At 66.3% G+C, this 57,671-nt stretch carries 44 protein-coding genes (1 of these 44 running past the window's edge); 34 read left to right on the forward strand and 10 right to left on the reverse strand.

The window, feature by feature from the left end:
• Positions 1-201 precede the first annotated feature (201 nt).
• From AQZ59_RS06475 to AQZ59_RS06510, 8 genes are all read left to right on the forward strand, one after another.
• Positions 202-561, forward strand: a complete 360-nt coding sequence (locus AQZ59_RS06475) for a hypothetical protein (RefSeq protein ID WP_062613863.1) — start codon at positions 202-204, stop codon at positions 559-561.
• A 196-nt stretch (positions 562-757) separates the two neighbouring features.
• A complete protein-coding gene (gene purE, locus AQZ59_RS06480) occupies positions 758-1,249 on the forward strand; it encodes a 5-(carboxyamino)imidazole ribonucleotide mutase (RefSeq protein WP_062613864.1) in 492 nt (163 codons plus the stop codon).
• 86 nt (positions 1,250-1,335) lie between these two features.
• Positions 1,336-2,046 (forward strand): phosphoribosylaminoimidazolesuccinocarboxamide synthase, encoded by a 711-nt coding sequence (gene purC / locus AQZ59_RS06485; protein ID WP_062613865.1) that lies wholly within the window; start codon positions 1,336-1,338, stop codon positions 2,044-2,046.
• Positions 2,047-2,071: 25 nt separating this feature from the next.
• Positions 2,072-3,571, forward strand: a complete 1,500-nt coding sequence (purF, locus tag AQZ59_RS06490) for an amidophosphoribosyltransferase (protein WP_070448038.1) — start codon at positions 2,072-2,074, stop codon at positions 3,569-3,571.
• Positions 3,568-4,599 (forward strand): phosphoribosylformylglycinamidine cyclo-ligase, encoded by a 1,032-nt coding sequence (gene purM / locus AQZ59_RS06495; RefSeq protein WP_062613866.1) that lies wholly within the window; start codon positions 3,568-3,570, stop codon positions 4,597-4,599. The genes purF and purM overlap by 4 nt, the downstream gene beginning before the upstream one ends.
• On the forward strand, positions 4,596-5,165 hold the full coding sequence (purN, locus tag AQZ59_RS06500; protein ID WP_062613867.1) for a phosphoribosylglycinamide formyltransferase: 570 nt from the start codon (positions 4,596-4,598) through the stop codon (positions 5,163-5,165). Before purM ends, purN begins: the two co-directional genes overlap by 4 nt.
• Entirely contained in the window at positions 5,162-6,436 is a 1,275-nt protein-coding gene (purD, locus tag AQZ59_RS06505; protein WP_062613868.1) for a phosphoribosylamine--glycine ligase, read from the forward strand. Before purN ends, purD begins: the two co-directional genes overlap by 4 nt.
• A gap of 9 nt (positions 6,437-6,445) precedes the next feature.
• Positions 6,446-10,180, forward strand: coding sequence for a phosphoribosylformylglycinamidine synthase (locus tag AQZ59_RS06510; RefSeq protein WP_236698683.1), 3,735 nt, complete (start codon positions 6,446-6,448; stop codon positions 10,178-10,180).
• A gap of 27 nt (positions 10,181-10,207) precedes the next feature.
• Here AQZ59_RS06510 and AQZ59_RS06515 read toward each other — a convergent pair whose 3' ends face one another.
• From AQZ59_RS06515 to AQZ59_RS06520, 3 genes are all read right to left on the reverse strand, one after another.
• Complete coding sequence (locus AQZ59_RS06515; protein WP_236698684.1) at positions 10,208-11,059, reverse strand: ATP-binding protein; 852 nt, start codon at positions 11,057-11,059, stop codon at positions 10,208-10,210.
• Positions 11,043-11,318 (reverse strand): ATP-binding protein, encoded by a 276-nt coding sequence (locus tag AQZ59_RS09755; RefSeq protein ID WP_236698685.1) that lies wholly within the window; start codon positions 11,316-11,318, stop codon positions 11,043-11,045. Before AQZ59_RS09755 ends, AQZ59_RS06515 begins: the two co-directional genes overlap by 17 nt.
• 360 nt (positions 11,319-11,678) lie before the next feature.
• On the reverse strand, positions 11,679-11,975 hold the full coding sequence (locus AQZ59_RS06520) for a WhiB family transcriptional regulator (protein ID WP_062613954.1): 297 nt from the start codon (positions 11,973-11,975) through the stop codon (positions 11,679-11,681).
• A 189-nt stretch (positions 11,976-12,164) separates the two neighbouring features.
• On the opposite strand from AQZ59_RS06520, the gene guaB reads away from it, so the two are divergent.
• On the forward strand, positions 12,165-13,667 hold the full coding sequence (gene guaB, locus AQZ59_RS06525; protein WP_062613870.1) for an IMP dehydrogenase: 1,503 nt from the start codon (positions 12,165-12,167) through the stop codon (positions 13,665-13,667).
• A gap of 110 nt (positions 13,668-13,777) precedes the next feature.
• Here guaB and AQZ59_RS06530 read toward each other — a convergent pair whose 3' ends face one another.
• Positions 13,778-14,461 carry an exonuclease domain-containing protein gene (locus AQZ59_RS06530; RefSeq protein WP_062613871.1) on the reverse strand — a complete coding sequence of 228 codons (684 nt, stop codon included), beginning with the start codon at positions 14,459-14,461 and terminating at the stop codon, positions 13,778-13,780.
• A gap of 116 nt (positions 14,462-14,577) precedes the next feature.
• Here AQZ59_RS06530 and AQZ59_RS06535 point away from each other — a divergent pair, with 116 nt between their 5' ends.
• From AQZ59_RS06535 to AQZ59_RS06555, 5 genes are all read left to right on the forward strand, one after another.
• Positions 14,578-15,693, forward strand: a complete 1,116-nt coding sequence (locus AQZ59_RS06535) for a GuaB3 family IMP dehydrogenase-related protein (RefSeq protein WP_062613872.1) — start codon at positions 14,578-14,580, stop codon at positions 15,691-15,693.
• A gap of 91 nt (positions 15,694-15,784) precedes the next feature.
• Positions 15,785-17,167: a class II fumarate hydratase gene (locus tag AQZ59_RS06540; RefSeq protein WP_062613873.1), complete on the forward strand. Its 1,383-nt coding sequence runs from the start codon at positions 15,785-15,787 to the stop codon at positions 17,165-17,167.
• Between the two features lie 162 nt (positions 17,168-17,329).
• Entirely contained in the window at positions 17,330-17,863 is a 534-nt protein-coding gene (locus tag AQZ59_RS06545) for a PadR family transcriptional regulator (RefSeq protein WP_062613874.1), read from the forward strand.
• Positions 17,848-18,519, forward strand: coding sequence for an ABC transporter ATP-binding protein (locus AQZ59_RS06550; RefSeq protein ID WP_062613875.1), 672 nt, complete (start codon positions 17,848-17,850; stop codon positions 18,517-18,519). The genes AQZ59_RS06545 and AQZ59_RS06550 overlap by 16 nt, the downstream gene beginning before the upstream one ends.
• The gene (locus AQZ59_RS06555; RefSeq protein WP_062613876.1) at positions 18,516-20,684 is read left to right on the forward strand and encodes an FtsX-like permease family protein; all 2,169 of its coding nucleotides are present in this window, start codon (positions 18,516-18,518) and stop codon (positions 20,682-20,684) included. The genes AQZ59_RS06550 and AQZ59_RS06555 overlap by 4 nt, the downstream gene beginning before the upstream one ends.
• Before the next feature lie 80 nt (positions 20,685-20,764).
• On the opposite strand, the gene AQZ59_RS06560 is transcribed toward AQZ59_RS06555, so the two are convergent.
• The 4 genes from AQZ59_RS06560 to pta form a co-directional block, all read right to left on the reverse strand.
• Complete coding sequence (locus AQZ59_RS06560) at positions 20,765-21,664, reverse strand: polysaccharide deacetylase family protein (RefSeq protein ID WP_082661204.1); 900 nt, start codon at positions 21,662-21,664, stop codon at positions 20,765-20,767.
• Between the two features lie 71 nt (positions 21,665-21,735).
• Positions 21,736-22,164, reverse strand: a complete 429-nt coding sequence (locus AQZ59_RS06565; protein WP_062613878.1) for a GNAT family N-acetyltransferase — start codon at positions 22,162-22,164, stop codon at positions 21,736-21,738.
• Positions 22,165-22,244: 80 nt separating this feature from the next.
• The gene (locus AQZ59_RS06570) at positions 22,245-23,417 is read right to left on the reverse strand and encodes an acetate/propionate family kinase (RefSeq protein WP_062613879.1); all 1,173 of its coding nucleotides are present in this window, start codon (positions 23,415-23,417) and stop codon (positions 22,245-22,247) included.
• Between the two features lie 14 nt (positions 23,418-23,431).
• Entirely contained in the window at positions 23,432-25,063 is a 1,632-nt protein-coding gene (gene pta, locus AQZ59_RS06575; RefSeq protein WP_062613880.1) for a phosphate acetyltransferase, read from the reverse strand.
• Positions 25,064-25,254: 191 nt separating this feature from the next.
• On the opposite strand from pta, the gene AQZ59_RS06580 reads away from it, so the two are divergent.
• From AQZ59_RS06580 to AQZ59_RS06630, 11 genes are all read left to right on the forward strand, one after another.
• The gene (locus AQZ59_RS06580; RefSeq protein ID WP_062613881.1) at positions 25,255-26,259 is read left to right on the forward strand and encodes a pseudouridine synthase; all 1,005 of its coding nucleotides are present in this window, start codon (positions 25,255-25,257) and stop codon (positions 26,257-26,259) included.
• 9 nt (positions 26,260-26,268) lie between these two features.
• Complete coding sequence (gene guaA, locus AQZ59_RS06585) at positions 26,269-27,831, forward strand: glutamine-hydrolyzing GMP synthase (RefSeq protein WP_062613882.1); 1,563 nt, start codon at positions 26,269-26,271, stop codon at positions 27,829-27,831.
• Between the two features lie 170 nt (positions 27,832-28,001).
• On the forward strand, positions 28,002-28,292 hold the full coding sequence (locus AQZ59_RS06590; RefSeq protein ID WP_062613883.1) for a hypothetical protein: 291 nt from the start codon (positions 28,002-28,004) through the stop codon (positions 28,290-28,292).
• 128 nt (positions 28,293-28,420) lie between these two features.
• The gene (locus AQZ59_RS06595) at positions 28,421-31,768 is read left to right on the forward strand and encodes a family 20 glycosylhydrolase (RefSeq protein ID WP_062613884.1); all 3,348 of its coding nucleotides are present in this window, start codon (positions 28,421-28,423) and stop codon (positions 31,766-31,768) included.
• 193 nt (positions 31,769-31,961) lie between these two features.
• Entirely contained in the window at positions 31,962-34,502 is a 2,541-nt protein-coding gene (pcrA, locus tag AQZ59_RS06600; RefSeq protein ID WP_236698686.1) for a DNA helicase PcrA, read from the forward strand.
• Positions 34,503-34,651: 149 nt separating this feature from the next.
• Complete coding sequence (locus AQZ59_RS06605) at positions 34,652-36,496, forward strand: acyltransferase family protein (protein WP_062613886.1); 1,845 nt, start codon at positions 34,652-34,654, stop codon at positions 36,494-36,496.
• A 106-nt stretch (positions 36,497-36,602) separates the two neighbouring features.
• Entirely contained in the window at positions 36,603-37,775 is a 1,173-nt protein-coding gene (gene sucC / locus AQZ59_RS06610) for an ADP-forming succinate--CoA ligase subunit beta (RefSeq protein WP_062613887.1), read from the forward strand.
• A 9-nt stretch (positions 37,776-37,784) separates the two neighbouring features.
• Positions 37,785-38,702, forward strand: coding sequence for a succinate--CoA ligase subunit alpha (sucD, locus tag AQZ59_RS06615; protein WP_062613888.1), 918 nt, complete (start codon positions 37,785-37,787; stop codon positions 38,700-38,702).
• 158 nt (positions 38,703-38,860) lie between these two features.
• Positions 38,861-40,279, forward strand: a complete 1,419-nt coding sequence (locus AQZ59_RS06620) for a cell division protein PerM (RefSeq protein ID WP_062613889.1) — start codon at positions 38,861-38,863, stop codon at positions 40,277-40,279.
• A gap of 41 nt (positions 40,280-40,320) precedes the next feature.
• Complete coding sequence (gene purH / locus AQZ59_RS06625) at positions 40,321-41,850, forward strand: bifunctional phosphoribosylaminoimidazolecarboxamide formyltransferase/IMP cyclohydrolase (protein ID WP_062613890.1); 1,530 nt, start codon at positions 40,321-40,323, stop codon at positions 41,848-41,850.
• 57 nt (positions 41,851-41,907) lie between these two features.
• Positions 41,908-42,189 carry a hypothetical protein gene (locus AQZ59_RS06630; protein WP_062613891.1) on the forward strand — a complete coding sequence of 94 codons (282 nt, stop codon included), beginning with the start codon at positions 41,908-41,910 and terminating at the stop codon, positions 42,187-42,189.
• Positions 42,190-42,217: 28 nt separating this feature from the next.
• Here the strand turns inward: AQZ59_RS06630 and AQZ59_RS06635 are convergent, their stop codons facing one another.
• Positions 42,218-44,488, reverse strand: a complete 2,271-nt coding sequence (locus AQZ59_RS06635; protein WP_062613892.1) for a 6-phosphofructokinase — start codon at positions 44,486-44,488, stop codon at positions 42,218-42,220.
• A gap of 99 nt (positions 44,489-44,587) precedes the next feature.
• Here AQZ59_RS06635 and pgi point away from each other — a divergent pair, with 99 nt between their 5' ends.
• Positions 44,588-46,240 (forward strand): glucose-6-phosphate isomerase, encoded by a 1,653-nt coding sequence (pgi, locus tag AQZ59_RS06640; protein WP_062613893.1) that lies wholly within the window; start codon positions 44,588-44,590, stop codon positions 46,238-46,240.
• A 364-nt stretch (positions 46,241-46,604) separates the two neighbouring features.
• Here pgi and AQZ59_RS06645 read toward each other — a convergent pair whose 3' ends face one another.
• Entirely contained in the window at positions 46,605-47,246 is a 642-nt protein-coding gene (locus AQZ59_RS06645) for a DUF4352 domain-containing protein (protein WP_062613894.1), read from the reverse strand.
• A 138-nt stretch (positions 47,247-47,384) separates the two neighbouring features.
• Between AQZ59_RS06645 and AQZ59_RS06650 the strand changes: the two genes are divergently transcribed.
• The 8 genes from AQZ59_RS06650 to AQZ59_RS06685 form a co-directional block, all read left to right on the forward strand.
• Positions 47,385-50,612: a DUF3427 domain-containing protein gene (locus AQZ59_RS06650; RefSeq protein WP_201783167.1), complete on the forward strand. Its 3,228-nt coding sequence runs from the start codon at positions 47,385-47,387 to the stop codon at positions 50,610-50,612.
• A 98-nt stretch (positions 50,613-50,710) separates the two neighbouring features.
• Positions 50,711-51,703 (forward strand): malate dehydrogenase, encoded by a 993-nt coding sequence (locus AQZ59_RS06655; RefSeq protein WP_062613895.1) that lies wholly within the window; start codon positions 50,711-50,713, stop codon positions 51,701-51,703.
• A gap of 128 nt (positions 51,704-51,831) precedes the next feature.
• Positions 51,832-52,440 carry a sugar O-acetyltransferase gene (locus tag AQZ59_RS09840; protein ID WP_280521821.1) on the forward strand — a complete coding sequence of 203 codons (609 nt, stop codon included), beginning with the start codon at positions 51,832-51,834 and terminating at the stop codon, positions 52,438-52,440.
• A 300-nt stretch (positions 52,441-52,740) separates the two neighbouring features.
• Positions 52,741-54,120: an MFS transporter gene (locus AQZ59_RS06665; protein ID WP_062613897.1), complete on the forward strand. Its 1,380-nt coding sequence runs from the start codon at positions 52,741-52,743 to the stop codon at positions 54,118-54,120.
• Positions 54,121-54,126: 6 nt separating this feature from the next.
• On the forward strand, positions 54,127-55,104 hold the full coding sequence (gene aes, locus AQZ59_RS06670) for an acetyl esterase (RefSeq protein WP_062613898.1): 978 nt from the start codon (positions 54,127-54,129) through the stop codon (positions 55,102-55,104).
• Positions 55,105-55,109: 5 nt separating this feature from the next.
• A complete protein-coding gene (gene caiA / locus AQZ59_RS06675) occupies positions 55,110-56,243 on the forward strand; it encodes a crotonobetainyl-CoA dehydrogenase (RefSeq protein WP_062613899.1) in 1,134 nt (377 codons plus the stop codon).
• 22 nt (positions 56,244-56,265) lie between these two features.
• Positions 56,266-57,474, forward strand: a complete 1,209-nt coding sequence (gene caiB / locus AQZ59_RS06680) for an L-carnitine CoA-transferase (protein WP_062613900.1) — start codon at positions 56,266-56,268, stop codon at positions 57,472-57,474.
• 36 nt (positions 57,475-57,510) lie between these two features.
• A protein-coding gene (locus tag AQZ59_RS06685) for an AMP-binding protein (RefSeq protein ID WP_236698687.1) crosses the window boundary here: on the forward strand, positions 57,511-57,671 show its beginning. The gene runs 1,363 nt beyond the window's last position; the window shows 161 of its 1,524 coding nt (coding positions 1-161); the start codon lies at positions 57,511-57,513; its stop codon lies beyond the right edge, outside the window.

Below are 57,671 nucleotides of genomic sequence, written 5' to 3' on the forward strand. Positions count from 1 at the left end.
GCAGGACTCCAGGCGGACCATTTCGATGATCTGATGGACCGCCTTTTCCTTGAACTCGACGGAATACTTTCTAGGCATAGTTCAATCCTTCCTTAGCTGAGGTAGGAACTAAACCCAGGACGCTTCATACTTATCTCTGCCTGTCTTCTACTTAGCGCGTGTGCGAGTAGCGAGGAACGTCTTGATAAACTCTCTCGGGCGATGATCGATGGCGGATACGCGACATCCTTTGAGCCGACGGATCAAGGTTATCTCGATAGGTTGGAGTCGGCCGGTTTGGGTGTCAGTGATGGCTGCATGAGCATCATAGAGATCACCGACCGTGAAAGGCTCGTCTTTGCTTCCGAGACTGGAATGCTTGCTACCGAGGTTGATGCGGCGTCACTGGCTATGGATTCGGATGGCAACACGGCAGTCAATGGTCGATTTATCCTGGTTAAGTCTCTCCAGGATGGCGAGTATTGCGCCACGCTCTACGGAGACTACTTGGAAGATCGCCCCTCACCTGAGATGGATGCGCGCCACGATGAGGCGGCGCGCTATTTCCGGTCGATTGGATAGTGCCCAAGGTCGGTCGGTGAGCCTGGGCGTGGGCCCAGGTTCACCGACGCCGGGCTGGCCAGCCGTCCTAAGGTGTGAGACCTGATGTCGAACCGGCATTTCGACCCTTGAGACAGAATTTGCTTAGCCCTCCCGTCTGAGCTGGAATAGTAGAGCGCCGGCGCGAGTCGGGGCTTCGCCAAGCAAGGGAGAGACAGTGCTCAAGGTTGGAATCGTCATGGGAAGCGCGAGCGATCTGCCGATTGTCCGCAAGGCGGCAGACATGCTCGATACGCTGGAAGTCCCCTACGAGGTCCACGTGTACTCGGCACACCGCACGCCCGATCAGGCGGCGGATTTCACCCGGAATGCCCGCGCGAACGGGATCGGTGTGATTATCGCTGCGGCCGGCATGGCGGCCCACCTCGCGGGTGCCGTGGCGGCGAACACCACGCTGCCCGTGATCGGCATTCCGCTCACCTCCTCCAACCTTGATGGCATGGACGCCCTCCTGTCCACCGTCCAGATGCCCCCGGGGATGCCGGTGGCCACGGTCGCGATCAACGGTGCGAAGAACGCGGCCATCCTCGCCGCCCAGATCATTTCCCTGACCGACCCGGAGCTCGCCGCACGCATCGAGGCCGATCGCGAGGCCACAAGGGCCGCCATCCTCGAGAAGAACGCCGAAGTCGAGGCCGAGTTTAACTAAGTGCAGGGGCGCCAGCAGGCGCCCCTTATCACGTGCGCGTTGCGCGCTTATCGATAACCATCACCTATCAAGAGAATCGCAGGAACATGTACGGTCCCCAGCTTTACGAAGGCAAGGCAAAGAAGGTTTACGCAACGGACAACCCGGAGCAGGTTGTGGTGTCCTACAAGGATGACGCCACGGCGTTCGACGGCCAGAAGAAGGGCACGATCGCGGGCAAGGGTCTGGTCAACAACCGCATGTCGAACCTGGTGATGCGCATCCTCGAGGAGCACGGCGTGCCCACCCACTACGTGGAGGAGCTGAGCGACCGTGACACGATCGTGAAGAAGGTGGACATCGTCCCGCTCGAGGTCATCATCCGCAACGTGTCGGCCGGCTCGTTCGCCAAGCGCTACGGCGTGGAGGAGGGCATCGTCTTCGACGCCCCCACGATCGAGTTCTCCCTCAAGGACGACGCCCTGGGCGATCCGCTCATCAACTCCTACCACGCCCTCGCTCTCAAGCTTGCCACCGCTGAGGAGATCGAGCAGATCAAGGACTACACGTTCACGGTCAACCGCGTCCTGTCCGAGTACTTCGCCACCCTCAACCTGCGCCTGGTGGACTTCAAGGTCGAGTTCGGCCGCCTCGCGGATGGCACGATCGTGCTGGCGGATGAGATCTCCCCGGACACGTGCCGCCTGTGGGACCTGGATACGGGCGAGAAGCTGGACAAGGATCGTTTCCGCCGCGACCTGGGCGGCGTCGAAGAGGCCTACGCCGAGGTCATGGCGCGCGCCCTGGGCAACAAGTAACAAGTAGCGGGAGTTTAGGCCACCAATGGCTCTTGAAGAGGAATGCGGGGTCTTCGGGGTTTTCCGGCCCGAGGCCGGTTATGTCGCGCACGATTCGTACTACGCCCTTTACGCCTTGCAGCACCGCGGGCAGGAGAGCTGCGGGATCGTGGTCAACGACGACGGCGTGTTCGCCGAGCACCGCGACGTCGGCCTGGTCGGTGACGTCTTTACTGCCCCTGTGTTGGAGCGCCTGGGGACGGGCGAGATGGCGACGGGCCATGTGCGCTACGGCACGACGGGCTCGCGTAGCCGGATCAACGCCCAGCCGCTCGTGGTCAACCACATGAAGGGCACGCTGGCGATCGCCCACAACGGCAATCTGGCCAACGCCTCCGAGCTCCGCCGGGAGTTGGAGATGCGCGGCTCGATCTTCCAAACGACCACGGACACCGAGGTGATCTCGTACGAGATCATCCACGAGCGTCTGCGCACCAAGTCGATCGAGGCCGCTGTCGAGTCGGCGATGAACTACCTGGTGGGGGCGTATTCGTTGGTGGTGATGTCGCCGCAGAAGCTGCTGGCGATTCGCGATCCGCACGGTTTTCGCCCGCTGTGTATCGGCACGCTCGACGACGGTGGAGTCGTCTTCGCGTCGGAGACGTGTGCGTTGCACGCGGTGGGCGCCACCTACCTGCGGGATGTGGAGCCGGGGGAGATCGTCATCGCCGAGCGCGCGCCGGAGGGGGCGCAGGCCCCGATTTCGCTGCGTTCGATTCGCACGCACTGCGGCACGACCCCGCACACGGCCTGCGTGTTTGAATACATCTACTTTGCGCGCCCGGATTCGGACGTGGATGGGATGAGCGTGCATACCGCCCGCCAGCGCGCGGGCCGCTTCCTCGCCCAGTCACACCCGGCGGAGGCGGACATCGTGGTGGGCGTGCCCGATTCGGGGCTTGACGCCGCGATGGGCTTCTCCCAGGAGTCCGGTATTCCATACGACACGGGATTCATCAAGAATAAGTACATCGGGCGTACCTTCATCTCCCCGGGCCAGTCCAGCCGTGAGCGTGGGGTGCGGATCAAGCTCAACCCGGTGCCGTCGGTGGTGGCGGGCAAGCGCGTGGTGTTGGTGGATGATTCGATCGTGCGTGGCACTACCTGCAAGCGCATCATCCGCCTGCTGCGCGAGGCAGGCGCCACGGAGGTCCACTTCCGGGTCTCGGCACCGCCGTTCCTCAACCCGTGCTACTACGGCACGGACATCGATTCGCGCGAGAAGCTCATCGCGTGCCATATGAGCGAGGAGGAGATCCGGCAGGATATCGACGCCGATTCGCTTGGCTACCTCTCGATCGAGGACGCGCGGCGGATGGCCGAGCCGGCGAAGATCGGTGGCTTTTGCACGGCGTGCTTCGACGGCAATTACCCCACCCCGGTGAGCGACCCGGAGGTGAGCCGCTACAAGCGGACGATTAGGACGGGCGTGGTCAAGACCGACGACACCCCCACGATGTGGCAGATGAAGGAGGCTCGCCCATGACGAGCGATTCCCATTCCGATTCCTACGCGGAGGCCGGGGTCGATATCACGGCCGGTTATCGGGCTGTGGAGCTCATGGCCCGGCACGTGGAGCGCACCCGCACCCCGGGCGTGGTCTCAGGTTTGGGCGGGTTTGGGGGCCTGTTCGCCCCGGAGGTGGCGGGCATGGAGCGCCCGATCCTCGTATCGGGCACGGACGGCGTGGGCACGAAGCTCAAGCTTGCCTTTGCGCTCGACCGCCACGACACGGTGGGTGTCGACTGCGTGGCAATGTGCGTCAACGACATCGTGTGCTCTGGCGCCCGCCCGCTGTTTTTCCTCGACTACATCGCGTGTGGCAAGAATGTTCCCGAGCGCATCGAGCAGATCGTGGCCGGCATCGCCGAGGGCTGCGTGCAGGCGGGCGCGGCGCTGATCGGCGGGGAGACGGCCGAGATGCCGGGCTTCTACCCCGAGGATGAGTACGACCTCGCCGGCTTCGCGGTGGGCATGGTGGACGAGGCGAAGATGATGAAGAACGAGGCCCTGCCGGGCGACGTCGTGATCGGGCTTGCGTCCTCCGGCGTGCATTCGAATGGCTTTTCGCTGGTGCGCCGCGTGTTCGACATGGACCCGGAGGCCCTCGGCACGCACTACCCGGAGTTGGGCCGCACGCTCGGCGAGGCGCTCATCGAGCCGACGAAGATCTACGTGAGGCCCATCCTGGCGCTGGCCGAGGCGGTGGACGTCAAGGCGGTCAGCCACATCACCGGCGGCGGCCTGTACGAGAATCTGCCGCGCGCCCTGCCCGCCGGGCTTGGCATGCGGATCGACACAGCCGCGATCGCCCGCCCGCCGATCTTCGACCTCATCGCGCGCGAGGGTGACATCCCCGAGCGCGACATGTACAACACGTTCAACATGGGCCTGGGCATGGCCGTGGTGGTCAGCCCCGACGACGTCGATGGGGCACTTTCCGCCCTGGCCGCCGCGGGCGAGCCGGGCACCGTGATCGGCGAGGTCACCGCGTCGGAGGGCATCGAGCTGTGAGGGTAGCTGTGCTCTGCTCGGGCGGGGGAACCAACCTCCAGGCGCTCATTGACGCCGCGGCCGATGGCCGCCTCCAGCACGCGCAGCTGGCGCTCGTGGGCGCGGACCGGGACTGCTTCGCGCTTGAGCGCGCCGAGCGGGCCGGGATCTGCGCCGTGCGCGTGGCGACCAGCGACTTGGCCCGGGTGCTCGAGGAGGCCGTGATCGACGTCGTGGTGCTGGCCGGGTACCTGGCGATCGTGCCGGCCGAGGTCACGAGCGCCTACGCGGGCCGCATGATCAACATCCACCCCTCGCTCCTGCCGGCCTATGGCGGCCCGGGCATGTACGGCCTGCGCGTCCACGAGGCCGTGTTGGCCGCGGGCGAGGAGGTCACGGGCGCCACTGTACACCTGGTCACCGACGAGGTGGACGGCGGGCCGATCCTGTGCCAGGCCGAGGTGAAGGTCGAGCCGGGGGACACCCCGCAGTCGTTGCAGGCGCGTGTGATGGAGCAGGCCGAGTGGCGTCTGTTGCCGGCCGCGCTCGCGGAACTAACGCAGAAGCTGGAAGGGGCTGGCCGATGAAGGTCATGGTCATTGGGTCGGGCGGGCGCGAGCACGCGCTCGTGCGCAAGCTGGCGCAAAGCCCGCGCGTGAGCGAGATCGTGGTGGCGCCGGGCAATGCCGGCATCGCCCGCGAGGACGGCCGGGGAGCCGCCGTCACCCGCGTGCCGATCGGCGCGCTCGACATCGATGAGCTGGTCACCTACGCCGCATCGAACGCGGTAGACTTCGCCGTCGTCGCCCCGGACGACCCGCTCGTGGCCGGCGCGGTGGACGCCTTCGCCGCCGCCGGGATCCCCGCCTTCGGCCCGAACGCGGCCGCCGCCCAGATCGAGGGCTCGAAGTCGTTCGCGAAGGCCTTCATGGCCCGCCACGCCATCCCCACCGCCGGTTACGCCGTCTACGACGACGAGGCGGCGGCCCTCGCCCACATCGCCACCTGCCCGCTGCCCGTGGTGGTCAAGGCTGACGGCCTGGCGCTCGGCAAGGGCGTGACCGTGGCACTCACGCGTGAGGATGCCGAGTCGGCCGTGCGCGAGGCGATGGCGGGCCGCTTCGGCGAGTCCGGCAAGCGCCTGGTGATCGAGGAATTCCTGACCGGCCCGGAAGTGACCGTGCTGGCCTTCACGGACGGTAAGGCGATCCGCCCGATGGTGTCCGCCATGGATCACAAGCGCCTGCTCGACGGCGACCAGGGCCCGAACACCGGCGGCATGGGCGTCATTGCCCCGAGCCCGCTCTACACGCCTGAGGTCGCGCAGCGGTGCGAGCGCGAGATCTTCCGCCCCACCGTGGACGGCCTGGCCGAGGAGGGCACGCCCTTCACCGGCTGCCTCTACTTCGGCCTGATCCTTACCGAGGACGGCCCGAAGGTCATCGAGTACAACTGCCGCTTCGGCGACCCCGAGACCCAGGTGGTCCTCCCACTCCTCGAGTCCGACCTGCTCACCATCTTTGAGGCCACGACGAATGGGACGCTGGGCGAAGTCGACGTCGACTTCGCACCCGGCGCCGCCGCCTGCGTGGTCATGTCCGCTGAGGGATACCCGGCCTCGCCGCGCCGGGGCGACCCGATCGACCTGCCCGCCGACCTCGAGGAGCACGTGGTCATGGCCGGCGTGGCCGAGAACGAGGGCCAGCTGGTGACGAACGGGGGCCGCGTGCTCGGCGTCGTCGGCCAAGCCGATACCCTCGCTGGCGCCCTCGATCTCGCCTACGAGCGCACCGCGCGCATCTCCTTCGCCGGAGCCCACTACCGTACCGACATCGCCCACCAGTTCCGCCACCCGTAAAGGAAAATCATGCACCGCATCTACGTCGAAAAGAAGCCCACCGAACGCCTCGAGGCGGCGGCCCTCGCGTCCGAACTGCGCGACGTCCTCGGCCTGAACGTCGGCCAAGTGCGCGTGCTCAACCGCTACGACGTGGATGGGCTCACCGACACCGAGTTTGCCGCCGTCGTCCCCACGATCCTGTCCGAGCCGCCCGTGGACGTCACGTTCTCCTCGCTTGACGACGCCGACCTGGCCGGTCACGTCTTTGCCGTCGAGCCGCTGCCGGGCCAGTTTGATCAGCGCGCCGACTCGGCCGCCCAGTGCATCCAGATCCAGCTGTCCGGGCAACGCCCGGCCGTGCGGGCCGCGAAGGTCTATGCGATCGAGGCGGACGAGGCGGCGCTCGCGGCGATCAAGGGCTACGTCATCAACCCGGTGGAGGCGCGGGAGGGCGACCTGGCCCAGCCCGAGAGCCTGGAGGCGGACGTGACGGAGCCGGCCGACGTCGTGAGCGTGGAGCTGGTCGGCGCGACGGATGCCGATCTTGCTGCTCTACGCGCCGAGTTGGGGCTCGCTATGAGCGGGGCGGACCTGGCGATGCTGCGCGACTACTTCGCCGCCGAGGGCCGCCAGCCCACGATGACCGAGGTCAAGGTGGTGGACACGTACTGGTCGGACCACTGCCGGCACACCACGTTCAACACGATCTTGGACGAGGTAACCTTCGCCGCCCCGCAGGTCGAGCAGGCCTTCCAGACCTACGTGGACGCGCGCGCCGAGCTCGGGCGCACCAAGCCCGTCACCCTCATGGACATGGGCACGATCGGTGCGAAGGTGCTGCGCTCGCGCGGCAAGCTCGTCCATCTCGACGAGTCGGAGGAGATCAACGCCTGCACGATCCGCCGCGACGTGGAGGTGGACGGCAGGGCCGAGCCGTGGCTCATCCTGTTCAAGAACGAAACGCACAACCACCCCACCGAGATCGAGCCCTTCGGCGGGGCAGCCACCTGCATCGGCGGTGCCATCCGCGATCCGCTGTCCGGGCGCGGCTACGTGCACGGCGCCATGCGCCTGACCGGCTCCGGCGACCCGCGCACGCCCCTGTCCGACACCCTCGAGGGCAAGCTGCCCCAGCGCGCGATCGCCCAGCGCGCGGCCGCGGGCTACTCCTCCTACGGCAACCAGATCGGGCTGGCCACCGGCATCGTAGATGAGATCTACCACCCCGGCTACGTGGCCAAGCACATGGAACTCGGCGCCGTGGTCGCGGCCGTGCCGGCTGACCAGGTGCGGCGCGAGGAGCCGACGGCGGGCGACGTCGTCGTGCTAGTTGGCGGCGCCACCGGGCGCGACGGCATCGGCGGGGCCACCGGCTCGTCCAAGACACACACCACCGAGTCCCTCACTACGGCCGGCGCCGAGGTCCAGAAGGGCAACGCGCCCGAGGAACGCAAGCTCCAGCGCCTCTTCCGCAACCCGGACGCCTCCCGCCTCATCAAGCGATGCAACGACTTCGGCGCGGGCGGCGTCGCCGTGGCTGTGGGTGAGCTCACCGACGGGCTCGACATCAACCTCGACGCCGTGCCCAAGAAGTACGAGGGCCTGGACGGCACCGAGATCGCGATCTCCGAAAGCCAGGAGCGCATGGCCGTGGTGGTCGAGGCCACCGACGCCGAGGAGTTCATCGAGCTCGCCGCCTCCGAAAATCTGCAGGGCACGATCATCGCAACTGTCACCGATTCGGCCCGCCTGCGCATGTTCTGGCGCGGGGCGCCGATCGTGGACATCGCCCGGTCCTTCCTCGACACGAACGGCGCCGAGCAGCGCGCTCGTGCCGATGTCGCGCCCGCGGGAGACTGGCGCGCCACCGCCCTGGGGCGTGCCGGATCGTTCGCCGAGCGCCTGGCCGAGGTGGCGGGCGACCTCAACGTGGCCTCCAAGAAGGGGCTCTCCGACCGCTTCGACTCCACCGTGGGCGCCGGCACCGTGCTCATGCCCTACGGCGGCACCCGCCAGGCCACCCCGATCCAGGCGATGGCCCACCGCCTGCCCGCCTTCGCCGCCACCGACGCCGCGACCGTCATGGCCTGGGGCTACAACCCCTACCTCAGCGAGGCCAGCCCCTTCCACGGCGCCTACCTCGCGGTGATCGAGTCCGTGGCCAAGCTCGTGGCCACGGGGGCCAGCGCCGACGACGTCTACCTCTCCTTCCAGGAATACTTCGAGGGCCTGGGCGAGGACCCGGCCCGCTGGGGCAAGCCCGTGGCCGCCCTGCTCGGCGCGCTCGAGGCCCAGATCGGTCTCGGCACCGGCGCGATCGGCGGCAAGGACTCGATGTCCGGCTCCTTCCAGGACCTGACCGTGCCGCCCACGCTCGTGTCCTTCGCGCTCGCGGTGGACGACGCCGGGCACATGGTCCCCAACCAATTTAAGGCCGCCGGCAACCGGGTGACGGTGCTCCGCCCGCGGATGGCTGAGGGCGGGGCGCTCGCGGGCCTGCCCGAGCCTGAGTCGCTGCTCGAGGTTTTTACCCAGGTCACCGAGCTGCTACGCAGCGGTGCGGTGGTCAGTGCATACACGCCCGGCCGCGGCGGCCTCGCCGAGGCCGTGGTGAAGATGGCCGCCGGTGAGGGGCTTGGTTTTGACTTCGAGGGCGCCGACCTCGACTCGCTCTTCGACTACACCTACGGGGCCTTCGTGCTCGAGTGGGCCGACGGTGTGGGGGCTGAGGGGGTCGGCGGTACCGCAGGGGGTGGCGCGGACGGCGTCGTCGGCGAGGTGCTCGGAACCGTGGCGCCGGAGGGCTTCTCCTTCGGCGAGGAGCGCGTGGCCAGCGCCGAGATCTTCGAGCTCAACGAGTCCGTGCTCGACGTCGTCTACCCCCGCCACGCCGACCAGCCCGGCGAGGTGCCGGCGAACGTGGGGAGCCAGCCGCGCGTCGTCACTACGAAGGGGGCGGCAAGGGCCGGCGTGAGCGCCCTCATCCCCGTGTTCCCTGGCACGAACTGCGAATACGACACCGCGCGGGCCGTTCAAGCCGCGGGCGGCAAGGCAAACGTGTTCGTGGTGAAGAACCGTAGCGAGGAGGACATCGCGCGCTCGGTGGAAGGATTCGCCGCCGCGCTCGCCGATTCCCAGATGCTCGTCATCCCCGGCGGATTCTCCGGCGGCGACGAGCCCGACGGCTCAGCCAAGTTCATCACCTCGTTCCTGCGCAACGAGGCTCTGGTGGAGGGCGTGGGCCAACTGCTGGATCGCGGCGGTCTCATCCTTGGCATCTGCAACGGCTTTCAGGCCCTGGTCAAGCTCGGGCTGGTGCCGTACGGCAAGATTGTGGAGCCGCGCCCCGAGGCACCCACGCTCACCTTCAACCGGATCGGCCGCCACCAGTCGAGCATCGTGCGGGTGCGGGTGGAGAACACTTCCAGCCCGTGGCTGGCCGGGGTCAAGCCGGGGGAGGTCTACTCGGTGCCGATCTCCCACGGCGAGGGCCGTTTCCACGTGTCGGACCAGGACCTGCAGGCGATGATCGCGGGTGGGCAGATCGCCACCCGCTACGTTGACCTGGCGGGGGAGCCCACCATGGACATCGCCGCCAACCCCAACGGCTCAGTGGCCGCGATCGAGGGCATCACCTCGCCCGACGGGCGTGTATTTGGCAAGATGGGCCACGCCGAGCGCATCGGTGCGAACCTCTACCGCAACGTGCCGGGCCGCTACGACATGAGGCTCTTCGAGTCGGCGGTGGCCTACCTGGGGTAGGGAGGCCACCGACACCGGCGCACAAACCTACTTTTGCCCCTTGCGGTGGCGCTTCTGGGGTACGACGACGTCGGGTATCTCGCGTTGCATGAAGCGGTCAAACTGGGGGACCGTGAGTGACGCGTAGCCGTGTGTAGGAGTGTAAAGCAAGCCCATGTTGATCAACTCTGACCGCGTGGGCCCGAGGCTTTGTGAATCGCGATGCATCACCTTAGCTACAGCACTAGCCTTTTGAGGACCGGGTCCGAGCTCTGCCATAGCGCGGAGATAAGCAGCTTGAAGTGGGGTGGCGCGGTCAAGGCGAACGCGGAAGAACGACACATCCAAACCTGACTCGAAAATCGGGATCGACCTCTCGACATCGTGGCGTCGAATCGGGGATTCCGGTGCCACCCCCCACACAGCAGATCCAAGCTCCTGAATAAAATAGGGGTACCCCTCAGTGACGTCGATCGCGCATTGCAGTGCGTCTTCTTCCCAAATCACACCTTCTTGGCGTGCTGGATCAGCGAACGCTTTGCGTGCATCGTCTTCGTCAAGCGAGTCAATCTTTGGAAAAGTAAACAGGCGCTCCGAATACGATTTCGCATCTCCAGCCAACTCGGCGATCTGTGGTAGGCCAGCTCCCACCAAAGTGATAGGCAGAGCGCGCTGAACGGTCTTGTGAATGGCCATGATGAGGGATTCCAACTGGTTGCGATCCAGGAACTGGATTTCATCGATCAGTAGGACCACTCCGCACTTATGTGCTTGGGCTGCTTCTCCGACGCTCACGAGAAGCTCGGTCAAGTCATATTCGAGTACTTGTGAATCAGCTAGACCGTCAAAATCAGTGATATTGAGGCCTGCGCTGACAGCTCCATCAGGATCGAAGCTCATAGAAAATGAGCCGAGGACCCGTGCCGCTCTTTCGAGGCGAGCGTCCCATCTTTTTCGAGGGCGAAATACGCAACAGTGTGGTACGAAGCCTCATGGCAATCTGCTGCCGGAACCGATTCTCATCGTGTTTTGATGCTTCGAACTCGACAGTGACCCACCCCGAATACTCGGCGCGCTCACGAAACTCGTTAAGCAGAACAGTCTTGCCAACTCCGCGCAACCCGGTGATGATCATCGAGCGGGCGGGGCGGCCTTTCATGCTCCTAGCCAAGAGAATCTCAAATCTATTCAGTTCATCCTCACGGCCAGCGAGAACGGTGGGTTTCGCACCTGCATTGGGGGTGTACGGGTCATCGACGTAGTGTACGTACTAATTTTATCAGGTTTATGCATTTATGGGCATTTTATCTAACTAAGCTAAAGCGCCCATAAATACATAAAATAGCGATAAATGGATAAAATCGGTCGGTTCGAGGCTGTGTGGCTATGTCGCCTCGGGTGAATCACCCTCGCCGCCGGCGCCGGATTAAAATATCTTGGACGTTTTCGGGGCGATCTCCCCATATGGGGAGATCGCCCCGAAAACGTCCAGTGAATTGAAACCGGTTGCCGTGCCTGGCTAGGAAGCGCGGCTGCGGCGGCGCTGACGCGACAGGCGGTTGCGCTCTTCTTCCGACAGGCCACCCCACACCCCGTAGGGCTCGTTGTGGGAGAGGGCGTACTCGCGGCACTCGTCGAGAACGGGACAGGTTTGGCAGATTCGCTTCGCTCGTTCGATGCGGCGCCGGCGCGGACCGCCGCGCTCACCTTCGGGATGGAAGAAGAACTCCGGATCCATCGTGTTGCACGATCCCAGTGCCTGCCAGTCCCAATAGTCGACCAGTGCGCCCTGCACATCCTTGATGCGAGCTACCACGTTCACTTCCTTCGAGTCGCTCAGCGCCATATCTCGGCGTCGTGAGAATCCACTAACGACAGTACCCTACACGCCCATTTTTTGGAATAGTCCAAGTTCAGCGCTGAGAAAATGTCTGGACATCGGATCGTGGTGAACGCGGCATGAGATCGGGTGTAGTTGTGCTGGCCAGCCGCATATGATGGAAAGGTGACTAATGATCCTTTCGCACTTGTTGGTTTAACCTACGATGATGTCCTCCTCCTGCCGAATGCCACGGATGTGGTGCCGTCCGAGGTTGACACCACGTCACGATTGACTCGCAACATTTCCGTGCGCGTCCCGCTGCTGAGCGCGGCGATGGATACTGTGACGGAGGCGGGCATGGCGATCGCGATGGCGCGCCAGGGCGGTATTGGTATCCTGCACCGCAACCTCTCGATCCCTGACCAGGCGCAGCAGGTGCGCGTGGTCAAGCGCTCGGAGTCGGGCATGATTTCTGACCCGGTGACGATCGGCCCGGACGCCACGATTGACGAGCTGGACGCGCTGTGCGGCCAGTACAAGATTTCGGGCCTGCCGGTGGTGGACGAGGGCAACACGCTGCTCGGTATCATCACCAACCGCGACCTGCGGTTCATCCCGCAGGAACAGTGGGCTACGATGCGGGTGTCCGAGGCGATGACGCCGATGCCGCTGGTCACCGGCCGTGAGGGGATCGTGCGTGAGGAGGCTGCCCGCCTTCTGCGCGAGAACAAGATTGAGAAGCTTCCCCTGATCGACGACGACGGCCGTCTCACCGGCCTCATCACGGTCAAGGACTTCACCAAGTCGGAGAAGTACCCGCACGCAACGAAGGACGAGCACGGCCGGTTGCGCGTGGGCGCAGCCGTTGGCTACTGGGGAGATGCCTGGGAGCGCGCCGAGGCGCTGGCCGAGGCGGGCGTGGACGTGCTGGTGGTGGATACCGCGAATGGTGAGGCCAAGCTGGCGCTCGACATGATCCGTAGGATCAAGGCCGACTCGCGCTTCGACGGCGTGGACGTGATCGGCGGCAACGTGGCCACCACGGAGGGTGCCCAGGCGCTTATCGACGCCGGAGTGGACGCGGTCAAGGTGGGCGTGGGCCCGGGCTCGATCTGCACCACCCGCGTGGTCGCCGGCATTGGCGTGCCGCAGGTGACCGCGATTCACCTGGCCTCCCTGGCGTGCGGCCCGGCGAACGTGCCGCTCATCGCCGACGGCGGCCTGCAGTACTCGGGTGACATCGGCAAGGCGCTCGCGGCCGGCGCCTCCACAGTGATGCTTGGCTCGTTGTTGGCGGGTTGCGAGGAATCTCCGGGCGAGCTTGTGTTCGTCAACGGCAAGCAGTACAAGTCCTACCGTGGTATGGGCTCGCTCGGCGCGATGAGTTCGCGCGGGCGCGTGTCCTACTCGAAGGACCGCTACTTCCAGGCCGACGTGTCCTCGGATGACAAGATCGTGCCCGAGGGCATCGAGGGCCAGGTGCCGTTCCGTGGTCCGCTCGGCTCGGTCATCTACCAGCTGGTGGGCGGCCTGCATCAGACCATGTTCTACACGGGCGCGCGCACGATTCAGGAGCTGAAGGATAAGGGCCGCTTTGTGCGGATCACCGCAGCTGGCCTGCGTGAATCGCACCCGCACGACATCCAGATGACGGCCGAGGCGCCGAACTACAGCTCGCACAACTAGACGCGACACTCGGGGCTCACCCCGAGGTGCCCAGGGCGGCGGCCGGTCGGCCGCCGCCCTCGCGCATTCCCGGGTGCCGGCCAGCTTCGGGCGGCACGGCCGGCGGGGGCTTACCTGGCGATCGGCCAGCCGCGCGGCTCCGAGCTCGCGTTCGGTTTGTTGCGCGTGATGAAGTCCATGAATTCGTTGTAGGCCTTGCGCTGGTCGTTGATCACCACGTCGATCGGGGCCTCGGCCATGGCCGGGTACTTCTCCAGAATCCGATCGAGCACCCGCAGGGTCATGAGGACGTCCCCTTCGGCGTCGTGGAACGTTTCGGGCGCCACCCCGTAGTGCGCCGCGAGGTTTTCCAGGCGGCGCTTGCCCTTGCGGTAGCGGTCCACGTGCCGATCGAGGAAGTACGGGTCGATCACCGGGTAGACCTCGCCGCCCAGTCGATCGGCGAGCGTGGGCAGGCCGTGGCGGGCGAGCTCGGATTCGAGCAGCGTGATGTCATACGAGGCGTTGTAGGCCACCACAGGGTTGCCGCCGGCCATGTGCCGGGCCAGCATGTCCGCGACCTCGGCCAGCACCTCTACAGCCGGGCGCCCCTCGGCCCGCGCGCGTTCGGTGGTGATGCCGTGGACGGCGGCGGCCGCCTCGGGGATCGGCACGCCCGGATCGGCGAGCCACGTGTAGCGTTCTTCGCGCCCGCCTTCTTGGATGACGATCGCGGCGGTGACCAAGCGGTCATTGAACACGTCAATGCCCGTGGTTTCCGTATCAAAACCCGCGCGGGGGAGGGTGGTCCACATATCAGCTCCTTGTGTTTTCCCCCAGTCTAAATGGCGTCTCCGACACTTTTCGAAAGCGTCCTGCTCCCCGCCGCGCCCCACCCGGCAGTGGTGGCGCGATGGGCTAATCTAGAGGGGTGAGTGAAACGGAAATTGGGCGCGGCAAGCGCGCACGTGTTGGCTATTCTTTTGACGACATCTCGATCGTCCCCTCGCGCCGCACCCGCGACGCCGCCGACGTCTCGATCACCTGGCAGCTGGACGCGGCTCTGCTCGAGATCCCCATCATGGCAGCCCCGATGGATTCGGTGACCTCGCCGGCTACGGCGATCCGCATCGGCGAGCTGGGCGGAGTCGGCGTGCTGGACCTCGAGGGTATCTGGACTCGGTATGAGGACCCGGAGCCGATCCTCGAGCGGATCGCAAACGAACCGGAGGAAACGGCCACGGACCTCCTGCAGGAGGTTTACCGCGAGCCAATCAAGGACGAGCTGATCGTGGAGCGCCTGGCCGAGATCCGCAACGCCGGCCAGATTGTGGCCGGCGCCCTGTCCCCGCAGCGCACCCAGGAATACTGGCGTACGGTGGCCGGCGCGGGCGTGGACTTGTTCGTCATCCGCGGCACCACCGTCTCCGCCGAGCACGTCTCCTCCAACCGTGAGCCGCTCAATCTCAAGCGTTTCATCTACGAACTTGACGTGCCCGTGATTGTGGGCGGCGCGGCGTCCTACACCGCGGCCCTTCATCTCATGCGCACCGGTGCCGCCGGCGTCCTCGCCGGCTTCGGCGGCGGGGCCACCACCGCCAACCGCCGCACCGTGGGAGTGGCGGTTCCGATGGCCACCACGGTCGCGGACGTGGCAGCCGCGCGTCGTGAATACATGGACGAAACCGGCGGGCGCTACGTCCACGTCATCGCCGACGGGCAGATCTCCACGTCGGGCGACCTAGTCAAGGCGATCGCGTGCGGCGCCGACGGTGTCATGCTTGGCACCGCCCTCGCTCGCGCCACCGAGGCCCCCGGCCGCGGATACCACTGGGGTGCGGAGGTCTATCACCGCTCGCTCCCGCGCGGGGAGCGGGTCCATGTGGGCACGCGCGCGCCGCTGGAGAAGATTATTGGCGGGCCGTCGTCGTCGGCGGATGGCCTGACTAACTTCACCGGGGCGCTGCGCCACGCGATGGCGATGACCGGCTACCTTGACCTGAAGGAGTTCCAGCGCGTGCAGATCTCCGTGGGGCAGATTTCCTAAGGTTACCCTAAGCTAGGAGCGCAAGGCCGTGGCTGACCCCCGGAAATCGTGGGAAGATGGCCGCGTCCACTTGAGTTGCGAAGGAGTGACCATGAAGTACCGCATTGAGCACGACACGATGGGCGAAGTGAAGGTTCCCGCTGACGCCCTCTACCGTGCCCAGACTCAAAGGGCCGTTGAGAACTTTCCGATCTCGGGCAAGACCCTCACGCCCCCGCACATCCACGCCCTGGCCCAGATCAAGCGCGCCGCCGCGATCGCCAACAACGAGCTCGGCGTGCTGGACGACGCGCGCAAGAACGCCATCGTCAAGGCTACCGACGCCGTGATCGCCGGCGAGCACGATGACCAGTTCCCGATCGATGTCTTCCAGACCGGCTCGGGCACCAGCTCCAACATGAACACCAACGAGGTGCTCTCCACCCTCGCCTCGAGCGACGAGCTGGACGTCCACCCGAACGACCACGTCAACGCTTCGCAGTCCTCCAACGACGTCTTCCCGTCCTCGATCCACATCGCGGCGCTGGCGGCGCTCCGCCACGACCTGCTACCCAAGCTCGCCATCCTCGCCGAGTCGCTCGAGGCGAAGGCGGAGGAGTGGAAGGGTGTGGTCAAGTCCGGGCGCACCCACCTCATGGATGCCACCCCGATCACGCTCGGCCAGGAGTTTTCCGGCTACGCCCAGCAGGTGCGCTACGGCATTGCGCGCGTTGAGGCCACGGAGGAGCGCCTGGCGGAGCTACCGCTCGGCGGCACGGCCGTGGGCACGGGCATCAACACGCCGGCCGGCTTCTCCGCCCGCGTCATCGAGCTGATCGCTGAGCACATGGACCTGCCCTTCGTGGAGGCCGCCAATCACTTCGAGGCGCAGGCCGCGCAGGATTCCCTGGTAGAGACCTCGGGCGCTCTGCGCACGGTCGCCATTTCGCTGGTCAAGATCGCCAACGACCTGCGCTGGATGGGCTCCGGCCCGCGCGCCGGCATCGGCGAGATCCACCTGCCCGACCTCCAGCCGGGCTCGTCGATCATGCCGGGCAAGGTCAATCCTGTGGTCCCGGAGGCCACGGTCCAGGTTGCCGCACAGGTCATTGGTAACGACGCCGCCATCGCGTTCGCCGGCGCCCAGGGAAATTTCGACCTGCTCGTTATGCTGCCGGTTATGGCCCAGAACCTGCTTGAGTCGATCAACATCCTGGGTAATGTGGCCGAGGTGCTGGCCAAGCGCACGGTGGACGGGCTCGTGGCCAACGAGGCGCGATGCTTGGAGCTGGCCGAGTCTTCGCCGTCGATCGTCACCCCGCTCAACCGTCACATTGGGTACGAGAATGCGGCGAAGATTGCCAAGCACTCGGTCAAGGAAAACATCACGGTCAAGCAGGCCGCGATCGACCTCGGCTTCGTCGAGCGTGGCGAGATCGATGAGGAGACGCTGAACGCGGCCCTCGACGTCTCGACCATGGTGGGCGAGCGCTAGTATTCCAGCTGCCGGGCCGCCCGCGCGTCGCCGGGAAGCTAGCCCGACGACGCCGGCTGCCCGCCTCCCGGGTCATCCCTGGGTCTGAGCCCCCTCTATTCGCTGGGTGAATAGAGGGGGTACTCTTTTAGACATACTAGTCACTGAGTGAATAGAGGGGATATGAGCACCCAGTTCGCGCTCCTCGGCCTTATCTCCACGGAGCCCACCTACGGCTACGAGCTCAAGAAGCTCTATGATTGCCTGTTCGGCGGTGACAAGCCGATCCTGCCGGGCCAGCTCTACGCCGTGCTCGGCCGCCTGGCCCGCGACGCCGCGATCGAGAAGGTGGCGGACACGGGCGCCTCCGCCGGCCCTGAGCGCACGCGCTACGCGGTCACCGATCTCGGCAACGAGCGCCTACTCGCCTGGCTCGATCAGCCCGAGCCGCCCGCGCCCACCCTCCAGGCCACCCTCTACATGAAGGTGGTGCTTGCCCTCATGATTCACGGCGACGCCGCCCCCTTCCTTCGCGCCCAAAAGTCAGCGCACATCGCCCGGATGCGCGAGCTCATCGCCCGGCGTCGTGAAGCAAACCTGGCCGAGCGCATCTTGCTTGACAACGCGATCTTCCACATCGAAGCCGACATCCGCTGGATGGACATGACCGCCAGCCGCCTGACCAACCTGAAGGAGGAACTATGGACCGCGATGTGATCCTCGAGGCCCGCGGGCTCACGAAGAGCTTCGGGCCCACCCACGCCATGCGGGGGATCGACCTCGACGTGTTGCGCGGGGAGGTGCTGGCCATCATGGGCCCGTCCGGCTCGGGCAAGTCCACGCTCTTGCACACGCTCGCCGCGATCGAGGCCCCCGACCAGGGCACGGTCACCCTCAACGGCGCCCGGATTGACTCCCTGCCCGACGCCGAGCGAACGATCTTGCGCCGCACAAAGTTCGGCTTCGTATTCCAGTTCGGCCAGCTCGTGCCCGAGCTGTCGGCCCTGGAGAACGTCATGGTCCCGCTCATGTTGGGCGGGGTGCGCAAGAACGACGCCGAACGGCGAGCTCGCGAGTGGCTGGCGCGCGTGGGGCTGTCCGATCGGGCGGACGCCCTGCCCGGCCAGCTCTCGGGCGGCGAGGCCCAGCGCGTGGCGATCGCCCGGGCCCTCATCATCACGCCCGAGGTGCTGTTCGCCGACGAGCCGACCGGCGCCCTCGACTCCTTCGCCTCCGAGCAGGTGATGGAGATGATCGTCAGCCTCGCCCGCGCCGAGGGTCTGACCGTGGTTATGGTCACCCACGAGCCGATGATCGCCGCCTACGCCGACCGTGAGGTCGTGGTGCGGGACGGCCGGATCGAGGGGCAATGAAACTCGCAGCCCAGCTTTTCAAGGCCAGCGCCGCCCGCAGCCGCGGCCGCCTCGCTCTGCTCACTTGGGCGGTCGCCTTCGGTGTGCTCATCCTCTTCCTCTTCTCCGCCTACCACCACGCGCTCTTCGACCGCTCGTATACTGTCTGGCGCCAGGGATACGACCAGGCGAGGTCGGCGTTCTGGTACGACCAGGAGCTTGCCCCCGGCGACGGCGACCCCCTGTGGATGCAGCTGCGCCTCGACTCCGCCTACGCGCTCGGCGACCACGCCACCTCTGTCATGCAAGTCGCCACCGACACCGGCTCGCCCGAGCTGCCCGCGGGTCTGCCGCGCTGGCCCGAGCCGGGGGAGTACTGGGTTTCGCCCGCTGTCTCGGATATCATGGAGACCAGCGCCTACGATGTCGGGATGCGCTTTGGTACCACGAAGCTCGGGGTTCTTCCAGAGTCGATGGTGGCCGGGCCTGACGAGCAGCTGGTCATCATGGGAGTGGACAAGGCCGACATCCCCGACTCTGTGGCCGTCTACCGCTTCAACGAGCCGTTGGTGGACCTCGAGTTTCAGGTGATCGGCGCCGTCGTCTACCTCGGGGTGGCCATCGTGCTCTTCCCCGTCCTCATCCTCATCTCGATCGCGGCAAAACTCGGCAGCGTGCAGCGCGAGCAGCGCTACGCCGCGTTGCGCCTGGTGGGCGCCACGAACAAGCAGATCCTCATGATCGTCACCTTCGAGTCACTCGTGGCGGCCGCGGGCGGCCTGGTGATCGGCGCGGCTGCCTACTTTGCCGCACGCCCGGCCCTGTTTGAACTCACGCTCGGCGGTGGGCGGCAGTGGCCCTCACGCATCGACGTCACCCCGCTCCACTGGGTGGCGGTGGCGCTTGCCACGATCGCGCTCATCTTCCTCTCCAACGCCTGGGGCATGCGCGGGCTACGCCTCTCGCCGCTGGGCGTGGCCCGGCGCCAGAAGCGCGAAGCGCGCCCCGGCGCCCTGCGCCTCCTGCCGCTCGCAGCCGGCATCGGCGCGTTCGTCCACATTTACGCAACCGTGGACGAAAATCAGGGCAACGGCAACACGGTCTATCAGCTCATGGCGGCCGTGATCGCCACGATGATCGGCCTGGTGCTGGCCGGACCGTGGTTCACCTACGCACTTGGCGGGCTGGTCCGCCGCCTCACCAGCTCCGCCGACCTCTTCATCGGCTCCTCCTACGTGCGTGCCCACGCCAGCCGCGTGTCGCGCTCGGTGGTCGGTGTGGTGCTCGCCCTGTTTGCGGGCAGCTTCTTCCTCACCGCCGTCTCCGACGTGCCCGAGGATCTCTTCGACCAGCGCTCCGACGGCTTCGCCCCCGGCGTGGTGCGCGTGGACGGCATGAACACGGCGGAGGTGGCCCAAATCCGTTTTTCCCCCTGGGCGAGCGAGGTACATGACTACCCCCAGCTCGCGGGCGCCTACATGGTCATGCCCTGCGCCGACGCCGCCCGATTCGTTGACGACGTGGCGTGCGACGACGGCGTCGTGGCCATCAACCCCTACGCGTCCGGCGCCCAGGCCGACTACTACGGGGCCGACGTGGCCGAAGTGGCCCGGGAGCTCGAGGCGAACGCGGGCGCCTACATCGAGTACGATGGCGGCCAGCCCGTCACGTCCGTGGTGGCGCTCGTGAAGCTGCGCGAGGCGGGCGACATCGAGGCGCTACGCAACGTGGTGGCCGGCCGGGCCCAGGACATCTTCATCGAGTCGGCCACGAAGAGCCCCGACACGACAGTCCGCTTCTTTACGCAACTGACCTATGCCGGCATCGCGGTCACGCTGGTCGTGTCAGTCATCTCGCTCGTCGTCTCCACCTACTCCGGCCTGCTCGAACGACGCCGATCGCTGCTCAGCCTGCGCCTGTGCGGGATGACCCTGCGCCAGCTGGGCGCCATGGTTCTGGTGGAGTCCTTCGTACCGCTGGTGGTCATGTCCACGATCGCCACCGCCGCGGGCATCGGCGCCGGCTTCGTGCTCATGCACGCCGTGTCCTACACGCTCGACGCGCGCTTCACCGGTACATATGTGGCGGCGCTCATCGGGGCGCTCATCGCGGCCGGCCTCGCTATCGTCGCGATCCTGCCCTCGATGAAGAAGATGACACGGCTCGCGGTCAACCGCACCGAATAAGAAGCGCCGAGCAGACGCGGACTGTGGACGCGGGCCGCGCGGGCGGCGTCGTGACAAGGCGTCGCCCGCGCAGGGCCGGGCTAGTGGGCCTTGACTTGGTTTTGGGAGTAGATCGTCCTGCCCGTGCCGAAGGAATCGCCGAGCAGTTCGGGGACAGTGACCAGCACGTAGCCCTGCGCCTCGAGCTTGGTGATGATGTCGGGCACGGCGGCCACCGACGTGGGGTGGATGTCGTGCATGAGGATGATCGCACCGGGGTGAGCTGCGGTGACGGCCTCGTTGATGACGGAGGGGGTGGAGAGCGACTCCCAGTCGCGCGTGTCGACCGACCACAGGACCTCGGCCAGCCCGAGCGAGTCGGCCACGGCATCCACGGTGGCATTCCGGGCTCCGTAGGGCGGGCGGATCATGTCGGTGTGAACGCCGATGGCCGTCAGCGCGTCGATGGGGGAGGCCATCTCCGCCCGCATCGCGCCCTCGGCGAGCTTGGGCAGGACGGGGTGGCTCCACGTGTGGGTGCCGATCGCGTGGCCCTCGGCGGCGGCGCGCTGTACGGTGGCCGCCCCGCCCTCGACCTTGTAACCCACCAGGAAGAACGTGGCAGGCACGCCCCTGTCCTTAAGCGTATCCAGCAGCTGATCGGTGTACGGGCCGGGACCGTCGTCAAAGGTCAGCGCCGCACACCGGGCCTGCGAACAGTCCACCCGCCCGTCTTCCAGCTTGGGCGCGGCGGCGCGGTTCGCATTCGGCCCGGGAGCAAGCGGGAGCCCGCCGGGTCCGACGCCAGGCCTCGCCGTGCCGCGCGGTCCCCACGTGTTCGGCGGGGCGAACTCCGGATCGTTGTCGATCTCATACCCGGACGTGGGCGCCTTGGAAAAATCGAGCGGCTGCGCGGCGGACGGCTCGGGAGGTACAGAGGAGGTACATCCAGTCAGCGCGAGCGCGAGCGCGAGAGCCAAACTGCTACGAAAAAACCTCATGCCTCTAGCCTATTCCCCCGAAAGCTCGCCGATGCCCACCCGCAGGGGGAGGCGGGTGGGCACTAAAACCGTTACTTCCCGCCGTAACGATACACGTTGGTCTTGCGCGCTTCGAATCCGCACCGACGGTACAGACGGTTGGCGGCCTCGCGCGACGGGCGGGACGTCAGATCCACGCTCTTCGCACCGCGCGTCGTTGCAAGGTCGCACGCTGCCTCCACGAGTGCCCGACCAGCGCCCTTCCCGCGCGCCGCGTCGTCAACCACCACGTCCTCAATCCACGCCCGCGTGCCCGTGGGGATGGTGAACGTCACCAGGGTAAGCATGCCGAGGATTTCGCCCTCGTCCTTGAACAGCAACAGGTCGATGCACGGCTGGGCGAGCAGCTGGTCGATCTGCTCGATGTCCATCGGCGCCGCGGTGGAGGAAAGCTGGGGGATGAGGCGAGCGAACGCGGCCTCGAGCTGCGGGGTTGCTGACGTGGCAAGTTCAATAGACATGAGGTCCTCTTCCTAGACAATTGCTTTCGCGGGGCGATACCGGCCGTGTCCGGCGACGTCGCCCCGCGAAAGGTAACAGATTAAATGATCTCCATACACTGGCGTGCGATGGCGAGCTCCTCGTTGGTGGGAACCACGCAGATGGTCACCGCCGAGTCCTGCGTGGAGATCACGCGGGCCTCCTTCGAGCGCACCGCGTTCTTTTCCAGGTCGAGCTTGACGCCGAACGGCGTCAAGCGCGCGCACACCTCAGCACGCAGGTCGGCGTCGTTCTCACCAGCGCCGGCGGTGAACGTGATCGCGTCCAGCCCGCCCATGACGGCGGTGTAGGCGCCGATGTAGTGCAACAGGCGGTGGACGTAGACCTCGAGGGCCTCCGTTGCGTGCGGGTCGCCCGCCGCGGCAAGCGCGCGCACCTGGCGCATGTCGTTGTCGCCCGCCAGGCCCTTGAGGCCGGACTGCTTGTTGAACAGGGTGTCGATCTCGTCGGTGCTCATCCCGGCCTCGCGCGAAAGGTGGAAGACGGCCGCCGGGTCGATGTCGCCCGTGCGGGTGCCCATGACCAGGCCCTCGAGAGGGGTCAGGCCCATCGACGTGTCCACTGCCTTTCCGGCCACTACCGCCGACGCCGAGGCGCCATTTCCGAGGTGGAGCACCATCTGCTTGAGGTCATCGCGGCCGAGCAGCTCGGTCACCGCGCCGGAAACAAACTGGTGGGAGGTGCCGTGCGCGCCGTAGCGGCGGATCTGGTACTTCTCGGCCACGTCACGGTTGAGGGCGTAGGTGGCGGACTCGTTCGGCAGGGACTGGAAGAACGCGGTGTCAAACACGGCAATGTTCGGCACGTCGAACATCTCGCGCGCCACCTTAATGCCCTTGAGGTGGGCGGGGTTGTGGAGCGGGCCGAGCGGGATGAGATTCTCAATGATCTGCTCCACCTCGTCGGTGATGAGCACGGCCTTGTCGAAGTACTTTCCGCCCTGAACCACGCGGTGGCCGATGGCGCGGATCCCGGCGTCGGCGAGCGCCGGCCCGTGGGTGTTAAACATGTCGATCACCAGCGACAGGCCCACGGCGTGATCCTCAATCGGCTGGTCGAGCTCGAAGGTCTGCCCCTCGACCTCGTGCTCGAGGTGGGAGGTGGATTCGCCGATGCGCTCCACGAGGCCCTTGGCCAGCGTCGTGCCCGAATCGGGCTCGATGAGCTGGTACTTGATCGACGACGATCCAGAGTTGATGACGAGTACTGTCACGGATTCTCCTTTGATTAGTTCTGGGCCTGGATAGCGGTGATGGCAACCGTGTTGACGATGTCTTCCACGAGCGCGCCACGCGAGAGGTCATTGACGGGCTTGTTCAGGCCCTGCAGGACCGGGCCCACGGCCACGGCGCCCGAGGAACGCTGGACCGCCTTGTAGCCGATGTTGCCGGCGTTGAGGTTCGGGAAGACGAACACGGTGGCCTGGCCGGCCACGGGCGAGCCGGGCAGCTTGGTGGCGGCGACCTTGGCATCGACGGCGGCGTCATACTGGATCGGGCCCTCAATGAGGAGGTCGGGGCGCTGCTCCTTGGCGATGCGCGTGGCCTCCACGACGGCGTCCACGTCCGGGCCCTTGCCGGAGGTGCCGGTGGAGTAAGACAGCATCGCGACCTTGGGGTCGACGCCGAACTGCACGGCCGTCTCGGCCGACGACACGGCGATGCCTGCCAGTTGCTCGGGGGTGGGGTTGGTGGTCACGGCGCAATCGCCGTAGACGTAGACCCGGTCCTCCATGAGCATGAGGAAGCAGGAGGAGACGAGAGCCGCGCCCGGCTTGGTCTTGATGATCTGGAAGGAGGGAACGATCGTGTTGGCGGTGGTGTTGATCGCGCCGGAAACCATGCCGTCGGCATCCCCCATGTGGACCATCATGGTGCCGAAGTAGGACAGGTCCTTGATCGTCTCCACGGCCTGGTCGTAGGTGACGCCCTTCTTCTCGCGTACTCGGGCAAACTCGGCGGCGTACTTCGCGATGAGGTCGGGGTTGGCGGGGGAGACGATGTCGGCCCCATCGAGGTCGAGGCCGAGGTGGGCGGCGCGGGCCAGCACGTCCTCGCGCTCGCCGAGCAACACGATGTCGGCCACCTCGCGGCGGATCAGTTCGTCGGCCGCGCGCAGGATCCTGTCATCAGCCGACTCGGGCATAACGATGCGCTTGCGCTGGGCGCGGGCGCGGGAGATGAGGGAGGCGGTGAAGCTCAGCGGCGTGATGACGTCCGAGCCGTGCTCCATCGACGCCCGCACGATCGCCCTGTCGGTATCCGTCAGCTCCACGGCTTCGCCGTCGTAGAAGTAGATGATCGGAATGTGGGCGTATTCGGGGCTCTTCTCCTGCTCCACCCGGTGCTCGGCGGAGGTGACGGCCACGGCCGAGATCGGCGCGTTCTCGCCCTGGATCTCGCGCGAGACGAGGTGGGATAGGTTGACCACCTGCTCGGGCGTGCGCAGGGCGCCGGAGACCACCACGAACACCGAGGTGGCGAGGTTGGCGGCGGCGCGGCCCGTGCGGGCGAGCATACCCGGGTTGACCGGATCGCCATCAAGGAGGCCGAGGATGAGGACGGCGTCGAAATTCTGGGCGTAGTCGGTATAGCGCTTGACGAGGTCCGTCATAGCCGCTTCTTCGTTACGCACGTAGGCCTGGCGGGTGGTGCCCCACGCGATGTCGAGGTCTTCCTCGCGCCCCACGAGCTTGATGAGGTCAATGAACTCATCGTCGGTGTCGATCGGGCCGTTGGTGAAGGCGCGGAAGAGGCCGAGCTTGGGGTAGTCCTGGGTGAGCTGTTCGATGACCGCGCGGACGACGGGGCGGGTGCCGGAGTTGCCCTCTGCTGCGGTAAAGTAGACGCTCTTGGTCATGTCATCCTCTCTCATGATCTTGTTCCACGGCCGAGCCGTGTTCCTATCGTCCCACGTTTGGGTAGGGGATGAACAAATTTCGGCATAATTCCATATGAAGCCGTGCACGGGAAGTGCAGGACCAAAGGGCGAGACACCGGCCGGGATTGCGGCCGGATCGCAAGGGAAAGCGCAAGGGAAAAGGAGGGGCCGTGGGGCGCAGGCCACGATCGCAACGACGCTCGGCGTACCAGCGTGCCACCCGGCCCGCCCTGCGTGGCGGGATCAACGCCTCGCCCGTGGTGCTTCCCGAGCGTGAGTTTGCAACGCTCGGGGAGTGGGCGGCGGAGCGCTTCGGAGCGGAGGGCGCCGGGATCTTCGACGGGGACGCCTTCTACGACTTTTCCGTGCCGGCCTGCGCCGCCGACACGTACCGTCCCGGCACGCGCCTGTACATCTTCCGCCCCGTCCCCGACGAGCCCGAGCGCCCCATCGTCCTCGACGTGGTCCACCGCGCCGAGCGCTTCATCATCGTCGACAAGCCCTACGGCATCGCCACCATCCCGCGCGGCAGCTACGTCGCCCGGTCCGTGACCGTCGCGGCCCGGCGCCAGTTTGCCAACGACGACGTCTCCGCGGCCCATCGCCTCGACGCCGAGACCGCCGGTCTCGTCTTGCTCACGCTTGACCCGCGCTGGCGTGGCCCCTACCAGGACATGTTCGCCGCCCGCCAGGTGAGCAAGGTCTATCGTGCGGTGGCGCCATCGATCGACCTGGGCGCGCTCGCGGGCCGGGCGGGCGTCGTCGAAGCCGGGCCTGGGCACGCCGCGGCCCTGGGCGGGAGGGGCGCGGACGGCGTCGTGAACGTGGAGCTGCACCTGACCCGGGAGCCGGGGGAGATCGCGGTGCGCGTGGGGGAGGGCGTGCCAAACGCGCGCACGCTCGTCGCGAAGGAGCGGGAGCTCACGGACGGGCTGGCGCTGTACGAGCTGCGACCCGTGACGGGGCGGCTGCACCAGCTGCGTGCCACGATGAGCTACCTCGGGGCGCCGATCGCGGGCGACCCGCTCTACCCGCGCGTGATGAGCCTGGAGGAGACCGCGCGGCGGCCGTTCCCCACGCAACTGTTGGCAGCGGGGTTGGAGTTCTCCGACCCGGTGGACGATGAGCCCGTGGTGGTGCGAACGCGCAGGACACTGGAGCTGTTGACGCGGTAGTCTGGTGGGGTGAGTGAACTACGCCCAGTTTTGGTTATTGATAATGGAGCGCAAAACGCGCAACTGATCGCGCGCCGCGTGCGCGACGCCGGCTACTACTCCGAGCTGGTCCCGCATTCGTGGAGCGCGCAGCGGGTGCTGGAGAAGGAGCCGGTGGCGATCATCCTGTCGGGTGGGCCGTCGTCGGTGTATGCCGAGGGCGCCCCGCAGCTCGACCCCGCAATCCTCGAGGCCGGCATCCCCGTGCTCGGCATCTGCTACGGCTTCCAGCAGATGACGCACGCGCTCGGCGGCGTGGTGGGCAGGGCCGACAAGGAGTACGGCAACGCCCCGGCGCAGATGGTGGCGGACGGCGTCGTGACCGGCCCGGCCGGCGGCATGGCGAGCGTGTGGATGAGCCACGGCGACTCGGTCACGCGGGCCCCGGAGGGCTTTACCGTGACGGCGACGACGCCGGGCGCGCAGGTGGCGGCCATGGAAAACGTGGAGCGGCGCCTGTTCGGCCTGCAGTGGCACCCCGAAGCCAAGCACTGCGAGTACGGCCAGGAGCAGATCGAAGCCTTCTTGCGCGAGGGCGCGGGGCTGGAGCCGAACTGGGACTCGTCGTCGGTGATCGAGGACCAGGTGCGCAAGATCCGCGAACAGGTGGGAGACAAGCACGCGATCTGCGCGCTGTCCGGCGGCGTGGATTCGTCGGTGGCGGCGGCGCTCGTACACAAGGCGATTGGCGACCAGCTCACGTGCGTGTTCGTGGACCACGGGCTGCTACGCAAGGGTGAGGCCGAGCAGGTGGTGCGCGACTACGCTGGATCGCTCGGCATCCGCGTGGTGGCGGTGGACGAGTCGGAGCGATTCCTCTCCGCACTCGAGGGCGTGACGGACCCGGAGACCAAACGCAAGATCATCGGCCGCGAATTCATCCGCTCCTTCGAGGCCGCCCAGCGCGCGCTGGTTGAGGAGGCGGGCGCCGAGGGCAAGGAGATCAAGTTCCTTGTGCAGGGCACGCTCTACCCGGACGTGGTGGAGTCCGGCGGCGGGGACGGCACGGCCAACATCAAGTCTCACCACAACGTGGGCGGCCTGCCGGACGACCTGGACTTTGAGCTCGTGGAGCCGCTACGCGACCTGTTCAAGGACGAGGTGCGGGCGATCGGCCTGGAGCTCGGGCTGGACGAGAAGCTCGTGTGGCGCCAACCCTTCCCCGGGCCCGGCCTGGGCATCCGCGTGGTGGGGGCCGTCAACCGCGAACGGCTCGACATCCTGCGCGAAGCGGACGCGATCGTGCGCGAGGAACTGTCCGCCGCCGGGTTCGATCGCGAGATCTGGCAGTGCCCCGTGGTGCTACTGGCGGACGTGCGCTCGGTGGGAGTGCAAGGCGACGGGCGCACCTACGGCCACCCGATCGTGCTGCGGCCCGTGTCCTCCGAGGACGCGATGAGCGCCGACTGGACCCGCATCCCCTACGACCTGCTGTCCAAGATCTCCAACCGCATCACTAACGAGGTGGATGAGATCAACCGCGTGGTGCTCGACGTGACGAGCAAGCCGCCGGGGACCATCGAGTGGGAGTAGGCGCCTGCGGGCAGGGGCCTGGTGGCCGTCGGCCCGCGGCAGGCGGCGGCGTTTTAGAATAATTTGGACGATTTCGGCGTCATCTTCGCATATGAAGAGATCGCGCTGAAATCGTCCAGATTGTTTTAATCCGGCCATGTCGTTGGAGGGCGCTTGGACCCTGGGGGAAGGTGCGTGAGTGTTGGGCCGCATTGCCCGACGGCGACCGCGAGTGGGCCCTCGCCTTTGCCCTTGACCTCGCGAAGGAATTCATCGCGGGTGCGGGCGTCACGGTAGCCATGTGGGGAGGATGCGCCGAGAATGAGCTAGCCGGACCTGTCCGGGAGTTCGAGCGCTTCTTCGCCGAGCACCGCGACCGTACCGTCCTCGCCGCGAAGAACGGCGACCTAACGCCAAAGCACATCAATGTGCGTCCGAGGTTGCCCGTGGGGTGCTGCGCCGCTCGAGCCGTTCCCGTTTGAAGGCGGACGGTAGCCCAACCGGCGGGCACCCGTACCGCCCGCGATCTACAACTTCGCACAATTGACAGCGCTTGTATCACCTTCCTGATATCCTCGAGCTGACTATTTCAATGGCGAAATGAGGAAAAATGCGGGTTCTCGCGGCGTTAGCGGCCCTTCTCTTGACATTCGGCACCACGTCGATTGCGACGGCCGAGGTCGATGACGATCAACTGGTCAATATTGCACAGCTTGCCGACACGGTGGTGACGGCGTCGGGCTACGAGTCCGGTAGTAGCTTCACCGTGGATCGTGCGGTTGACGGCGACGACGGCACGGATTATGCGACCCGCGAGGCGAAGTGGTTCGCGCAGGACGCGTCGCGGTGGTCGGCGAATAAGAAGGAGCCGCCGGTGTGGCTCGCCTTCGACTTCGGCCAGCCGGCGGACATCCAGCAGGTCAACATCACGTGGGGTCGCCAGTTCGCCACCAAGTACAAGTTCGAGGTCTCGGCCGACGGCACCACCTGGCAGGATGTCGACGGGGTGTACGAGGGCAAGTTCCAGGACAAGGTCTCGAGCGAGCTCAACGTCACCAGCCGCTACCTGCGCATGACCACCCTCGGTCACCGTAGCGAGTGGCCCGTCAGCATCTGGGAGATCGAGGTGCTGGGCACGGTCGGCGAGTCGGAGCAACTTCCGGCGCTCGTCCCGTTGCCGGCTAGCTACGAGGCCGCGGACGCGGGAACCTTCGAGCTGACCTCCACCTCTGACATCGTGGCCGCGGCGGACATGCAGGCCGAGGCGGAGAAGGTGGCGCAGATCCTGCGCGCCTCCACGGGCTTTGACTTGCCGGTGGTCGCCGAGTCGGTAGACCCGGCCGCGGACATCATGTTTGACACCGCCGAGGGTCTGGGCGAGGAGGGCTACACGCTCAAGACGACGGCCCAGGCCGCCACGATCACAGCCTCGACCACGCACGGCGCCTTTAACGGCGGCCGCACGATGCTGCAACTGCTGGGTCCGTGGGCGCTGATGACCACCCCGATGGCCGGCCCGTGGCAGGTGCCCAGCGTGGCGATCGAGGACTCCCCGCGCTTCGCCTACCGCGGCATCATGCTCGACCCGGCACGCTCGTTCTACACGGTCGACGAGGTCAAGCAGGCCATCGACGTCATGTCGATGTACAAGTTCTCCTACCTGCACTTGCACTTGACGGACGACCAGGGCTGGCGCATCGAGATCACGAATGATGGACGCGAGGACGGCGATACCATCGATTACACGCGCCTGACGGCCGTCGGCGGCCAGACGGCGATGGGGCCAACCGACCGGAACTCGAAGCCCGGCGTGACCGGCTTCTACACGCAGAACGACCTGCGTGACATCGTGGCCTACGCGGCGGATCGGCACATCGCGATCGTGCCCGAGGTGGACATGCCCGGCCACAGCCAGGGCATCCTCCAGGCGATCCCGCAGCTGAACACGCCCGGTTCGTCGCACGACGGCACGGTGGGCGACGACGGCCAGCCGATCACCGACCCGTCCCAGTACGTGACGGCGCCGCCGCAGAACACCTCGGACGTGGGCGAGTCCTACCTCGACCCGAACTCGGAGTACACGTGGCAGTTCCTGCGCCACGTGGTGGGTCAGGTGCAAGGGATTGTTGGCGGCGAGTACTTCCACATCGGCGGCGACGAGACGCACAAGATGGACCAGGCCAACCCGGGTGCCGCGGTTGAGTTCCTGCGCGAGGCCTCAGCGATGGTTCGCGAGTTCGACGTCACTCCGATCGGGTGGAACGAGTGGGCGCCGAACGGCAACGTGCCGCAGCAGGGTGACGTTATGCAGCTGTGGAACGGCGCCAAGGCGAGCTTCGCCGCGGGGCTCACCGCGTCCGGCGGCAAGGCCATTTTCTCGCACGCCTCCAACCTGTACTTCCCGCAGAAGGCCGGCCCGGGGATCTGGGGCGCGACCTGGGCGTGCGGCGGCGCGTGTGGCCTGGAGCAGTTCTACAACTACGATCCCGAGGCGGACATGGGCCTGCAGCCCGGCCAGCTTCTCGGCATCGAGGGCGCGATGTGGAACGAGCACGTGCGCTCGATCCAGGACTTCTTCTTCCCGGCGTTCCCGCGCGCAATGGCGGCGGCCGAGGTCGGGTGGACCCCGCAGAACCTGCGCACGGGCCGGATCAACAACCTGCGCACGCGGCTCGCGGACACCATGCCGGCGCTGACGGTTCAGGGCGCCGACTTCTACGCCTACGGGATCAACCACCAGCCGTTGGTGCGTGCGGTGGCCGTGCCCGACGGCGTCGTCGGCTACGGGTACTCGCCCGCGACGCCGGCCGACGGCGTGAGCGCGACCGTCACGTTCGACGGGCTTGAGCCGATGGCGCTGACGGCAACGTCGATGCGGCCGTACCTGCCGGCGAACGATGCGAACAACAACAACCGCGCGCAGGCGGGCCTGTGGGAGTTCGCCCTGCCCGACGACGCGGCGGCCGCCCTCCCCGCGGGCACGCACGGTGGCGTGATCACGATGGTCGTGGGCGGGGATACGGACAAGGCCGTGAGCGCGCAGGTGACCCTGGTGGTCGCGGAGGATCCGGAGAACCCCGGCGGTCCGGTGGATCCGGAGGAGCCGGAGAACCCCGGCGGTCCGGTGGATCCGGAGGAGCCGGAGAACCCCACCCCGCCGCAGTGCGAGGCGATGGCGGGGCCGGTTCGGCCGGCGCGCGCCACGAACCTGCTGGGTGAGGCCACCGGCGACCTCCTGGCGGACATGTGGTCGCTGTCCGACGACGGCGCGATCCACTTCTACGCCAGCCGCGGGGCGGGGATGGTGCACCAGGGCGTGGTGCACTGCCCGGACGTGGACCTGGCGGAGATCACCGCGATCCCGGACGTCAACGGCGATAGGCGGGCCGACCTGCTCGCCATCACCGCCGACGGCGACGCCTTCTACTACTACTCGACCGGCAACGGGTTCCTGTCGAAGGGTGCCCAGGTGGGCCACGGGTGGACGTCGATGGACAACGTGTCCTTCGCCGGCAAGCTCGGCAATTCGTCCACGAACTACGTGATCGCGCGGCAGAAGGCCACGGGCGACCTGTACCGCTACCAGATCAGCGGCGCGGGCCTGTCGAACGGCACGAAGATCGGCCACGGCTGGTCGGATATGACCGTGATCGTGGGCACGGGGCAGTTCACCGGCGATGCGAACTCGGACGTGGTGGCGATCCGTTCGGATGGCAAGATGTTCGCCTACGCCGGCACGTTCGGCGGGGCGCTGGTAAGCGCGGGCCAGATTGGCGGTGGCTGGGAGCCGTTTGTCAACGTCACGGTTCCCGGCGACAGGGACGGCAACGGTCTGAATGATCTGATCGGCGTCCGTGACGACGGCAAGCTGTTCTTCTACAAGAACACGGGCACGGGCTATTGGGGGCCGGCCACCGAGGTCGGCCACGGCTGGGGCCGCATGGTTGACCTGAGCTAGGGCGAGTGGGCGCGCGGTCGGTCGGATCGTGCACCCAGCGGGGCGTGCCACGGCGTCGTGAACGACGCCGTGGCACACTTCGCGCACAAGCCCGGGATTTGCGCAGAAATCCGCGGCGCACGGGGCGCCTGACAAGTTTGTCGGAGGGGTCAATTAAGCTGAAGTCGTTATGTCTGATGCTTATCAAAACGCTATGGAGCGCCTGCGAGCCCGTGTCGCGGCAGCGCAGGAAGCCAATGATGTCCGCCGTCCGGTAGCCGCGCCTCCCGGGCTGATCGCCCCTACTACCGAGGATCCGCTACTCGCGGGGCTGAATCCCCAGCAACGCGAAGCGGTGGTGCATGAGGGCGGGCACTTGCTCGTGGTGGCAGGTGCGGGCTCGGGCAAGACGCGGGTGCTCACCACCCGCATCTCGCACTTGATTTCGTCGGGGAAGGTGCATCCGTGGGAGATCCTCGCGATCACGTTCACGAACAAGGCGGCGAAGGAGATGCGCGAGCGTCTGGAGGCGATGATCGGCCCGTCGGCCACGCGGATGTGGATCTCCACCTTCCATTCGGCGTGCGTGCGGATTTTGCGCGCGGAGCACGAGGCGCTGGGGATGCGCTCCACGTTCACGATTTACGACGCGGCGGATTCGAACCGGCTGATGACCATGGTGGCGCGCGAGGAGAACATTGACACGAAGCAGTTCCCGGCGAAGAAGCTACTGCGCCAGGTGTCGGACTTGAAGAATGAGATGGTCACGGCGTGGGAATTCGAGCGGCGCAACCTGAACCGGGACGAGCGGGTCCTCGCCCAGGCTTACGCCGGCTATCAGCGTCGGCTCACGGCGGCGAACGCGGTGGATTTCGATGACCTCATCATGCTCACGGTCAACCTGTTGCGCGATAACCCGGCGATTGCCGAGTACTACCGGCGGCGCTTCCGCCACATTCTGGTGGACGAATACCAGGATACGAATGTGGCCCAGTACGAACTGATCCGCGTGCTTGTGGGGGATGAGGGGGACGATCCGCACGGGGAGCTGACCGTGGTGGGGGACGCGGACCAGTCGATCTACGCCTTCCGTGGCGCCACCATCCGCAATATTCAGGACTTCGAGCAGGACTTCCCGAACGCCACCTCGATCCTGCTCGAGCAGAACTATCGTTCCACGCAGAACATCCTGTCGGCTGCGAACGCGGTGATCGCGAACAATGCCGGGCGGCGGCCGAAGCGGCTGTGGACGGATTCGGGTAGCGGGGAGAAGATTGTGGGCTACGTGGCCGACGCGGAGTCGGATGAGGCCTCCTTCATCGTGGAGGAGATCGACTCGCTACGCGGCAAGGGCTACACCTACGGCCAGGTGGCCGTGTTCTATCGTACGAACGCTCAGTCGCGGGCGCTGGAGGAAATGTTCGTCCGCTCGGGTATCCCGTACAAGGTGGTGGGCGGCACCAAGTTCTACGAGCGCAAGGAGATCAAGGACGCGATCGCCTACCTCCACGCGATCGCCAACCCGGATGATACAGTCTCGATCCGCCGTATCCTCAACGAGCCGCGGCGCGGGTTGGGGGTGAAGGCGGAGGACGCGGTGGCGGCACACGCCGCCCGCTTTGAGATCTCGTTCGGAGCGGCGCTTGCCGACGTCGCCCACCCCGATTCCGCCCTCGAGGCTGGGCGCGCGCCCGTGGAGGGCCTGCAGGCGCGGGCCATCAACGCGATGCGGGAGTTCGCGCTCATGCTCGAGGAGATCCGCGCGAAGGCGGAGGCGGGTGCGGCGCCGGCGGACGTGCTCGATGAGGTGATGGACCGCTCCGGGTATTTGGCGACGTTGCAGAAGTCGAATGACCCGCAGGACGAGGTGCGGGTGGAGAACCTGGCCGAGTTCCACTCCGTGGCCTCCGATTTCCTCGTGGTCAATGAGGGCGGCACGCTCGGCGATTTCCTCGACCAGGTCTCGCTTGTGGCTGACTCGGACCAGATTCCGGATGAGGACGGGGGCGAGGGGGAGGTCATCCTCATGACCGTTCACACCGCTAAGGGTCTGGAGTTCCCGGTCGTGTTTGTCACGGGTATGGAGGACGGCACGTTCCCGCACATCCGCGCGATGAACTCGCCCGAGGAGCTAGAGGAGGAGCGTCGGCTGGCCTATGTGGCGTTCACGCGCGCCCGCCAGCGTCTGTACGTCACCCGCGCGGGGGCGCGCTCGCAGTGGGGCGCGCCCCAGGAGCTACCGGCCTCGCGCTTCTTGGAGGAGATCCCGGAGGGCGTGATCGAGTGGCGGCGGGACGAATCGGCCATGCAGACCTTGCGCCACGGTACCGGCTGGGGGAATGGCTGGTCCGGCTCGCGGCGCACTTCGCGCTACTCCGATTCTTTCGATGACGACTTCGCCCCGGCTTTCGGCGCCGGCGACGGGCGCGCGTTCGTGCCCGGAAAGTTCGGCCAGGAGAGCGGAGTGGGGCAGGGCGGAGGCACGACGACGTCGGGCGCGGCTGGCTCGGCAGGCGCGGCTGGCGCTGGCGGGGCGGACCGGCAGGCCGATGCCGGTCAGGCGCCGAGCTCGAGCGACGTGCCTGAGACGGGCGGGCTGGCCGTGGGCGACACGGTCCGCCACAAGTCCTTCGGGGTCGGCAGGATCATCGCGTTCGAGGGCAAGGGCAGGTCCACGATTGCGAAGGTGACGTTCAAGTCGGGGCCCACCAAGCGCCTCATGTTGCGCTTCGCACCACTGGAGAAGGTCTCATGAGTTACGGATTGCATACCCCTCGCCCCGCGCACGATGCGAGGCAAGCCTCTGAGCCGCCGGGGACCGGGCGGGGTGCGGATCGAGGGGCTGGGCGCGGGCGCGCCTCCGGCGGTCCGCGGCCAGCGTCGGCCGCGGACCTCGGCTCGTCCATGTCCGACCACGGCGGCTACATTCCCGGCCTGGACGGCGTGCGCGCTCTGGCGGTGACGGCGGTCATCGCCTACCACTTGTTCCCCGGCTTGGTCAGGGGCGGATTCCTGGGCGTGGACGTGTTCTTCGTCCTATCCGGCTTCCTTATTACCACCCTGCTCCTGCGCGAGGACCGGAAGAATAACTACATCAACCTCAAAGCCTTCTGGCAGCGCCGCTTGCGGCGCCTCATCCCTGCGCTCGTGGCCCTCATCCTCGTGGTGGTGCCGGTCGCGCTCGCGATCAACAGGGACCTGCTGGTGGGTGTGCGGCGCCAGGTGCTTGGCGCCCTGACCTTCTCCACGAACTGGCTGGAGATTGCCCACGGCTCCTCTTATTTCGACCAGACCACGCCCAACCTATTCAAAAACTTCTGGTCGTTGGCGATAGAGGAACAGTTCTACCTATTCTGGCCGCTGCTCATGCTGGTGGTCCTGGCGCTACTGCCCGGCTGGCGGTCGCGCGTCGCCCTCGCGGCCGGGTTGGCCCTCGGATCGGCCGGGCTCATGATGGTGCTCTACAACGGCACCAACGCCACCACGGTCTACTACGGCACTCACACCCACCTGTTCGGGATCGCGATCGGCATCGGGTTGGCGTTCCTGTGGGCGGACGGGAGCCTGCTCGGGCGAGCCCACTGGCGCCAGTTCTCCGCCTGGTACGGGTGGGCGGCCCTCGCCCTGCTCCTCGTCTTCATGCTGATCTTGCCGGACACCGGGCCGTGGGCCTACGTGGGCGGGATGTTCCTCGCCTCCCTACTGGCGGTGGTGCTCATCGCCTCCATGCTCGTTCCGGGCTCCGTGCTGGCGATGATGGGCGAATGGCGCGTGCCGCGCTGGATCGGCACGCGCTCCTACGGCCTGTACCTGTGGCACTGGCCGGTCCTCGTGATGGTCGGGGTTGCCTACCCGGTGGCCTTCGGGTCGGTGGCCTACCTGCTACGTTCTTTGGTCGCGGTGGCCCTCACCGCCGCGATCTGCGAGGTCTCCTACCGCTACCTCGAGACCCCGGTGCGCAAGCGGGGCATCCGTGCATCGTTGGCATGGGCCTATGGTGAGGTGTGGCAGACGGTAGCAGGGAAGGTGGGCGCCGGTGTCGTGGCGATCGCGCTCGTGGCGACGGGTGTGGGGCTGGTGGTCGCGCCGGCGAAGAGCCAGACCCAGCTCACGATCGAGCAAAATGAGGACACGACGATTGGGGAGGGCATGACGCCGCAGGCGGACGTCCCGCTCAACCCTGCGGAAACCTCGCTCTCGCCGACGCTCGACACCTCGATGCCCACGTGGCCGGAAGTTACCGCGATTGGGGACTCGATGGTGGCGGCCTCGAAGACGGGCCTGGAGTACGCGATGCCGGGCATCACGTTCCTGGCGCGCTCGAACCTGAAGTGGTCCGAGGCGCTCGGGGTGGTGCAGGCGGGGCTCGCGGACGGCTCGATCGGACGCGTCGTCATCCTCCACTACGGCACGAACGCGGGCGTGTCGGATGCGGACGTGGTGCGCGCCGTCATCCAGGCGCTCGGCCCGGACCGAATGGTCCTGTTAGTCAACCTGTATTCGCCTTCCACGTTCATCGACTCCTCGAACGAGGCGCTGGCTGAGGTGGCCGGGGAGTACCCCAACGTCATGTTGGTCGATTGGCACAAGGCGGCCTCCGAGAACCCGAACCTGCTGCAGGTGGACGCCACGCATACCTCAATCGAGGGCGCGAACTTTTATGGCAACCTCATGAAGGAATCCATAGAGAAGTTTTCCGCGGAACTGACGCTCGGGAAGGGAGCCGCGCTCGCCGAGCTAGGGAAGTAGGAAAGTACGCCAAATAGTGAGCGGCGGAGAAGATATTTCGCTATGCTCAAAGAGATGTCTCGGCGTCGAGACAATCGGGGACGTTCGCCAAGCGAAAGGACACTTCGTGGATCTCTACGAGTACCAGGCACGCGACCTTTTTGCCAAGCACGGAGTGCCCGTGTTGGCGGGCAGAGTTGCGGCAACATCGGATGAAGCATTTGAAGCGGCGACGGAGCTGCTCAAGGACGGCGACCTGGTGGTCGTCAAGGCACAGGTCAAGACGGGCGGCCGCGGCAAGGCGGGCGGCGTGAAGCTCGCGCGCAGCGCGGAAGAGGCCAGGGAGAAGGCCGAGGAGATCCTCGGCATGGACATCAAGGGCCACACCGTTCACCGCGTCCTCATCGCGTCGGGCGCGGACATTGCCGAGGAGTATTACTTCTCCATCCTCCTCGACCGCTCCGAGCGGCGTTACCTCGCCATGTGCTCGGTCGAGGGCGGCATGGAGATCGAGCAGCTCGCGGCGGAGCGCCCCGAGGCGCTCGCGAAGGTCCCGGTCAACCCGAACGTTGGCGTGGATGCGGCCAAGGCGCGTGAGATCGTGGACGCGGCCGGCTTCTCGGAGGAACTCAAGGGGGCGGTAGCCGACGTCATCGTCAAGCTCGGCGAGGTCTACGCGGGCGAGGACGCCACGCTCGTGGAGGTCAACCCTCTGGTCAGGACCACGGACGGTCAAATCATCGCGCTCGACGGCAAAGTGACCGTGGATGACAACGCCCGCTTCCGCCAGCCCGAGCACGAGGCGCTCGTGGACAAGCAGACCGAGAACCCGCTCGAGGCCAAGGCGAAGGCCCTCGGCCTCAACTACGTCAAACTCGAGGGCGGCTCGGTGGGCATCATCGGCAACGGCGCGGGCCTGGTGATGTCCACGCTCGACGTCGTCGCCTACGCGGGCGAAAAGTTCGGCGTGGGCCCGGCGAACTTCCTCGACATCGGCGGCGGCGCGGACGCCACCGTCATGTCGAACGGCCTGGACGTGATCCTCGGAGACCCGGATGTGAAGTCGGTGTTCGTCAACGTCTTCGGTGGCATCACGGCATGCGACCAGGTGGCCACCGGCATCGTCAAGGCGCTCGAGATCCTCGGGGACGCGGCCACCAAGCCGATCGTTGTGCGCCTCGATGGCAACAACGTGGCGGAAGGCCGGGCGATCCTCAACGAGGCGAACCACCCACTGGTGACTTTAGTGGACACGATGGATGGAGCCGCCGTCAAGGCGGCCGAGCTGGCAGCGAAGTAGGGGAGCAACGTGGCTATTTTTCTTGATAAGTCAGACAAGATTATCGTCCAGGGCATGACCGGCTCGGAGGGGCAGAAGCACACGCGCCGCATGCTCGGCGCGGGGACCCAGATTGTGGCCGGCACGAACCCGCGCAAGGCGGGCACGTCCGTGGACTTTGAGGTCACGCCGATCGGGTACGGTGCCGAGGAGCGCCAGGCCGGCACGGTCTCCATCCCGGTCTACGGCACGGTGGCGGAGGCGAAGGAGGCCACGGGTGCCGGGGTGTCGGTCATCTTCGTGCCCCCGGCGTTTGCCAAGGCGGCTGTGATCGAGGCGGTCGACGCCGGCATGCGCCTGGTTGTCATCATCACCGAGGGCATCGCCGTGAAGGATAGCGCGGAGTTCTTTACCTACGCCCACGAGCGCGGCGTGCAGCTCATCGGCCCGAACTGCCCGGGCATCATCACGCCGGGCCAGTCGAACGTGGGCATCACGCCCCCGGATATCACGGGCCCGGGCAAGATCGGCCTGGTGTCGAAGTCCGGCACGCTGACCTACCAGATGATGTACGAGCTGTCCGACATCGGCTTCAGCACCTGCATCGGCATCGGCGGCGACCCGATCATCGGCACCACCCACATCGACGCGCTGAAGGCCTTCGAGGAGGACCCGGAGACCGAGCTGATCGTGATGATTGGCGAGATCGGCGGCGACGCCGAGGAGCGCGCGGCGGCCTACATCAAGGAGCACGTGACCAAGCCTGTCGTGGGCTACGTTGCCGGCTTCACGGCCCCCGAGGGCAAGACGATGGGCCACGCGGGCGCGATCGTCTCCGGCTCGGCGGGCACTGCGCAGGCGAAGAAGGAGGCCCTTGAGGCCGTAGGCGTCAAGGTGGGTAAGACCCCCACGGAGACGGCGAACCTGGCGCGCGAGCTGCTGAAGTAGCGCGTAGCTTTTTCGTGGGGCCGGCCGGGGCGGATGCCTCGGCCGGCCGCTGGCTTGCGGCGTGTGGGCCGGCCTTGTCATTCGCCCGAGTAGGCCAAGTGGGCAACACGCCCGGCCCACGTGGCGCACGCCCCGAAACTTCGCGCAACGATGGAAGGGTGAAGACCATTGACCTTTCCCGCGAACTGACCGTCGCCCGCGGTGCGATCGCCCCGCTGGCCTTCGGCTGGCTGGCGATGGCCGTGATCGCCACGGTGTTTTACACGCTGACGGCCTCGGCACCCACGTTGGGTGAGACGACGTGGCACGACGTGGCGCGCATGGGCACCGGGTGGTGGATGACCACGCTCGGCGGCCAGACTGAGATCCAGGGCGTGGCGATCTCGCTCATGCCCACGCTTATGACGCTCATCATGGTCTATGTGAGCGTGGCGGTATTTCGGCGTCGGCTGGTGGCGCGTTGGGGCGAGGTGGCTGCCGCGGCGATTGCGCAGGCGGCCGTGGTGGCGCTCATCGGTGTGGCCGTCCGGCCCGAAGGTGTGTGGTGGCCGGCGATTATCGGCGGGGCGATCATGGGTGGCGTCACGGCTGCCTGGGCCGGGCGCGATGAGCTTCTGGTCTGGCCGTGGCTCGCGCGGGCCCTTCCTCGCACAGGCGTGTTCCTGGGCGTGCTCGCGGTGCTCACGACGGCGACCGTGGCGGTCGCGTTCGTCGGCGGCTGGTCGCGCGTGACCCAGATTCACGGCTACTACCTGACCGGCGCCGTGGGCACGGCCGGGCTTCTCCTCGTCCAGCTGGCCTACCTTCCCACGGCGTTTATTTGGGCGCTGGCATGGCTGCTCGGCCCGGGGTTTGCCGTGGGGCAGGGCACGCACTTTTCGGTGCTGGGCGTGGAGTCGGCGCCGCTGCCGGCAATTCCGCTACTGGGTGCGCTGCCGTCGGTGGGGGATGGGTACCCGTGGGTGCTCGGCGTCCTCGCGGCGATCTTCTTGATCGTGGGGGCGGTGGTCACGCGGCGGGAGAAGAAGTCGCTCCCAGCTTCCTTGCTTGATTCGGCCCTCGCGGCGCTGATCGGTGCCTTCGTGGTGGCGGCCCTCGCGGCGATGGGTACGGGCGCGATCGGCCCGGAGCGGCTGGCGCAGACCGGCCCCGTGCCGCCGGTGATGTTCGGCATGGCCCTGCTCGTGCTCGGCCTGCCCTACCTCCTGGGCGCGCTCGTTCATCCCCAGACACTCACCTTCCTGCGGGCCCGCAGCGAGGCGACCGCCGAATGGGCATCCGACCGCCGCCAGGCCGTCAAGGACCGCGCTGAGGAGCGCGCGGCCGAGCGGGCTGAGGACGATGAGCGTGCCGGGCAGGACGAGCTTTCCGGCGACGACGGCGTTGCCGCGAACACGGAAGAGCGCAACGAGCCTGCAAACCCACCGGCCGTCGAGGGCAGTGAAGCCGAGCCCGCCCAGATGGAAACCGAGCCGAACGCCACTGAGGGCGAGGACGCGCCGACCAGCTCAGACGTCGCCGTATCGGAGGGTGAGACAGAAAGCGCTCTAGGAGTGGACGGCTCCGAGCGGGACTAGGGGGCGTCGATAGGCTGAAGCCATCGACTCAAGGAGGTTTCATGGCCCGCGCCCTGATTTCAGTCTCGGACAAGAGCGGCATTGCGCAGTTCGCCCAGGTATTGCAGCAGGCAGGATATGACCTGATTTCCACTGGTTCAACCGCGAAGGTGATCGCGGAGCTCGGGCTGCCCGTCACGCCCGTGGAGAAGGTGACCGGCTTCCCCGAGATTTTCGACGGCCGGGTCAAGACCCTCAACCCCTTCATCCACGGCGGTATCCTCGCACGCCGGGGCACCGATGACGAGGTGATGGCGGAGCTGGGGATCGAGGCGATCGACGTCGTGGTCGTGAACCTGTACCCGTTCGTGCAGACCGTGGCCTCGGGCGCCGCGCCTGAGGAGTGCGTAGAGCAGATCGACATCGGCGGGCCGGCTCTCATCCGCGCGGCCGCGAAGAATCATCGAGACGTGGCCGTGGTGACCGACCCGGCCCAGTACGCGCGCGTAGCCGAGGAGCTTGCCGCCGGCGGGCTGACGGTCGAGTTCAAGCGCGAGCTCGCGGCCGTCGCCTTCGCCCACACCGCCGCCTACGATTCGGCGATCGCGGCGTGGTTCGCCGGCCAGGCCGGGGCGAATGCCCTTCCCGCCGAGCTCGCCCCGCGCTGGACCAAGGCCGCCGGCCTCCGCTACGGCGAGAACCCGCACCAGGCCGCCGCGCTCTACGAGGACGCAAGCGGCGCCGGGCTCGCCCACGCCACCCAGCTGGGCGGCAAGCCGATGAGCTTCAACAACTACCAGGACACCGAGGCCGCCCTGCGCGCCGCCTACGACCACCCCGAGCCGGCTGTGGCGATCGTCAAGCACGCTAACCCGTGCGGTGTGGCGATTGCCGACGACGTCGCCGCCGCTCACGCCCGCGCTCACGCCTGCGACCCGCTCTCGGCCTACGGCGGCGTGGTGGCCGCGAATCGACCGGTGACGGCCGCGATGGCGGAACAGCTGGGGCCGATCTTCACCGAGGTGGTGGCGGCGCCCGACTTTGATCCCGACGCCCTCGCCCTGCTCCAGACCAAGAAGAACCTGCGCATCCTGCGCGTGGCGCCGACCGAGGGCGGGCTGGATATCCGCCCGATCAGCGGCGGCGCGGTGGTCCAGGAGCGCGACACGCTAGGTGAACGCGACCAGATCGTCAGCTGGGAGCTTGTGGCGGGAGAGCCCGCCGACGCCGAAACCGCGGCCGACCTCGAGTTCGCCTGGCGCTCAGTGCGCTGCGTGAAGTCCAATGCGATCCTGCTGGCGCGCGAGGGTGCGACGGTGGGCGTGGGCATGGGCCAGGTCAACCGGGTCGACTCGTGCAAGCTGGCCGTCGAGCGCGCCAACACCCTCGGGGACGGGGAGCGGGCGCGTGGCGCGGTGGCGGCGTCGGACGCGTTCTTCCCCTTCGCCGACGGCTTCGAGGTGCTGGCCAAGGCCGGCGTCCGTGCCGTGGTCCAGCCCGGCGGCTCGATCCGTGACGAGGAGGTCATCGCGGCGGCGAAGGCTGCCGGGGTGACGATGTACCTCACGGGCACGCGTCACTTCGCGCACTGAGTCCGCGTCTCGCCCGGCGGCTAGAGTATGATCGTCACGCGAGCCGAAGGGAGAGACATGGACAAGTACGCCGGCGGTAAGTTCCCGCCCGCCATCGTCTACGTGCTCCTTGTGGCATGGGTGGGCGCGATCATCGCCACTGGCTTCCTGCTCGACGTGCAGCGGGCGGTTTATGCGCTCAGCGCCTCGTGCGTGGCGATCGCCGTGGCCCGCGTAACGCTCCCGGACGGAGCGGTGCCGCGCGTGCGATCCAAGGCACACGACGCCACCATCTTGTGCCTGTGCGCCGCGGCCCTGTTCATGCTGGCCGCGTGGGGAAACACGCCGCCGGTCCTGTAGGCCGAAGCCCGGACCAGCGGCGCGCTCGTTAGGACTCCGCCCCGTCGATGACGATCGGCAACTGGGCCAGCTCCAGATCGGCCGTGGGGTCGGACACGACGTAGAGGACTTCCTTCAGCGGGTGCCACCAGGGCTCGAAGGGGAGGCGGTCTTCCATGTCGATGAGCTCGTCCATGTGTGCCACCGGCTGGGCTTCGATGTGCCCGTCCACCATGCCTACATGGTAGGAGCCGCCCTTGCCGGCAAGCTCCCGATCTAGCACGGTCATCGCAGTGTTGACCAGACGAACTGCGAGCGTGCGGTCGAACGGTGAGGGGTTGCCGCCCTGCTGGGCGTGGCCAATGAGGAGCGAGCGCACGTCGAACAGGTCCCCGCCCTCTTCTTCGAAGATGTTGGCCAGGACGTCGGCGTTGTAGTACTCCGAAGCGTCCTCGTTGCGCACCACCAAGTAGAGCTGGCGGCCGGCCTCGAAGGAGCGGATCATCTTCTGCGTGTCGGCGGCGAGTTGGCTGAGCGTGATCCCGTCCTCGTAGAGGTAGACCTGCTCGGCGCCCGTCGTGAGCGCGGACATGAGGGCGAGGTAGCCGCACTTGCGGCCCATTGTCTCCACCACGAAGCAGCGCCGGGAGGCGGAGGCGGACTGGCGGATGCGGTCGATCGTCTCCGTGTTCCAGTTCAGCGCCGTGTCGGTGCCGATCGAGAATTCAGAGCCGGGCAAATTATTGTCGATCGATGCGGGCACCAGCACAATCGGGATCTTGAACGCCGGGTATCGTGAGGATTCCTTGTGCATCTCGTAGACCATCTTGTAGCCCTTGAAACCGCCGATGACGATCAGGCCGTCCAGCTGCGCGTTCTCGATCGCGCGGCCGAGGGCGTAGTACTGGTCGACGTCGGGGATCGTGCGCCGGGTGCCAAGCTCGGCGCCGCCGTCCTCGGCCCACCCTTCGACGTCGTGCCACTTGAGCTCACGAATCCTTCCGTCCACGAGGCCCGGGAAGCCGCCCTCGATGCCGAGCATGGTGTAGCCGCGGTCGATGCCGAACTTCACGGCGGCGCGCGCCGCCGGGTTCATGCCGGGCGCGAGGCCGCCGGCGTGGAGGATGCCGATGCGCTTGGAACCCTCCGGGCGCTCGGGGGCCACGGGAGAGGAGAGTGTGGCAAAGAGGTCGATCATCTCCTGGTAGTGGTTGCCGCGCGAGGTCACGGCGGCGTCCCAGTCGCCAGATGAGAGATGTTCCTTGACGGCGCGCGTGTTCTGGATCGCCTGCATCATGGGCAGACGGACGATCTTGTTGCGCCGGGTGCCGATGATGACGGGTTCGGTCTCCTGGGTGGCGTGGACCAGGTCCCAGGCTGCGGTGTAGCCGAGCAGGGTGGGCATCCAGCGGTCGTAGGCCGAGGGAGTGCCGCCGCGCTGGACGTGGCCGAGCGAAGTGATGCGTGGGTCTTCGCCCATGCGATCCTTGATCGCGGTGCGAACGTCCTCCGCTGTGATCTTGTTGCCGGCGCGGTCGGAGGCTCCTTCGGCGACGACGATCAGCGAGTCGCGCCGGCCGTTCTCGCGGCCCAGGCGCAACTTCTCCGCCAGCTCATCCTCCCAGCCGTCGGCCGGGGGAAGCTCGGGGATGAAGACGTAGTCGCAGCCGCCGGCGATGGCGGACATGAGGGCGAGGTAGCCGCAGCGTCGGCCCATGACCTCGATGATGAACGTGCGCTGGTGGGAGGCCGCCGTCGCCGCAATCGCGTCGATCGCTTCGATGATGCGGGTGAGGGCCGAGTCGGTGCCCACGGTCATGTCGGTCCCCACCAGGTCGTTGTCGATCGAGCCGACGACGCCGGAAATGAGCAGCTTCGCGTGGCGCTGGCCCTCCTCTTCCGACACCGCCCCTTCGGCCACGAGCTCAGCCAGCAGCTCGGGCCAGAGCTCGCGCAGCTCGTCCGCGCCCGTCAGCGTGCCGTCCCCGCCCATGATGACCAGGCGGTCGATACCGTTCTTCACGAAGTTGTACACGGCCTTCTTCATGCCCGAGCGCTCGCGGAACTCGTCGCAGCGCGCGGTGCCGATGGCGGTGCCGCCCCTGTTGATGGTGGAGGAGACGTCCGACCACCCCATCTTCTTGATCAGATGCCCGCCCTCGACGGGGCCGCGCCAGCCTTCGAGGAATGCGTAGGGCGTGGCGCCGAGCTGGAGCGCGGTGCGAACAACGGCGCGAACCGTCGCGTTCATGCCCTGTGCATCACCACCCGAAGTCAGGATTCCTATCTTCACTTCCGGGGCGCTTGTGTTGCTATCCACGACATCTCCTTCACATTTGCGTCACGCCCAATTCTGTCATATTTGCCCCGGCGCGATTGGGTAGAATGGGGGCACTTGTTAGCTTTCAGGAGGAGAGTTATGACAGCGCCGATTGATGCAACTGCGACGCCCGCGTGGGCTCGCCTGACCGACCTTGAGGCGGGCCTCAACGTCGATTTCCGCGCGTGGTTTAAGGATGAAACCCGTGCGAAGAATTTCACTTTCCAGGCCGCGGATCTGTACGTGGACCTGTCGAAGACCTTCCTTACCGATGAGGTCAAGGCCGCGCTCCTGGAGCTGGCTGACCAAGTGAACCTGGCCGAGCGTCGTGACGCGATGCTCAGTGGCGAGCGAATCAACGTCACCGAGAACCGCGCAGTCCTGCACACCGCCCTGCGCCGCGAGAAGGGTGAGGAGGTAGATGTGGACGGGCGCAACGTCGTCGACGACGTCCACGAGGTCCTCGAGCGCGTGTTCGACTTCGCGGACAAGGTGCGTAGCGGTGAGTGGACGGGCGTCACGGGTAAGAGGATCGAGACCGTGGTCAACGTCGGCATCGGCGGCTCGGACCTGGGCCCGGTCATGGCGTACGAGGCGCTCAAGCCGTACGTGAAGGACGGGCTGGAGTGCCGCTTCATTTCGAACATTGACCCCACGGACGTGGGGGAGACCCTCAAGGGGCTCGACCCGGAGACGACCCTGGTGATCGTCGCGTCCAAGACGTTCACGACGCTCGAAACGCTCACCAACGCCCGCCAGGTGCGTTCCTGGCTGCTCGGCACGCTCGAGGAGCAGGGGGCGCCGACGGACGGCGCCGTGGCCAAGCACTTCGTGGCCGTGTCCACGGCGCTGGACAAGGTGGAGGCCTTCGGGATTGACCCGGTCAACGCCTTCGGCTTCTGGGACTGGGTGGGCGGGCGCTACTCGGTCGACTCGGCCGTGGGCCTGTCGCTAGCGATCGCGCTGGGCCGGGAGTACTTCGAGGACTTCCTGGCCGGCTTCCGTGCGATGGACCGCCACTTTGCGGATGCCCCGGCCGAGCAGAACGTGCCGTTGCTCATGGGCCTGCTCAACGTCTTCTACGTCAACTTCGTGGGCGCCCCCACGCACGCCGTACTGCCCTACTCTCAGTACCTGCACCGCTTCCCGGCCTACCTCCAGCAGCTGACGATGGAGTCGAACGGCAAGCGCGTGCGCTGGGACGGCACGCCGGTCACGTCGGCCACGGGCGAGGTCTTCTGGGGTGAGCCGGGCACGAACGGCCAGCACGCCTTCTACCAGCTCATCCACCAGGGTACGCAGCTCATCCCGGCGGACTTCATTGCGTTTGCCAACCCCACCTTCGACTTCAAGGACGGGGATGCCGACCAGCACGAGCTCTTCCTCGGTAACTTCTTTGGCCAGACCAAGGCGCTCGCCTTCGGCAAGACGGCCGACGAGGTCCGCGCGGAGGGCGTAGCCGAGGAGTTGGTGACCGCGAAGGTCTTCCCGGGCAACAAGCCCACCGCGTCGATTATGGCCCCGACCCTGACCCCGTCAGTGCTTGGCCAGCTCATCGCGCTGTACGAGCACATCACGTTCGTCCAGGGCATCGTGTGGGGTATCGACTCCTTCGACCAGTGGGGCGTGGAGCTCGGCAAGGCGATGGCCAAGGAGCTGACCAGCGCCGTTGAGGGCGACGAGGCGGCGATCGCTACCGAGGATTCCTCGACCCGCGGCCTCATCGAGTACTACCGGGCGCACCGAAAGTAGAACGTCACCGATCGGGGTGCCCGCCGGCTCGCCGGCGGGCACTTTCGCTTCAGGTCGCAAGCGCAGGCGCCAGGCTACCAGTCACTGTTTCACACCAGCCACAATCGGCCCACCCGTCGCGTCTGTCACGGCTCGGGCCGTGCCGCGGGACCGGAGCGTTCCGCGGATTTGAATTTACTGGACGATTCCGGGCCGATCTTCATATATGAGGAGATCGGCCCGGAATCGTCCAAAATATTTTAATCTGCCTAAGCCGGTGAGGGTGATGTACCCAAAGGGCACGGTCCCCGGCTGAGCGTTTGCTCGGACCCGCGGGATCGTGCCCCTTTCGCAGCGGTGAAGGCGCTGGTCGCCGCGTCGTCGTTTAGCTGAGTGCGACCTCGACGTCCTTGCCAAGGAAGCCTGCTTCGAGGAGAACCTTCGTCGGGGTGCTGTCTGCCGGAATGTCAAAGACGAACTTGCCGGACAGCGTGTTGCCCGGATTGATCTCGTCCAAACCCCACGAGCCTTCGATGTGAAGTGCAGCTTCGCTCGAGTAGGAGTGCTCGCGGCCCTGCTCGTCGATGAGCTTCATAGAGTCGGTAAAGAACCTCTCGGCTTTGTTGCCGTTGTTGAGGATGGACGCGCTCACGATGACGAACTGCCCCTGGGCCTGGGCGCCAAAGTACTCGTTACCGACTTCGGCAATGCCAGGCTCAATGCCTTCAATTGTTACGGTAAAATCGCCGACCTCGACCGGCGTGCCAATGGTCGCAGCGGGCTCCTCGGGGGTGGTCGTCTCCTCCGGTTCGGCGGACTTCGTTTCCTCTTCTTCGGCCTCGGCGGTGTCCTTAGCAGGATTGTCCGTTTTTTCGGACGCGGTGGTGGCGGGGGCGGTCTCCGGAGAGTCACTCGAGCACCCCGTGAGGATCGCGGTGAAGCCGAGAACAAAAAAGGCGATGATAGCGGTCAGAATCTTGTACTGACCGATCCATGAGCGCTGCGTGTTGGCGATTGTGCTAGTCATGGTTGTCCGATCTATTAGTGCGAAATAACGTCAGAATAAGCTAAGCAGGTCTCCCCCCCCCGCAAGCCGAAAACGGAACTCAACAGGGACTTGCGCCCGCGGGCCCGCGATTGCGGGCCCGGCTGCTAACCTGGTCCAGTGACGAACACCGCTGGATATCACTGGCCGGGGCCGGGCGGCGTCGGCGCGCACCTGACGCCGGGGCTCTACGAGCGGCTCATCGACGCCGAACTGGCCGAAGCGCTCGCGGCTTCGGACTTGCGCGCGGGCAGCGGCAAGGTCGATAGCGCCGATGCCCCTCACGTCCTCGCCACCCACCTGGCGGCCCGGATCGAGAGAGCCCTCCAAGCAGCGAAGGGGCGCGAGCGCCTCGAGCTTGCCAATCGTCTCCTCGCGCTCCTCCCGGACGGCAGCGCACTGCAGGAAAGACCCGAGGTGGACCCGAAAAAGGAGCCCTCACCAGACCAGCTCCTATCCCTGTGGCCGGCCGGCTTCGATCAGGCACCCGGGCGCCCGGAGATCCCACTGGCCGACGTCGCCCTGTTGACGAACGGCCCGCAGGACCCGGGCCTGGCTGCGGAGCTCGTCAAGGAGATGGGCTCGGCCGACCGCATCGACCTCCTTGGTTCGTTCATCAAGTGGACGGGCGTGCGCACGCTCCTTCCCGGTCTGGAGCCCCTCGCCCGCCGCGGCGTCCCCATCCGGGTGCTCACTACCACCTACATCGGCGCCACCGACCGCAAGGCCCTCGACGCGCTCGCCGGGCTTGGCGCCCAGGTGCGGGTTAACTACTTCTCTGCCTCCACGAAGCTGCACGCCAAGGCCTGGATCTTCCACCGCAACTCCGGCTATTCCACGGCTTACATCGGCTCGTCCAACCTCTCGCGTAGCGCGATGACGGACGGCGTGGAGTGGAACGTCCGCGTCTCGCAGGTGGCCACCCCGCACGTGCTCGCCAAGTTCGCGGCGACATTTGAGACGTACTGGTCCTCGCCCGACTACCAGCCCTACGACCCGGCCACCGACTCCGCGCGCCTCGACGAGGCCCTGCGTGACGCGCGCGGGCTGCCCGGCCCGGGCACGACGTCGACCGTCACGGCTTTGACCGTGCGCCCCTACCCGCACCAGCAGCTCATGCTCGAGGACTTGGAGGCTGAGCGCGAGGGCGGGCGCCACGCGAATCTGCTGGTGGCCGCGACGGGCACGGGTAAGACCGTGGTGGCGGCGCTCGATTACGCACGGCTCATTGAGCGCCTGAACGGCGACGGCCGGCGCGTCCTGCCCCGCCTGCTTTTCGTCGCCCACCGCAAGGAGATCCTCCAGCAGGCGCTGCGCACCTATCGCGACGTGCTTAAAGACGGCTCGTTCGGCGAGATGTTCGTGGACGGGCAGCGCCCCGCCCGCGGCGATCACGTCTTCGCCTCGGTGCAGTCTCTGCAGGATCTGTGTGTTTTCGAGCCGGAGCGCTTCGACGTCGTCGTCATTGACGAGTTCCACCACGCGCACGCCGCCTCCTACCGCAAGGTCCTGTCCCATTTCCGCCCCAAGGAGTTGCTTGGTCTGACGGCCACCCCGGAGCGTGGGGATGGGGTGAGCGTGGCGGACGTGTTTTTCGGCGGGCGCATCGCCTCCGAACTGCGGCTGTGGGATGCCCTCGAGGCCGACCTGCTGGTTCCCTTCCATTACTTCGGGATTGCGGATGGCACGGACCTTCGCCGGTTGAGCTTCAGGCGTGGCCAGTACGATCAGGGGGAACTCTCCCGGCTCTACCTGGCCGACCGCGCCCGCGCCGCCAAGATCGTGGAAAACACGCGACAGTACGTGGCGGACGTGGGGCGGATGAAGGCGCTCGGATTCTGCGTCACCGTGGAGCACGCCCACTTCATGGCGGATTACTTCACCGCTTCCGGTATCCCGGCCCTGGCACTTGATGGCGGCTCGAGCCGGGCAGAGCGCGAGGCGGGGCTCGCGGCGCTACGCTCCGGGGAGGTGAAGGCCCTTTTCACGGTCGACCTCTTCAACGAGGGCCTCGACATCCCCGACATCGACACGGTCATCATGGCCCGCCCCACCCAGTCGGCCACGATCTTCCTCCAGCAACTCGGGCGCGGCCTGCGCCGCACGCCCACCAAAGCCGTCCTCACTGTGCTTGACTTCGTGGGCCACCAGCACGCCGACTTCCGCTTCGACGTCAAGTTCCGCGCGCTCACCGGCCTCGGCCGCCGCAAGCTGCGCACCGCTGTCGAGGCCGGCTTCCCCTTCCTCCCAGCCGGCTGCCACATTGAGCTTGACCGCGTCACGCAAGACGAGGTGCTGAAGAACTTGACGCAGACGGTCAAGCTCAGAGCTGCCCAGCTCGTTGCTGACATTCGCGTTCACGCCGGCGATGTCCGCCCCTACACCTTGCGTTCCTACCTTCACGACGCCGACCGCTCGCTTGCCGACATCTACGCGGGCAACCCCACGGCAACTGTGCGGGGGCGCAAGATTCCCCGCACGTGGCAAGCCCTGGCCGGCCTGGCGCTCGGCGAGGGAAAGGAGATCGGGGAGGCGAGCGTGGTCGAGCTCGACTTGCTGCGCCGCATCCGTGCCTTCACCCACGTCAACGACCGCCCGCGCATCGCCGCCTACCGGCGCATCCTCGCGGCGCTTGCGCTTGCGGAGACGCCGGCGGAGGCGGAGGAGGTCCTGGCAGGCCTGGGGGAGAAGGCGGCCTACGCGCCGATGTTGTACTTCTCCCTGTGGCCGACGGGCGACCCCGGCGAGATGGCCGTCAAGTTGTGGGAGGCGGTCCGCTCGGGCGTCTTCCGCGCTGAGCTCGAGCAGGTGCTTGAGGTGCGCGAGGACGCGCTGCGGACCGTGGCGCGCCCGCTTCCGGGCAGGCTCGCCGGCGTGCCGGTGCTCAGCCACGGGCGCTACACGCGCGAGGAGCTACTGGCGGGCTTCGGCGTCGGGACTCAGGACGAAGAAAAGCCGGGCAACGTGCGCGAGGGTGTGAAGTACGTGCGCCACCTCGGGGTGGACATCTTGCTCGTCACGCTGCGCAAGTCCGAGGCCGACTACTCGCCTACCACCCTCTACCGCGACTACGCCCTCACCCCCAACCTCTTCCACTGGGAGTCGCAGTCCACCACGGGCGAAAACTCTCCCACCGGCCAGCGCTACATCACCCACGAAAGCCGGGGGACCGACGTCGTGCTGTTCGTGCGCGAGACGAAGGTGGGCGAGATCGGGACCGAGCCCTACACGTGCCTCGGGAGGGCGCGCTACGTGCGCCACAGCGGCTCGAAGCCGATGGCGATTGAGTGGGAGCTGGACCGGGCAATGCCGGCAATGTTGCTCGCGGCATCCAAGCTTGTCTCCTAGATTCGCTTGGGACATAAGACGGCATTTTGGGAAAGCCAGCGGGTAGAATTGGGACTGTGCGCGCACGGGCGCGTGAATCCAATGAAGGAGTTATCTACATGGCAAAGTCTCCAGTTACCGTTACCGTCACCGGCGCAGCTGGCAACATCGGCTACGCGCTGCTCTTCCGCATCGCGTCGGGCGCGCTGCTCGGCAATGACGTGCCGGTTCGCCTCAACCTCCTCGAGATCCCGCAGGGCCTGAAGGCCGCTGAGGGTACCGCGATGGAGCTTAACGATTCGGCGTTCCCGCTGCTTGAGTCCGTCAACATTTTCGACGACGCGAACAAGGCTTTCGACGGCGCCTCCGTGGGCCTTCTGGTCGGCGCCCGCCCGCGCACCAAGGGTATGGAACGCGCGGATTTGCTCGAGGCGAACGGTGGCATCTTCGGCCCGCAGGGCAAGGCTATCAACGACAACGCGGCTGACGACATCCGCGTGCTCGTGGTGGGCAACCCGGCCAACACCAACGCCGTGATCGCCATGCAGCACGCCCCGGACGTGCCGAAGGAGCGCTTCACCGCCATGATGCGCCTCGACCACAACCGCGCGATCTCCCAGCTCGCTGAGAAGACCGGCGCCCGCGTGGCCGACATCAAGCGCATGACGGTGTGGGGCAACCACTCCGCCGACCAGCACCCGGACGTGTCCTGGGCCACGGTCGATGGCAAGCCGGCCCTCGAGCTCGTTGACCAGGCCTGGCTGGACGAGTACTTCGTGCCCACGGTCGCCAAGCGTGGCGCCGCCATCATCGAGGCCCGCGGCGCGTCCTCGGCCGCCTCGGCCGCGTCCGCCGCGATTGACCACGTCTTTGACTGGGTCAACGGCACACCGGAAGGCGACTGGGTCACCCCGGGCGTCTACTCGGACGGCTCGCACTACGGCGTCCCCGAGGGCCTCATCTTCGGTTTCCCGGCCATCTCCAAGGGCGGCGAGTGGGAGATCGTCGACGGCCTGGAGATCTCCGACGCCACGCGCGTGGGCATCGAGCGCAACATCAAGGCTGCTCAGGAGGAGCTCGACGCGGTTCGTGCTCTCGGCCTGATCAAGTAAGCCACACCCGAAGATGGGCGGCCCTGCGGGGTCGCCCGTTTTCGTATGCCTGCCTACCGGGGGAGGGCCTGTAGGCTGGGCGTGAGGACGATCGGCGTGGCAGGGCCACGCAGCAGAGCGGAGGGAACGTGGACAGGTCCGAGGAACAGTTTGAGCGCATGCGCGCCAGCCAGCTCTACCGCGTGGAGGGCCACGCCTTCGACGTCGCCTTCGAGCGCTCGATGCGCCTTCAAGACGAAATCAACGCCCTGCCCACCGGCGACATGGAGGCGATCGCGGACCTGGCCCGCCAGCTCTTCGGCACGTTCGGCGACGGCGCCGCCATCCGCACCCCCGTCCACTGCGACTATGGCGCCCACACCCACATCGGGGAGGGCGCGTTCATCAACTTCGACTGCGTCTTCCTGGACGTGGCCGATATTGTGATCGGCAAGAACTGCCAGATCGCCACGCGGGTCCAGTTCATCACCGCCGAGCACCCGCTCGAGCCCACCCCACGGCGGGAGGGCTGGGAGTCGGGCCGGCCGATCACGATCGGCGACAACGTGTGGCTCGGCGCCGGCGTCATCGTCCTGCCCGGCGTGACGATCGGGGACAACACGGTGGTGGGCGCCGGTGCGGTGGTCACGAAGGACCTGCCGGCCAACGTCATCGCGGTGGGCACCCCGGCGCGCGTGTTGCGCCCGCTTCCGGACGACGCCGCTTCGGCAGAGCTGGTGCCCGAGCACCTACTCTAGGGCGAATATTTCTTACTCGCGTGTGGCCCCGAGTCCGCAACGGATTCGGGGCCACACGCGTGTTTGTCAAATCCTGCCTCCTGGCTTTGCGCCAAGTCTTGAACGCCTCCAATTTGGCTTTATTGCAGGAGTTTCTAGGGGTGGACGGGTTCCGTCCGTAATCCTGGGAGCTTTGGGCCGTTAATCACATTTTTGCTCCCGTAGGGTCGTAGGTACACAGGTCAATCGGTGATTCGTCATCCACCAACAGTGAAGTTGGCCGGAATTATTACCTGCTCCATCGCCTAGAGAGTTGACACAATGAACAAGAAAAACGAAGTACGAGCACAGGACTTGTCCCGCGGGCGGCGGTTCTTCCTCCTGACCCTCGTCTCCATGGGTAGCTCGATCATCTACACCCCTGCCTACCTCAAGAACGTCTTCTACGATCCGCTGATGGAGGCGCTTGACGTCACAAATGCCCAGCTCGGCCAGTTCCTCTCGGCTTACGCGATCACTGCGCTGATCTGCTACTTCCCCTCGGGCGTGATCGCGGACAAGGTGCGCGTGCGCACGCTGTCCTGGGTCGGCTTCATGCTGACAGCGGCACTGACTTTCGTCTACGCCACGTTGCCGTCGGTGGGAACGCTCATGATGGTCTTCGTGGGAATGGGTATCTCGACGATTCTCATCTGGTGGGGTATTCGCTTCAAGCTGGTTCGCCTCATCTCGGAGGAAGAAGAGTACTCGAAGAACATCGGTATTTCCTACGGCCTGTACGGCGCTGCTGGCCTAGCGGTTGGCCTCATCTGCCTTCTGTTTATCAAGTACATCGCCAGTGCCACGGACTCGATGCGGTGGATGCTCATCTTCCTGGGCGTGCTCATCTTTGTGCTCGGCCTTCTGTCTTTCCTCATCCCCAAGTTCGAAGGCGAGATTGCCGACAGCTCTCAGGGATTCAACCTCTCCGAGGTGGGCATGGCGCTGAAGAGCCCCGTGGTGTGGATGGCCGCGGCGATCATGTTCTTCGTGTACTTCTACTACACGGGCGTCACCTACACCACCCCCTACCTCTCCTCGGTTATGGGTGCCTCGATCGGCATCGTCTCGCTCGTGTCAATCGTCCGCCAGTACGGCGTCACCCTCCTGTCCGGCCCGGCCTTCGGCTTCCTTGCCAAGGGCGCGGGTAGCCCGACCCGCGTTATTGGCTGGGGCTCGGTGGTCGCCGTCATCGCCCTCGTGACGATCGCCTTCCTCCCGGCGGGAGCCGCGATGGCTGTCGTCGCCGCAATCATCGCAATCCTGCTCGGCTTCATTGCCAACGGCGTGTTCGGCATCGTTTCCTCGGCACTGACCGAGGGCAAGGTCCCGCTCACGATCTTCGGTACGGCGACGGGCGTCCTGTCGGTGATCGGCTTTGCCCCGGATACGTTCTCCTCCATTTGGTTCGGAGCCCTCATCGATAACAAGGGCAACGATGCCTACGTGGAGATCTTCATGATCCTCGCCGGTGCGGCGATTCTCGCCACCGCGTTCTCTTTCCTCCTCCACTTCTACGTGAAGAAGAACGAGAAGAAGCTTGAGGCCGCCCAGCTGACAGCGGCCGCGGAGGCCCAGGGCATTTCGCTGGAGGAAGCCGCTGACCTGGTCGGCGTCGATGAGGGCGTCGTCGCGGACGCCAGCGAGGACCTCGAGGGCTAGATTGTCATGAAAAGACTCGATGTGCCTGCTCTGTGGAGCAAGGCGATGGGCGCGGCGATTGCCAAGCAGGACCAGATTGCTGCTGGCCTGTACGCACCCGGCCAAACCCTCGCGCAGATGCGGGAAGGGTACCTCACGGAACGCCGGTTCTGGAACGAGGGTGGGCCCGCGATGGCCTCGACCGAGGATGCTGGCATCCCCACGTCGCACGGCGAGGTTGGGGTGCGCATCTACCGGCCCACTGACGGCACGCTCCCCATCATCTTCTACATCCACGGAGGCGGATTCGCCCTCGGCAACCTCGACACCCACGATCGCATTTGCCGCAACATCGCCGACGAAGCGGGCGCGGCCGTCGTCGCGATCGACTACACGCTCTCCCCGGAAGCCAAGTTCCCGCAGGCCATCGAGGAATGCGCGCAGGTGGTCCAATACGTGCGCTCTCACGCCAAGACATGGGACCTCGATAGCGGAGACATCTCCTTCGCTGGCGATTCCGGCGGGGCGAACATGTCGATTGCGACCTACCTCTACCTGCGCGACGTGATGAACGACGCCGGCGGCGTGCGCTGCTTCCTGCTGTACTACGGCTGGTTCGGGCTGAAGGATAGCGTGTCCATCCGCCTCTACGGAGGCGTGTGGGACGGCCTGACGCCGGAGGACTTCTCCATGTACAAGCAGCTGTACATCACGCGCGAGGCCGACCTCGATTCGCCCTACCTCAACATCTTCAACGCCGACCTCGAAGGCCTTCCGCCGGCTTACATCTGCGCAGCGGAGCTCGATCCGCTCCTCGACGACTCGCGGTTGCTGGCAAAGATCTACGAGACGCAGGGCGTGAGCCACGAACTCGAGGTCGTGCCCGGAGTGATCCACGCATTCCTCCACCACGGGCGAATGCTAGATGCGGCACGCCAGGTGATGGCGCATGGCGGCACATTCTTTACATCGATCCCTTCACCAACCCACCCAACTGGAAAGTAGGAACAATGGATTTCTCATTGACAGAAGAACAGCAACTGATGGCCGACACGTTCGTCGAGCTCATGGAGTCGCGCGCATGGGAGACGTACTTCAATGAGTGTGACGAGAACAAGGAATACCCGCAGGAGTGGGTTGAGGCCCTGTGCGAACTCGGCTTCGATCGCATCCTCCTGCCCGAGGAGTACGAGGGGCTTGGGCTCGGCTGGCAGGAACTGACCGCGGTCTACGAGGCGCTCGGGCGCATGGGCGGCCCCACGTACGTGCTCTACCAGCTGCCGGGCTGGGGCACGATCATCCGCGAGGGCAGTGAGGAACAGAAGGCCACCATGTTCGAGTTCCTCGGCTCTGGCAAGCAGATGCTGAACTACGCCATGACCGAGCCGAGCGCGGGTTCGAACTGGGACGACATGCGGACCACCTACACGCGCCGGGACGGCAAGATCTACCTCAACGGTCACAAGACCTTCCAGACCTCCGGCATGAAGGTTCCCTACCTGGTGGTCATGGCGCGCAACGCAGAGGACATGTCCGTCTACTCGGAGTTCTTCGTCGACATGACGAAGGCCGGGATTACGCGCGAGCCGCTCAAGAAGCTCGGCCTGCGCATGGACTCGCTCGCCGAGGTCTACTTCGACGACGTCGAGCTCGACGAGTCCGACTTCTTCGGCATCGAGGGCGGCGCGTTTAAGCGCGGCGTCCAGGACTTCGATCTCGAGCGTTTCCTCGTGGCCCTGACCAACTACGGCCAGGCCTACTGCGCATTCGAAGACGCGGCCAAGTACGCCAACCAGCGCATCCAGGGTAAGGAAGCCATCGGGCGCACCCAGCTCATCCAGCTGAAGATGGCCGACATGATGATCGCCATCACCAACATGCGCAACATGCTCTACGAAATCGCGTGGAAGCACGACAACGGCCGCCTCGGCCGGGGTGACTGCTCGATGGCCAAGTACTACTGCTCGCAGGCCTCTTCGATGGTCATCGACCAGGCGCTGCAGATCCTGTCCGGAGTTGGCATCACCGGCGAGCACCGCGTCCAGCGTTTCTACCGCGACATCCGCGTGGACCGCGTGTCGGGTGGCACGGACGAGATGATGATCCTCGCCGCCGGCCGCGCCGCTCTCAAGGAATACCGCTAAAGGACCGAGGAAGGAAGTCATCATGGAAACCGTGAAGCCCTCGTTCGGAGTACTTGACGACGTCAAGGTCCTGTACTCCGCCGTGGAAATCGCAGCCCCGTCCGCCGCCGAGATCATGGCCGAGTGGGGAGCAGACGTCACCTGGATGGAGAACATCTGGACCGGTGATTCCGTGCGCGACACGAAGTGGGTCAAGGAGATGGAACGTCGCAACCAGCGCTCGATTTCCCTCCACCCCTTCTCCGATGAAGGCAAGGAGATCATCGCCAGGCTCGTCAAGGACGCCGACATCTTCATCGAATCCTCCAAGGGCCCCGCGTGGGCGCGCAAGGGGATCACCGACGAGTGGCTGTGGGAGATCAACCCCAAGCTCGTCATCGTTCACGTGTCCGGCTTCGGGCACTGGGGTGATGAGCAGAAGGTCAACGCCGCGGCCTACGACCTGACGGTCGCCGCCTACGCGGGCCTCGTCGCCCAAAACGGCACTCCCGAGCTGCCCACCAACCTCCACCCGTACACTGCCGACTACGTCAACTCGCTCATGGTGGTCTCCTCCGCGCTCGCGGCCTTGCACAAGGCCCAGATCACGGGCCAGGGCGAATCGATCGATCTTGCCATGTATGAGACGGCGCTGCGCGTGGGTACCTACTACATGATGGATTACCTCAACGACGGCGTGAAGTACCCGCGCCCGGGTGGCCGCCATCAGAATCTGTGCGCGATTGGCATCTACGAGTGCGAGGACGGGTTCCTCGGACTGTGCTGCTACGGAGTCGACCAGAACAAGTACCTGCTCGAGACCATCGGCCTGGGCGAGCTGTGGGGAACCGAGGAGTACCCGGAGGATACCTCCGCGCTGTGGCTTGACGGGCCGAAGGCGGATCTCATCCAGGAGCGCCTCACCGAGTACCTCAAGACTCAAAAGCGCTACGACGTCGAGCGCGACTTTTCCGCCCACCGCATCGCCGCCCAGGTGGTGATGGAGTTCGAAGACATCCTCGCGGAAGACCATGTGGCCAAGCGTGAGAACTTCATCGAGTGGGAGAACGCGGATGGCGTGAAGGTGCGCGGCTTGAACACCGTGCCGAAGTTTGCGCGTAATCCTGGCGGATTCTGGCGGCCGATGCCCCCGCTCGGCGGGGACACGCGAGACGTCCTCGAGCGGGCCGGCTTCTCCGAGGAGGACATCGAGCGGTTCGCGAAGTCGGGCAAGGTCAAGTTCGCCAACTAGCGAGCGCGGACACGATGAACAGATTGGAGGTGTGAGGTGATTACTCAAGCGCAGGGGCTGACGTTGTTTGACATCTGGGACAGCCAGGTGCGGTTGCGGCCGCAGGCGGAGTTTCTCGTCTACGAAGACCACGCGTGCGATACCGTGCGGACCTGGACCTACCGGGAGTTCGACGAGGAGATCAACCGCACCTCCAA

The sequence above is a fragment of the Trueperella bernardiae genome (assembly GCF_001469025.1).
Classification (GTDB): Bacteria; Actinomycetota; Actinomycetes; order Actinomycetales; family Actinomycetaceae; genus Trueperella; species Trueperella bernardiae.

Bases quoted from the DNA above. Each gene is read 5' to 3' on its own strand.
- AQZ59_RS06475 (WP_062613863.1), top strand. From the start codon at position 202: ATGATCGATGGCGGATACGCGACATCCTTTGAGCCGACGGATCAAGGT.
- purC (WP_062613865.1), top strand. From the start codon at position 1,336: ATGTACGGTCCCCAGCTTTACGAAGGCAAGGCAAAGAAGGTTTACGCA.
- purF (WP_070448038.1), top strand. From the start codon at position 2,072: ATGGCTCTTGAAGAGGAATGCGGGGTCTTCGGGGTTTTCCGGCCCGAG.
- purM (WP_062613866.1), top strand. From the start codon at position 3,568: ATGACGAGCGATTCCCATTCCGATTCCTACGCGGAGGCCGGGGTCGAT.
- purD (WP_062613868.1), top strand. From the start codon at position 5,162: ATGAAGGTCATGGTCATTGGGTCGGGCGGGCGCGAGCACGCGCTCGTG.
- AQZ59_RS06510 (WP_236698683.1), top strand. From the start codon at position 6,446: ATGCACCGCATCTACGTCGAAAAGAAGCCCACCGAACGCCTCGAGGCG.
- AQZ59_RS06515 (WP_236698684.1), bottom strand. From the start codon at position 11,059: ATGAGCTTCGATCCTGATGGAGCTGTCAGCGCAGGCCTCAATATCACT.
- AQZ59_RS09755 (WP_236698685.1), bottom strand. From the start codon at position 11,318: ATGAAAGGCCGCCCCGCCCGCTCGATGATCATCACCGGGTTGCGCGGA.
- AQZ59_RS06530 (WP_062613871.1), bottom strand. From the start codon at position 14,461: ATGTGGACCACCCTCCCCCGCGCGGGTTTTGATACGGAAACCACGGGC.
- AQZ59_RS06540 (WP_062613873.1), top strand. From the start codon at position 15,785: ATGAAGTACCGCATTGAGCACGACACGATGGGCGAAGTGAAGGTTCCC.
- AQZ59_RS06545 (WP_062613874.1), top strand. From the start codon at position 17,330: ATGAGCACCCAGTTCGCGCTCCTCGGCCTTATCTCCACGGAGCCCACC.
- AQZ59_RS06550 (WP_062613875.1), top strand. From the start codon at position 17,848: ATGGACCGCGATGTGATCCTCGAGGCCCGCGGGCTCACGAAGAGCTTC.
- AQZ59_RS06555 (WP_062613876.1), top strand. From the start codon at position 18,516: ATGAAACTCGCAGCCCAGCTTTTCAAGGCCAGCGCCGCCCGCAGCCGC.
- AQZ59_RS06560 (WP_082661204.1), bottom strand. From the start codon at position 21,664: ATGAGGTTTTTTCGTAGCAGTTTGGCTCTCGCGCTCGCGCTCGCGCTG.
- AQZ59_RS06565 (WP_062613878.1), bottom strand. From the start codon at position 22,164: ATGTCTATTGAACTTGCCACGTCAGCAACCCCGCAGCTCGAGGCCGCG.
- pta (WP_062613880.1), bottom strand. From the start codon at position 25,063: ATGACCAAGAGCGTCTACTTTACCGCAGCAGAGGGCAACTCCGGCACC.
- AQZ59_RS06595 (WP_062613884.1), top strand. From the start codon at position 28,421: ATGCGGGTTCTCGCGGCGTTAGCGGCCCTTCTCTTGACATTCGGCACC.
- pcrA (WP_236698686.1), top strand. From the start codon at position 31,962: ATGGAGCGCCTGCGAGCCCGTGTCGCGGCAGCGCAGGAAGCCAATGAT.
- AQZ59_RS06605 (WP_062613886.1), top strand. From the start codon at position 34,652: ATGTCCGACCACGGCGGCTACATTCCCGGCCTGGACGGCGTGCGCGCT.
- purH (WP_062613890.1), top strand. From the start codon at position 40,321: ATGGCCCGCGCCCTGATTTCAGTCTCGGACAAGAGCGGCATTGCGCAG.
- AQZ59_RS06630 (WP_062613891.1), top strand. From the start codon at position 41,908: ATGGACAAGTACGCCGGCGGTAAGTTCCCGCCCGCCATCGTCTACGTG.
- pgi (WP_062613893.1), top strand. From the start codon at position 44,588: ATGACAGCGCCGATTGATGCAACTGCGACGCCCGCGTGGGCTCGCCTG.
- AQZ59_RS06645 (WP_062613894.1), bottom strand. From the start codon at position 47,246: ATGACTAGCACAATCGCCAACACGCAGCGCTCATGGATCGGTCAGTAC.
- AQZ59_RS06655 (WP_062613895.1), top strand. From the start codon at position 50,711: ATGGCAAAGTCTCCAGTTACCGTTACCGTCACCGGCGCAGCTGGCAAC.
- AQZ59_RS06665 (WP_062613897.1), top strand. From the start codon at position 52,741: ATGAACAAGAAAAACGAAGTACGAGCACAGGACTTGTCCCGCGGGCGG.
- aes (WP_062613898.1), top strand. From the start codon at position 54,127: ATGAAAAGACTCGATGTGCCTGCTCTGTGGAGCAAGGCGATGGGCGCG.
- caiA (WP_062613899.1), top strand. From the start codon at position 55,110: ATGGATTTCTCATTGACAGAAGAACAGCAACTGATGGCCGACACGTTC.
- caiB (WP_062613900.1), top strand. From the start codon at position 56,266: ATGGAAACCGTGAAGCCCTCGTTCGGAGTACTTGACGACGTCAAGGTC.